Annotated in this window: 58 protein-coding genes (2 of these 58 cut by a window edge); 34 read left to right on the top strand and 24 right to left on the bottom strand. The window is 61.1% G+C overall.

The genetic code is table 11. The features are described 5' to 3' along the window. The 3 genes from lon to tgt all read right to left on the bottom strand — a co-directional run. Positions 1–664: the beginning of an endopeptidase La gene (gene lon, locus BMZ35_RS07980; RefSeq protein WP_093092780.1), read on the bottom strand. The gene continues 1739 nt to the left of window position 1, outside the view; only the first 664 of its 2403 coding nucleotides appear in the window; it begins with the start codon at positions 662–664; its stop codon lies beyond the left edge, outside the window. A gap of 543 nt (positions 665–1207) precedes the next feature. Continuing rightward, complete coding sequence (locus BMZ35_RS07985) at positions 1208–1411, bottom strand: hypothetical protein (protein WP_093092782.1); 204 nt, start codon at positions 1409–1411, stop codon at positions 1208–1210. A gap of 183 nt (positions 1412–1594) precedes the next feature. Continuing rightward, entirely contained in the window at positions 1595–2725 is a 1131-nt protein-coding gene (gene tgt / locus BMZ35_RS07990; protein WP_093093306.1) for a tRNA guanosine(34) transglycosylase Tgt, read from the bottom strand. 24 nt (positions 2726–2749) lie between these two features. On the opposite strand from tgt, the gene BMZ35_RS07995 reads away from it, so the two are divergent. From BMZ35_RS07995 to BMZ35_RS08035, 9 genes are all read left to right on the top strand, one after another. Then, entirely contained in the window at positions 2750–4069 is a 1320-nt protein-coding gene (locus BMZ35_RS07995) for an MFS transporter (protein WP_131814344.1), read from the top strand. A gap of 131 nt (positions 4070–4200) precedes the next feature. After that, positions 4201–5094 (top strand): SPFH domain-containing protein, encoded by an 894-nt coding sequence (locus tag BMZ35_RS08000; RefSeq protein ID WP_093092786.1) that lies wholly within the window; start codon positions 4201–4203, stop codon positions 5092–5094. Beyond that, a complete protein-coding gene (locus BMZ35_RS08005) occupies positions 5091–5366 on the top strand; it encodes an NfeD family protein (protein ID WP_093092788.1) in 276 nt (91 codons plus the stop codon). Before BMZ35_RS08000 ends, BMZ35_RS08005 begins: the two co-directional genes overlap by 4 nt. An 85-nt stretch (positions 5367–5451) precedes the next feature. Continuing rightward, positions 5452–6894 carry a 30S ribosomal protein S6--L-glutamate ligase gene (gene rimK, locus BMZ35_RS08010; protein WP_093092790.1) on the top strand — a complete coding sequence of 481 codons (1443 nt, stop codon included), beginning with the start codon at positions 5452–5454 and terminating at the stop codon, positions 6892–6894. Positions 6895–7017: 123 nt separating this feature from the next. After that, a complete protein-coding gene (locus tag BMZ35_RS08015; protein WP_093092792.1) occupies positions 7018–7380 on the top strand; it encodes an SUF system Fe-S cluster assembly protein in 363 nt (120 codons plus the stop codon). 104 nt (positions 7381–7484) lie between these two features. Next, positions 7485–8693, top strand: coding sequence for a glycerophosphodiester phosphodiesterase family protein (locus BMZ35_RS08020; protein ID WP_093092794.1), 1209 nt, complete (start codon positions 7485–7487; stop codon positions 8691–8693). 103 nt (positions 8694–8796) lie between these two features. Beyond that, positions 8797–9207, top strand: a complete 411-nt coding sequence (locus tag BMZ35_RS08025; RefSeq protein ID WP_093092796.1) for a HesB/IscA family protein — start codon at positions 8797–8799, stop codon at positions 9205–9207. 72 nt (positions 9208–9279) lie between these two features. Continuing rightward, positions 9280–10029: a triose-phosphate isomerase gene (gene tpiA, locus BMZ35_RS08030; RefSeq protein WP_093093308.1), complete on the top strand. Its 750-nt coding sequence runs from the start codon at positions 9280–9282 to the stop codon at positions 10027–10029. A 94-nt stretch (positions 10030–10123) separates the two neighbouring features. Then, positions 10124–10552, top strand: coding sequence for a GFA family protein (locus tag BMZ35_RS08035; protein ID WP_093092798.1), 429 nt, complete (start codon positions 10124–10126; stop codon positions 10550–10552). Between the two features lie 142 nt (positions 10553–10694). On the opposite strand, the gene BMZ35_RS08040 is transcribed toward BMZ35_RS08035, so the two are convergent. From BMZ35_RS08040 to BMZ35_RS08050, 3 genes are all read right to left on the bottom strand, one after another. Continuing rightward, entirely contained in the window at positions 10695–12074 is a 1380-nt protein-coding gene (locus BMZ35_RS08040) for a TRAP transporter large permease (RefSeq protein WP_093092800.1), read from the bottom strand. Continuing rightward, the gene (locus tag BMZ35_RS08045; protein ID WP_093092802.1) at positions 12074–12739 is read right to left on the bottom strand and encodes a TRAP transporter small permease; all 666 of its coding nucleotides are present in this window, start codon (positions 12737–12739) and stop codon (positions 12074–12076) included. The genes BMZ35_RS08040 and BMZ35_RS08045 overlap by 1 nt, the downstream gene beginning before the upstream one ends. A 163-nt stretch (positions 12740–12902) precedes the next feature. Further along, positions 12903–13907, bottom strand: coding sequence for a DctP family TRAP transporter solute-binding subunit (locus tag BMZ35_RS08050; protein WP_093092804.1), 1005 nt, complete (start codon positions 13905–13907; stop codon positions 12903–12905). Between the two features lie 359 nt (positions 13908–14266). Between BMZ35_RS08050 and BMZ35_RS08055 the strand changes: the two genes are divergently transcribed. Next, positions 14267–15349: a fatty acid desaturase gene (locus tag BMZ35_RS08055; RefSeq protein WP_165610031.1), complete on the top strand. Its 1083-nt coding sequence runs from the start codon at positions 14267–14269 to the stop codon at positions 15347–15349. On the opposite strand, the gene BMZ35_RS08060 is transcribed toward BMZ35_RS08055, so the two are convergent. Then, positions 15339–16970 carry a L,D-transpeptidase family protein gene (locus BMZ35_RS08060; RefSeq protein WP_242654739.1) on the bottom strand — a complete coding sequence of 544 codons (1632 nt, stop codon included), beginning with the start codon at positions 16968–16970 and terminating at the stop codon, positions 15339–15341. The genes BMZ35_RS08055 and BMZ35_RS08060 overlap by 11 nt on opposite strands. A 219-nt stretch (positions 16971–17189) precedes the next feature. On the opposite strand from BMZ35_RS08060, the gene BMZ35_RS08065 reads away from it, so the two are divergent. Further along, positions 17190–18968, top strand: a complete 1779-nt coding sequence (locus BMZ35_RS08065) for an SLC13 family permease (protein ID WP_093092808.1) — start codon at positions 17190–17192, stop codon at positions 18966–18968. Here the strand turns inward: BMZ35_RS08065 and BMZ35_RS08070 are convergent. Both BMZ35_RS08070 and BMZ35_RS08075 read right to left on the bottom strand, forming a co-directional pair. Beyond that, entirely contained in the window at positions 18965–20191 is a 1227-nt protein-coding gene (locus BMZ35_RS08070) for a sigma-54-dependent transcriptional regulator (protein WP_093092810.1), read from the bottom strand. The two genes, BMZ35_RS08065 and BMZ35_RS08070, sit on opposite strands and share 4 nt — an antisense overlap. After that, positions 20188–21954, bottom strand: a complete 1767-nt coding sequence (locus tag BMZ35_RS08075; RefSeq protein ID WP_093092812.1) for a sensor histidine kinase — start codon at positions 21952–21954, stop codon at positions 20188–20190. The genes BMZ35_RS08070 and BMZ35_RS08075 overlap by 4 nt, the downstream gene beginning before the upstream one ends. A 156-nt stretch (positions 21955–22110) precedes the next feature. Between BMZ35_RS08075 and BMZ35_RS08080 the strand changes: the two genes are divergently transcribed. Continuing rightward, a complete protein-coding gene (locus BMZ35_RS08080; RefSeq protein ID WP_093092814.1) occupies positions 22111–23292 on the top strand; it encodes a cytochrome P450 in 1182 nt (393 codons plus the stop codon). A gap of 140 nt (positions 23293–23432) precedes the next feature. Here the strand turns inward: BMZ35_RS08080 and BMZ35_RS08085 are convergent, their stop codons facing one another. After that, positions 23433–23894 carry an Lrp/AsnC family transcriptional regulator gene (locus BMZ35_RS08085; RefSeq protein ID WP_093092816.1) on the bottom strand — a complete coding sequence of 154 codons (462 nt, stop codon included), beginning with the start codon at positions 23892–23894 and terminating at the stop codon, positions 23433–23435. A 141-nt stretch (positions 23895–24035) separates the two neighbouring features. Here BMZ35_RS08085 and BMZ35_RS08090 point away from each other — a divergent pair, with 141 nt between their 5' ends. From BMZ35_RS08090 to BMZ35_RS08115, 6 genes are all read left to right on the top strand, one after another. Beyond that, complete coding sequence (locus tag BMZ35_RS08090; RefSeq protein WP_093092818.1) at positions 24036–24344, top strand: DUF2849 domain-containing protein; 309 nt, start codon at positions 24036–24038, stop codon at positions 24342–24344. Then, positions 24337–26004: a nitrite/sulfite reductase gene (locus BMZ35_RS08095; RefSeq protein WP_093092820.1), complete on the top strand. Its 1668-nt coding sequence runs from the start codon at positions 24337–24339 to the stop codon at positions 26002–26004. The genes BMZ35_RS08090 and BMZ35_RS08095 overlap by 8 nt, the downstream gene beginning before the upstream one ends. Beyond that, a complete protein-coding gene (locus tag BMZ35_RS08100; RefSeq protein ID WP_093092822.1) occupies positions 25994–26791 on the top strand; it encodes a phosphoadenylyl-sulfate reductase in 798 nt (265 codons plus the stop codon). Before BMZ35_RS08095 ends, BMZ35_RS08100 begins: the two co-directional genes overlap by 11 nt. Beyond that, a complete protein-coding gene (locus BMZ35_RS08105) occupies positions 26788–27201 on the top strand; it encodes a DUF934 domain-containing protein (protein ID WP_093092824.1) in 414 nt (137 codons plus the stop codon). The genes BMZ35_RS08100 and BMZ35_RS08105 overlap by 4 nt, the downstream gene beginning before the upstream one ends. 122 nt (positions 27202–27323) lie before the next feature. Next, positions 27324–28181: a ferredoxin--NADP reductase gene (locus tag BMZ35_RS08110; protein ID WP_093092826.1), complete on the top strand. Its 858-nt coding sequence runs from the start codon at positions 27324–27326 to the stop codon at positions 28179–28181. A gap of 172 nt (positions 28182–28353) precedes the next feature. Next, positions 28354–28854, top strand: coding sequence for a GNAT family N-acetyltransferase (locus BMZ35_RS08115; RefSeq protein ID WP_093092828.1), 501 nt, complete (start codon positions 28354–28356; stop codon positions 28852–28854). A gap of 230 nt (positions 28855–29084) precedes the next feature. Here BMZ35_RS08115 and BMZ35_RS08120 read toward each other — a convergent pair whose 3' ends face one another. Further along, positions 29085–29537 (bottom strand): cupin domain-containing protein, encoded by a 453-nt coding sequence (locus BMZ35_RS08120; RefSeq protein WP_093092830.1) that lies wholly within the window; start codon positions 29535–29537, stop codon positions 29085–29087. A 112-nt stretch (positions 29538–29649) separates the two neighbouring features. Between BMZ35_RS08120 and BMZ35_RS08125 the strand changes: the two genes are divergently transcribed. Then, the gene (locus BMZ35_RS08125) at positions 29650–30558 is read left to right on the top strand and encodes a LysR family transcriptional regulator (RefSeq protein WP_093092832.1); all 909 of its coding nucleotides are present in this window, start codon (positions 29650–29652) and stop codon (positions 30556–30558) included. Positions 30559–30747: 189 nt separating this feature from the next. On the opposite strand, the gene BMZ35_RS08130 is transcribed toward BMZ35_RS08125, so the two are convergent. Continuing rightward, the gene (locus BMZ35_RS08130; protein ID WP_093093312.1) at positions 30748–31167 is read right to left on the bottom strand and encodes a GFA family protein; all 420 of its coding nucleotides are present in this window, start codon (positions 31165–31167) and stop codon (positions 30748–30750) included. A 135-nt stretch (positions 31168–31302) separates the two neighbouring features. Continuing rightward, a complete protein-coding gene (locus tag BMZ35_RS08135; protein WP_093092834.1) occupies positions 31303–31827 on the bottom strand; it encodes a hypothetical protein in 525 nt (174 codons plus the stop codon). A 284-nt stretch (positions 31828–32111) separates the two neighbouring features. On the opposite strand from BMZ35_RS08135, the gene infC reads away from it, so the two are divergent. Beyond that, positions 32112–32570 carry a translation initiation factor IF-3 gene (infC, locus tag BMZ35_RS08140; protein WP_341350627.1) on the top strand — a complete coding sequence of 153 codons (459 nt, stop codon included), beginning with the start codon at positions 32112–32114 and terminating at the stop codon, positions 32568–32570. Between the two features lie 99 nt (positions 32571–32669). Next, positions 32670–33269, top strand: a complete 600-nt coding sequence (locus tag BMZ35_RS08145; RefSeq protein WP_093092838.1) for an SAM-dependent methyltransferase — start codon at positions 32670–32672, stop codon at positions 33267–33269. Positions 33270–33345: 76 nt separating this feature from the next. On the opposite strand, the gene BMZ35_RS08150 is transcribed toward BMZ35_RS08145, so the two are convergent. The 9 genes from BMZ35_RS08150 to BMZ35_RS08190 all read right to left on the bottom strand — a co-directional run bounded on the left by BMZ35_RS08150 (position 33346) and on the right by BMZ35_RS08190 (position 42863). Then, complete coding sequence (locus BMZ35_RS08150; protein WP_093092840.1) at positions 33346–34131, bottom strand: FAD binding domain-containing protein; 786 nt, start codon at positions 34129–34131, stop codon at positions 33346–33348. 104 nt (positions 34132–34235) lie between these two features. Beyond that, positions 34236–36599: a xanthine dehydrogenase family protein molybdopterin-binding subunit gene (locus tag BMZ35_RS08155; RefSeq protein ID WP_093092842.1), complete on the bottom strand. Its 2364-nt coding sequence runs from the start codon at positions 36597–36599 to the stop codon at positions 34236–34238. 95 nt (positions 36600–36694) lie between these two features. After that, positions 36695–37180 (bottom strand): (2Fe-2S)-binding protein, encoded by a 486-nt coding sequence (locus BMZ35_RS08160; protein WP_093092844.1) that lies wholly within the window; start codon positions 37178–37180, stop codon positions 36695–36697. A gap of 109 nt (positions 37181–37289) precedes the next feature. Then, positions 37290–38300, bottom strand: a complete 1011-nt coding sequence (locus tag BMZ35_RS08165) for a molybdopterin-binding protein (RefSeq protein WP_093092846.1) — start codon at positions 38298–38300, stop codon at positions 37290–37292. Beyond that, positions 38297–39265: an XdhC family protein gene (locus tag BMZ35_RS08170; protein WP_093093314.1), complete on the bottom strand. Its 969-nt coding sequence runs from the start codon at positions 39263–39265 to the stop codon at positions 38297–38299. Before BMZ35_RS08170 ends, BMZ35_RS08165 begins: the two co-directional genes overlap by 4 nt. 143 nt (positions 39266–39408) lie before the next feature. Further along, positions 39409–39996, bottom strand: coding sequence for a DUF6691 family protein (locus BMZ35_RS08175; protein WP_093092848.1), 588 nt, complete (start codon positions 39994–39996; stop codon positions 39409–39411). A 4-nt stretch (positions 39997–40000) separates the two neighbouring features. Further along, positions 40001–40555 carry a YeeE/YedE thiosulfate transporter family protein gene (locus tag BMZ35_RS08180; protein ID WP_093093316.1) on the bottom strand — a complete coding sequence of 185 codons (555 nt, stop codon included), beginning with the start codon at positions 40553–40555 and terminating at the stop codon, positions 40001–40003. Positions 40556–40634: 79 nt separating this feature from the next. After that, positions 40635–41894, bottom strand: coding sequence for a vWA domain-containing protein (locus BMZ35_RS08185; RefSeq protein WP_093092850.1), 1260 nt, complete (start codon positions 41892–41894; stop codon positions 40635–40637). Between the two features lie 60 nt (positions 41895–41954). Beyond that, complete coding sequence (locus tag BMZ35_RS08190) at positions 41955–42863, bottom strand: AAA family ATPase (protein ID WP_093092852.1); 909 nt, start codon at positions 42861–42863, stop codon at positions 41955–41957. A 185-nt stretch (positions 42864–43048) separates the two neighbouring features. Here BMZ35_RS08190 and BMZ35_RS08195 point away from each other — a divergent pair, with 185 nt between their 5' ends. From BMZ35_RS08195 to BMZ35_RS08210, 4 genes are all read left to right on the top strand, one after another. Continuing rightward, positions 43049–43993, top strand: coding sequence for a phosphoadenosine phosphosulfate reductase (locus BMZ35_RS08195; RefSeq protein ID WP_093093318.1), 945 nt, complete (start codon positions 43049–43051; stop codon positions 43991–43993). A gap of 41 nt (positions 43994–44034) precedes the next feature. Then, positions 44035–45075, top strand: coding sequence for a dihydroorotase (gene pyrC, locus BMZ35_RS08200; protein WP_093092854.1), 1041 nt, complete (start codon positions 44035–44037; stop codon positions 45073–45075). Positions 45076–45150: 75 nt separating this feature from the next. After that, positions 45151–45831, top strand: coding sequence for an orotate phosphoribosyltransferase (locus BMZ35_RS08205; RefSeq protein ID WP_093092856.1), 681 nt, complete (start codon positions 45151–45153; stop codon positions 45829–45831). Between the two features lie 198 nt (positions 45832–46029). Beyond that, complete coding sequence (locus BMZ35_RS08210; RefSeq protein WP_093092858.1) at positions 46030–47517, top strand: replicative DNA helicase; 1488 nt, start codon at positions 46030–46032, stop codon at positions 47515–47517. 82 nt (positions 47518–47599) lie between these two features. Here BMZ35_RS08210 and BMZ35_RS08215 read toward each other — a convergent pair whose 3' ends face one another. Next, the gene (locus BMZ35_RS08215) at positions 47600–48487 is read right to left on the bottom strand and encodes a hypothetical protein (protein ID WP_093092860.1); all 888 of its coding nucleotides are present in this window, start codon (positions 48485–48487) and stop codon (positions 47600–47602) included. Positions 48488–48749: 262 nt separating this feature from the next. On the opposite strand from BMZ35_RS08215, the gene BMZ35_RS08220 reads away from it, so the two are divergent. From BMZ35_RS08220 to BMZ35_RS08240, 5 genes are all read left to right on the top strand, one after another. Next, on the top strand, positions 48750–49178 hold the full coding sequence (locus tag BMZ35_RS08220) for a nuclear transport factor 2 family protein (RefSeq protein ID WP_207502933.1): 429 nt from the start codon (positions 48750–48752) through the stop codon (positions 49176–49178). A gap of 38 nt (positions 49179–49216) precedes the next feature. Continuing rightward, positions 49217–49702, top strand: coding sequence for a GNAT family N-acetyltransferase (locus tag BMZ35_RS08225; protein WP_093092864.1), 486 nt, complete (start codon positions 49217–49219; stop codon positions 49700–49702). Positions 49703–49763: 61 nt separating this feature from the next. Further along, entirely contained in the window at positions 49764–50801 is a 1038-nt protein-coding gene (alr, locus tag BMZ35_RS08230) for an alanine racemase (RefSeq protein WP_093092866.1), read from the top strand. Next, positions 50801–51583, top strand: coding sequence for an MlaE family ABC transporter permease (locus BMZ35_RS08235; RefSeq protein ID WP_093092868.1), 783 nt, complete (start codon positions 50801–50803; stop codon positions 51581–51583). Before alr ends, BMZ35_RS08235 begins: the two co-directional genes overlap by 1 nt. Continuing rightward, on the top strand, positions 51580–52326 hold the full coding sequence (locus BMZ35_RS08240) for an ABC transporter ATP-binding protein (protein WP_093092870.1): 747 nt from the start codon (positions 51580–51582) through the stop codon (positions 52324–52326). The genes BMZ35_RS08235 and BMZ35_RS08240 overlap by 4 nt, the downstream gene beginning before the upstream one ends. A gap of 585 nt (positions 52327–52911) precedes the next feature. Here BMZ35_RS08240 and BMZ35_RS21295 read toward each other — a convergent pair. Then, on the bottom strand, positions 52912–53004 hold the full coding sequence (locus tag BMZ35_RS21295; RefSeq protein ID WP_110680245.1) for a YSIRK-type signal peptide-containing protein: 93 nt from the start codon (positions 53002–53004) through the stop codon (positions 52912–52914). A gap of 107 nt (positions 53005–53111) precedes the next feature. Between BMZ35_RS21295 and BMZ35_RS08245 the strand changes: the two genes are divergently transcribed. From BMZ35_RS08245 to BMZ35_RS08260, 4 genes are all read left to right on the top strand, one after another. Then, positions 53112–53540: a paraquat-inducible protein A gene (locus BMZ35_RS08245; protein WP_093092872.1), complete on the top strand. Its 429-nt coding sequence runs from the start codon at positions 53112–53114 to the stop codon at positions 53538–53540. 17 nt (positions 53541–53557) lie between these two features. Continuing rightward, positions 53558–54925: a DNA repair protein RadA gene (gene radA / locus BMZ35_RS08250; RefSeq protein WP_093092874.1), complete on the top strand. Its 1368-nt coding sequence runs from the start codon at positions 53558–53560 to the stop codon at positions 54923–54925. Between the two features lie 44 nt (positions 54926–54969). Then, the gene (locus BMZ35_RS08255) at positions 54970–55524 is read left to right on the top strand and encodes a CvpA family protein (protein ID WP_093092876.1); all 555 of its coding nucleotides are present in this window, start codon (positions 54970–54972) and stop codon (positions 55522–55524) included. A gap of 151 nt (positions 55525–55675) precedes the next feature. Continuing rightward, positions 55676–56711, top strand: partial view of a TAXI family TRAP transporter solute-binding subunit gene (locus tag BMZ35_RS08260; protein WP_093092878.1) — the 5' portion only. 236 nt of this gene lie beyond the right edge of the window; the window shows 1036 of its 1272 coding nt (coding positions 1–1036); it begins with the start codon at positions 55676–55678; the stop codon falls past the right edge of the window.

The following is a 56711-nucleotide window of genomic DNA, read 5'->3' on the forward strand; positions in this document are numbered from 1 at the left end:
TCTTCTCCATCTGGGACTTGACCCGCGTCTTGATCTTTTTCTCGACCTGCAGAACGCTCATTTCGCCCTGCATCAGGCCATAGACCTTCTCCAGACGCTCGCTCACCGAAAGCGTTTCCAGAAGCTCCTGCTTCTGCGCCACTTCGATGCCGAGATGCCCGGCCACAAGGTCGGCCAGCCGTGCAGGCTCGGTGGTCTCGGCCACGGCACTCAGCGCCTCTTCCGGGATATTCTTCTTGACCTTCGCGTAACGCTCAAACTCGTCTGCCACCGTGCGCAGCAGTGCTTCGATCGTGGCCGCATCCCCCGGAAGTTCCGACAGGTATTCAGCCCGCGCCTCAAAATAGGACTCGTTTTCGATGAATTCGGTGATCTGCACGCGGCTCTGCCCCTCGACGAGAACCTTCACCGTGCCGTCGGGCAACTTCAAAAGCTGCAGCACATTGGCCAGAACGCCCGAGGTATAGATGCTTTCGGCGTCCGGATCGTCTTCGCTGGGGTCAATCTGGCTCGACAGCAGGATCTGCTTGTCGTCACCCATGACCTCTTCCAACGCCCGCACCGATTTTTCGCGCCCTACGAAAAGCGGCACGATCATGTGCGGAAATACCACGATATCCCGCAAAGGCAGGACCGGGTAGGAAGTGTTGAGAGGCTCTTGCATGCTCTGTCCTTGTTCTTGGCAAAACGGCACTGGTCCCGCTTGGCGGCAACCCATGGGCCGTTTCCGTTTCCTGGTAATCAAAGCTGGGGTGGCGAAGCCTGTTTTTCAACCGCACCACTGCTCTGACAAACCGTGCCAACAAACATACTGGCCCCGTCAGGCGCTGCAAGGCACGATTGCGCCGAATTGCACATGTCGCGCCCGCCGTGCTTGTCAAACATGACTGTCTCCAATTGATGACACGCGCTCTCCCCAAGGGGATGTCAAAACGCTCACCGTCGTCATTCCTGCGCTTTCACAATTGGTTGAAAACTCCGCTGTTCGCAGAATTGGGCACCGTCCTGCCACGTGTGCGTTCGATCCGGCGAACCATGCCACCGAGACCTGGTGATGTCTGGAACAGCGCAGAGGATCTCAAGGCACGGCGCCACACCATTCACGTTACAGCGCGGCAGACTGACCTGACCATCACGATTCGCGCAGCGAGTCGCCAAAGCGCCGGCCATGAATGCCTCTCGCCACCTACTCCGAACGCATCGCAATCTAATCTGCGTTCCGCTCCCGGGCTTCACGTCTGGCCCAATAGACTGCCAATGCCACGGCCAGCACGCCAAAGACGAAGAAGATCATACTGGTGCCCTGAACACCCATCCAGGAAGTGATCGCCATCACGACAAAGAAGAAAGCCGAACAGATGATCATGCGGAACTTCATTTCCCGCGCCGAAGTCTTTCGGAATATCGCCATTGTGGCCTCCTGCTATCCTGATCGCCGGGACAGGTTATTCCCTTGATTTGGTCCTGTCATGCTCCGTTCAGACTCTCTTTGGGGTTTATGCCGAAGTCTCCAACGCTCAGGCAGGCCATCGGCCCTGAAACACGTTGGTCCGATCAATCAGTCCAAGTGGGGATTGCGCTCCTGCGGCCAGAGTTACAGTGGCTCAATATCGCCTTGCGCCCGCTGCGCATGGAAGTCCGCTTCCCAACTGTCAAAAGTACCAGCAGCGATCGCAGCCCGCATCCCAGCCATGATTTCCTGAAAATAATGCAGGTTATGCCAAGTCAGCAGCATCCCCGAGATCATCTCGTTGGCCCGAAACACATGATGCAGGTAGGCGCGCGAATAATTGGCACAGGCCGGACAGGTGCAGGCCGCATCCAAGGGGCGCGGATCATCGGCATGGCGCGCATTCTTGATGTTGACCACTCCGTGCCGCGTGAACACCTGTCCCGTGCGCCCGGAACGGGACGGCAGTACGCAATCCATCATGTCGATTCCGCGTTTGACTGCGCCGACAATGTCGTCGGGCTTGCCCACCCCCATCAGGTAGCGCGGCTTGTCTTCGGGCAAAAAACCGGGCGCATAATCGAGACAGTCGAACATGGCCGCCTGCCCTTCCCCAACGGCCAGACCACCCACTGCATAGCCCTCGAAGCCGATCGCCTTGAGCGCCTCCGCACTTTCTTCGCGCAGGTCTTTTTCAAGACCACCCTGCATGATCCCGAAGAGTGCGTGCCCCGGTCGATCCCCAAAGGCCTCCCGCGAGCGTTCCGCCCAGCGCATTGACAGGCGCATCGAGTCCGCGATGCGATCCCGGTCGGCAGGCAATGCAGGACATTCGTCAAAGCACATGACGATGTCGCTACCCAAAAGCCGCTGGATCTCCATCGAACGTTCCGGAGTCAGTTCGTGCTTGGACCCGTCGATATGCGATTTGAAGGTCACGCCCTTCTCCGTGAGCTTGCGCAACCCCGCCAGCGACATCACCTGAAAGCCCCCGGAATCGGTGAGGATCGGACGCTCCCAGTTCATGAACTTGTGCAGCCCCCCAAGCCGGTCGATCCGTTCGGCCGTAGGGCGCAGCATCAGGTGATAGGTGTTTCCCAACAAGATATCCGCCCCGGTTGCCCGCACACTTTCAGGCATCATCGCCTTGACCGTCGCCGCTGTGCCCACAGGCATGAAAGCCGGGGTGCGCACTTCGCCACGGGGCGTGGAGATCACACCGGTTCGGGCCTTGCCATCGGTGGCCTTGAGTTCAAAGGAGATCTTGACCGACATCGCGTTCCCGCCCTGCATCTTTCGTTGATCGCAGCCTTTTGCGCCAATTGCCGTCTTTTGCCAAGCCCGACTGCCGCCAAATTCATGCTGCCTTCGGGCGCGAACCTCCCTGCCCCATGGCATTCGCTGGACATCTTGGATAATGATTTCGCCATGATTTCCTCGCTCCGTTTCTCAGTGTTTGCCATCTTCCTGCTGTGGACGTCAGGGCTGGCGGCCGCGGCGCAGTTTGCAAAGATCGCAGTCCCTTTCGACATCCTTCAGGCAACGACCTATCCGCAGGCGGGCAACGCCGCTGGGTGGCTCTTGACCCTGATCAGCGCGCTTGGGGCCGTCTTGGGTATGGTCGCGGGAACTCTGGTCGGACAAATTGGCAGCATGCGCATACTCGTTGCATCCTTGGCTCTGGGAGCGGCCTGTTCGGTCTGGCAGGCGACCTTGCCTTCCCTTCCGGTCATGATGTTGTCGCGTCTGATCGAAGGTCTTTCCCATCTGGGCATCGTCGTAGCAGCACCAACCCTCATCGCCGAGCTCAGCCCCGACCGAATACGTGGGGCGGCACTGTCGCTCTGGAGCACGTTCTTTGGTGTCAGTTTTGCCCTAACAGCATGGTTTGGCTTGCCACTAGTTCAGTCAGCCGGAATCGAGGCGCTGTTTTTGGTGCACTCTGCGATCATGGCAATGCTCGCCATTGGCCTGTTCCTGATCCTGAGGCGCGTCGTTCCCCAGGCGGGGATCCGTCCATCGCTGTCTCTGCGCCGCATCGTGCGGGAGCACGCACAATCCTATGGCTCCCCCTATATCTCCGCCGCCTCGCTTGGATGGATCTTCTATACGCTCACCTTTGTCTCGCTCCTGACCTTGTTGCCGCCACTCCTGCCTTACGAGACGCGTGCGACAATCACGGGCGCAATGCCGCTGGCAAGCATCACCGTGTCGCTTCTGTGTGTCCCCTTGCTGCTCACGCGGATCGCAGCCGCCCATCTGGTTTCACTCGGCTTCTTGCTTGCCGTGCTGGTGTTGGCCCTTTTGCCACTTGGCGTACCGGTCGGGGCGGTGGCCATTGCCCTCTTTGCCATGCTTGGTCTGGTACAGGGGGCAACGTTTGCCTCTGTTCCCCAGTTGAACGCCTCTTTGGAAACCCGTGCTCTTGCCAATGGAACGCTCGCCCAAATGGGCAATATCGGAAATCTTTTCGGAACACCGATCCTGCTGGCCGTCTTGATCCAAGGCGGCGCCCCCCTCGCCTTCACCTGCATCGCCATCATTTATGCTTTGGGTGCAGCGGTTCACGCATATCTTGGCCTGATCCGTCGCAGGCAGGGCAGAACTCAAGGCCCCTGAACCTGCCATGGGTCATGCTGGCCTTTTCAGAAAACACGAGACAGTCAGACCATTTCGCGCCATACCGGCTTGAAGATGATGGCCTCATCCCTCATTTGCCTAGTGGCGTGTACGACAGTGGAGAGCAACTTATGTCCGAAGACCTTTTCCTTGACCTTCTGTCCGGCAATCTCGTTCTGATCCTCGGGGCTGTTTTCCTCATCCTGATCGTTCTCAAGGGCGTGAAGATCGTGCCGCAATCCGAAAAATTCGTGATCGAACGCTTTGGACGCCTTCACGCGGTGCTTGGGCCGGGCATCAACTTTATCGTTCCATTTCTGGATGTTGCACGTCACAAAATTTCGATTCTCGAACGCCAGCTGCCCACGATGAGCCAGGACGCGATCACCTCGGACAACGTGCTCCTGCAGGTGGACACTTCGGTCTTCTACCGCATCATCCAACCGGAAAAGACGGTTTACCGTATCCGCGACGTGGACGCGGCAATTGCTACCACCGTTGCCGGGATCGTGCGGGCCGAGATTGGCAAGATGGAACTGGACGAGGTACAATCGAACCGCGCGCAGCTGACCTCTGCCATCAAAGCCTCTGTCGAAGACGCCGTGGATGACTGGGGGATCGAGGTGACGCGCTCGGAAATCCTTGATGTCAATCTCGACGCCGCCACCCGCGAAGCGATGCTGCAACAGCTGAACGCCGAACGCGCCCGGCGCGCACAAGTCACCGAGGCCGAAGGCTCCAAGCGCGCAGTGGAACTCAATGCCGATGCCCAACTTTATGCCGCCGAACAGATTGCCAAGGCCCGTCGCATTCAGGCCGACGCAGAAGCCTATGCAACCGAGGTTGTGGCCAAGGCGATCCGTGAAAACGGCATCGAGGCCGCGCAATACCAGGTTGCCCTGAAACAGGTCGAGGCACTGAACAGCCTTGGTGCCGGACAGGGGCAGCAAACCATCATTGTTCCCGCACAGGCGCTTGAAGCGTTTGGCGACGCGTTCAAAATGCTGAAGGGAACCGGCAAATGAGTGAACTCCTGTCAACATGGTGGGTGTGGCTGGCCTTTGCGCTGGTACTCGCGATTCTCGAAGTCCTCGTGCCGGGCTTTGTATTCCTGGGTTTTGCCATCGCAGCGGCGATTGTCGGCCTCATGGTGTTGGGGCCTGCGTCCCTGTTGTCCCTTCCCACGCTGATCCTGATTTTTGCCGCGCTTTCGCTTGCCTCATGGCTGCTGCTACGCCGCTTTTTTGCGCTACCAAAAGGGCAGGTCAAAACCTTCGATCACGATATCAACGATTGAACCGGACATTCCCGCACGACAAAGCCTATAAAGGGAACTCGCCCCGCATGGGGTGATTCTGCCTGTCAGCCAAGGAAACCGTTTGATGAGCGATACCGATCAAAGCCAGTACGACCCGGAAGCCCCCACTGCCGACGGCGGCAGCCAGATATTGCGCTTTGGCTGGGAGGAATGGGTCGGCCTGCCGGATCTCGGCTTGCCCGCGCTCAAGTGCAAGGTCGATACCGGCGCACGCACCTCTTCCCTGCACGCCTTTGACATTGAGACATTTGGTCCCAAGAACGCGCCGAAAGTCCGTTTTGCCGTGCACCCCATTCCGGGGCGCGACGATCTCGTGATCCCCTGTTCAGCCGATATCATTGACCGGCGCACCGTCACATCCTCCAATGGCGAAAGCGAAGAGCGCTACGTGATCAGCTCGACCCTCGTCGTCGGCCACGAAGCCTGGCCGATCGAACTGACCTTGACGAACCGCCTGGGCATGGCCAGCCACATGCTTTTGGGCCGCGAGGCGCTGCGCGATCACATCTCGATTGTTGCCACGGACCGGTTCTGTCAGCCGGAACTGAGCTACGACGTCTACCATTCCACCTCCATGCGCAAAGACGCCCCCAAACGCGCCTTGCGCATCGCGGTACTTTCGCGTGAAGACAACTACTCTACCCGCCGCCTCGTGGAAGAAGGGGAAAAGCGGGGCCATTCCGTCGAGGTGATCGACACCACCCGATGTTACATGGCGATCAACTCCAAGAACCCCGAAGTGCATTACGACGGCAAACGTCTGCCCCGCTATGACGCCGTGATCCCGCGTATCGGTGCGTCGATCACGCCCTATGGCACAGCGGTGATCCGTCAGTTCGAGACCATCGGAACCTATTGCGTGAACGGCTCTGCAGGCATCACGGCCAGTCGGGACAAGCTGCACGCCCATCAGGTACTGTCACGCCACCGCATCGACATGCCGGTCACTGCCTTCGCCAACTCGCCCAAGGACACGCGCAACCTGATCGACCTCGTCGGGTCCGCCCCGCTGATCGTCAAGCTTCTGGAAAGCACTCAGGGCAAAGGGGTCGTGTTGGCCGAAACCAAGAAGGCCGCCGAATCCGTGATCTCCGCGTTCCGGGGTCTCAAGGCCAACTTCCTTGTACAGCAATTCGTCAAGGAAGCGGCAGGCGAAGACCTGCGCTGTCTCGTGATCGGCAACAAGGTTGTCGGCGCCATGCTGCGCACCGGGGCCGAGGGCGATTTCCGCTCGAACCTGCATCAGGGCGGCACCGCGCGCGCCGCGCGCATCTCCAAGGCCGAACGCGACGCCGCGCTCAAGGCGGCCAAGGCGTTTGGACTGAACCTTGCCGGGGTCGACCTGCTGCGCAGCTCCGAAGGACCCAAAGTGCTCGAGGTGAACTCGTCCCCCGGGTTGGAGGGCATCGAGAAAGCGACCAAGCGCAACCAGGTGGAAAAACTCTACGAAGAGATCGAGCTGCGCGTCCGCCCCGCCCCGGTGCGCCGCCGCAAGACCGCCAAATGACTGCGAGCAGATCTCGCCCGGAATACGCACAAGGGTGTCATCGGCAAAATGCCTCGTTTCGACCTCTGGACCTCGCCCGGCATATTCCCTATATGAACACTCAGGAATGACGCAGGACATGACATGACCCAGGCACCAGACCCCGTAGAAGGCACCCCCCTGATTGCCCCCTCCAGCACGGATCACCCCCTGCACGAGCAGGCGGTCGAAGCCTGTCGGAGCGTCTATGACCCTGAAATTCCGGTCAATATCTATGACCTTGGGCTTGTCTACACGATCGAGATTTCCGAAGAAAACGATGTGCACATCATCATGACCCTCACCGCGCCGGGTTGTCCGGTGGCGGGCGAAATGCCCGGCTGGGTTCAGGAAGCCGTGGCTGGCGTGGCCGGCGTGCGCAACGTCACGGTTGAACTGGTCTGGTCGCCCCCGTGGGGCATGGAGATGATGTCCGATGAAGCCCGGCTTGAACTCGGCTTCATGTAAAACCGTTACCCAAGCATCATCATTCCTTTACCGGGCTGCCAAAGCCCTGTCATATTGGCACGACAAGACACGGACATTATTCCAACTTATGGGAGTGTCCGCAGATGTTGCGCACTATTCTTCTCACTGGCCTTGCCATCGCCCCGATCCCGGCGCTTGCCGCCGAGGTCGAACTGGGCCCCCGCCCCTATTACCTGATTGACCAGATGCAGGACGGCCCGCTGAAACAGCGGCTGGAATCCTGCAAGGACATGACGATGAAGCCGCACCCCTTTTCCATCGGACACCGCGGCGCGCCGCTGATGTTCCCCGAACACACCGTCGAATCCAACCGTGCGGCGGCCCGCATGGGGGCCGGCATTCTCGAATGCGATGTAACCTTCACCAAGGACAAGGAACTGGTCTGCCGTCACGCCCAGAACGACCTGCACACCACCACCAACATCCTTGCCACCGAACTGGCCGACAAATGCACCGCAGGCTTCTCGCCAGCCAACGGCGACAGCAAGGCCAGCGCCGAATGCCGCACCTCGGATATTACCTTGGCCGAGTTTCGCAGCCTGAACGGCAAGATGGACGCCGCCGACAAATCGGCCACCACCGTCACGGCCTACCTTGACGGCACAGCTGGCTGGCGCACCGATCTTTACGCCACCAAAGGCACGCTGATGACCCACGCGGAATCGATCGCCCTGTTCCGAGATCTCGGCGCCAAATTCACGCCCGAACTGAAAAGCCCCTCGGTCGAAATGCCTTTCGATGGCTTCACCCAGGCCGACTATGCCCAGAAGCTGATCGACGAATACAAGGCCGCAGGCGTTCCGGCCACGGATGTCTGGGCTCAATCGTTCAACCTTGAAGACGTCCTATACTGGGTTGAAAACGAACCAGAATTCGGAAAACAGGCCGTCTTTCTTGACGCGTCCTACAACATCGATGGCTTCAATCCCAACGATGCTGCAACCTTCCCGTATGACTTTGCCGACCTCAAGGCCAAGGGTGTCAACTACATCGCTCCGCCAATGTGGATGCTGGTCGCCGTCGAAAATGACAGGATTGTCCGCTCGGCCTATGCAAAGGCCGCCAACGACGCCGGTCTCAAGCTGATCACCTGGACCCTTGAACGCTCCGGTCCGCTCGCCAATGGCGGTGGCTGGTACTTCCAGTCGATCAAGGATGTGACCGGCAATGACGCGATGTATTTCGAGCTTCTGCACGTGCTGGCGCAGGACGTTGGTATCAAAGGCATGTTCTCGGACTGGCCCGCGACCGTCACCTACTACGCCAACTGCCTCCTGTCCGACGCGTCCTGATCCGACACATCAATCCCATGCCCCGCCGCATTTTCGGCGGGGCGACCTTGATACCCCCGCAATCCTGACCTATTTTGTCGTGGAAACGCGAGGAAATAACCCCATGTTCGGTATCCACGAAAAACAGGCCGTCACCATCACCCCGGCCGCCGCTGCGCAAATCCGCAAGCTGATGGACAAGGACGGCCATGCCGGCCTGCGCATCGGTGTGAAAAAGGGCGGCTGTGCGGGCATGGAATACACCATGGACTACGTTAACGAGACCGACCCGCATGACGAGGTGGTCGAACAGGACGGCGCCCGCGTGATGATCGCCCCCATGGCCCAGATGTTTCTTTTCGGGACCGAGATCGACTACCACGTATCCCTGCTGGAATCCGGCTTCAAGTTCAACAACCCGAACGTTGCCGATGCCTGCGGTTGCGGCGAATCGATCAAGTTCAAGGACATCGACGAACTGGCCGGGGAACAGGCCACCGAACAGGCCACGGGCGCCCCGCCCCGTCTGGGCTGATCCACCCCCTTGACCTCGTTCACATCAACACTCAAAACCGTTCAAACGATATTTGAATGATGAGGGTTGAACATGCGTCGCAAACTGGCCGCCGGGAACTGGAAAATGAACGGTCTGGGCGATGCCCTCGTCGAATTGCGCACCTTGGCCGACGCTCCCGCGCCAAACGAGACTGACATCCTGATCTGCCCCCCGGCGACGCTTCTCTCCCGCGCTGCCGACGCTGTCCGCCACAGCGCCGTTGCCCTCGGTGGACAGGATTGCCACGCCAATGGGTCGGGCGCGCATACCGGCGAGATTTCCGCCGAAATGCTGCGCGACGCCGGAGCCAGCGCGGTGATCCTCGGCCATTCCGAACGCCGCGAAGACCACGACGAACATGACGAAGACGTGCGCGCCAAGGCCCGCGCTGCCTGGGCCGCCGGTCTGACCGCGATTGTGTGCATGGGCGAAAGCCTTGCCCAACGCGAGGCCGACAACACGCTCGACATCATCGGCGGCCAGTTGGCCGGGTCGATCCCGGATAACGCAACCGGCGAAAACCTGGTTGTGGCTTATGAACCGATCTGGGCCATTGGCACGGGCCGGGTTCCGACGATCGCCCAGATTGGCGAAGTGCATGATTTCATCCGCGCCCGCCTCGAACGCCGCTTCGGCCCAGGCGTGGGTCGCTCCGTGCGCCTGCTCTATGGCGGTTCGGTCAAGCCGGAAAATGCCTCCGAAATCTTCTCGGTCCCGAATGTCGACGGCGCCCTCGTGGGCGGCGCCAGCCTCAAGTCCGCCGATTTCCGCGCCATCATTGACGCGCTCTCCGCCGCCTGACCCCCAATAGGTCGTTTTTTTCCCGTTTCCGTCCCGCCCGGACATGCGCCGGGCCTCGACTTTCCGCAGGCTGTTGCCGACCACCGGGGGAAACATGACAACAAACGGACATTGCCTGTGCGGGCAAACCCGCTGGGAGTTTGACGGCGACGCGACTTGGTCCTGCTATTGCCATTGCGACGACTGCCGTCGCAATTGTGCGGCCCCGGTCGTCGCCTGGATCGGCGTTCCGCTTTGTCAGTTCCGCTGGACCGGCGCGGCGCCCAAAACGCGGCAAAGCTCTCCTGGCGTCTACCGCCACTTCTGCGCTTCCTGCGGCTCACCGATGGCATTCGAAGCCGACCACTACGCTGGCGGCATGCATCTCTACGCGGCCTCTCTGGAAGACCCCGAGCACTTCTCCCCGACATTCCATGTCAATGTCCAAAGCAAACTGCCCTGGCTGGAGATCTCGGACAGCTTGCCGATATACGAAGGCACCCTCCTCCACGCCCCCAAGGATCTTGGTGAGCTTTCTCGCTGACCTGCCATTTCCTTTTGCCAGAAATATCCCGGGGGAGTCGTCGTTTGCGACGACGGGGGCAGCGCCCCCTCCCACCTCCACAACAAAAAAAACGGCCCCCGCAAATCTGCCGGGGCCGCTTCCTTTTCTCTCGTCACCAACGCTAGTTGGTTATGATCTCTGGTCCCATGAACGTGTTGGGCAGGAAGGTCGAGATCGCCGGTATATAGGTCACCATGATCAGGAACACGAAGAGCACGGCGAGGAACGGCAGCGCGGCGCGCACAACCCCCATCATCGGCATTCCCGCAACCCCCGAGGTCACGAACAGGTTGAGCCCCACAGGTGGCGTGATCATCCCGATCTCCATGTTCACCACCATGATGATACCCAGGTGGATCGGGTCGATGCCCAGCTGGATCGCGATCGGGAACACCAGCGGCGCCACGATCACAAGGAGGCCCGACGGCTCCATGAACTGACCACCGATCAACAGGATGACGTTGACCACGATCAGGAACATCACCGGACCAAAGCCCGCGCTCAGCATCGCACCGGCGATGTGCTGCGGCACCTGCTGTTCGGTCAGAACATGCTTGAGGATCAGCGCGTTCGCGATCACGAACAACAGCGTCACGGTCAGCTTGCCCGCCTCGAACAGCGTGTGCTTGGTATCGCCATGGAAGAAGGCCGTGATCAGCGCGTAAGGCTTGCGCAGCAGGCTCGACTTCTCACCACCATTGGCCTCTTCCGAGAGTGGTCCCATGTCCTTGTAGATGAAGGATGCGATCAGGAAGGAATAGACGGCGGCCACGGCGGCGGCTTCAGTTGGGGTAAAGATCCCCCCGTAGATCCCACCAAGGATGATCACGATCAGGAACAGACCCCAGCCGGCCTCGCGGCCCGCGGTAAAGATCTCGCCCCAGCCCAGCCAGTCACCCTTGGGCAGGTTCTTGACCTTGGCCATGACATAAATCGTCACCATCAGCATGACACCGGCCATCAGGCCCGGAATGACCCCGGCAAGGAACATCCGCCCCACCGACACTTCGACGGCGGCGGCGTAAACCACCATCACGATCGACGGCGGGATCAGGATGCCCAGCGTACCCGCGTTACAGATCACACCGGCGGCGAATTCCTTGGAATAGCCCACCTGCCGCATGCCCGCGATCACGATCGACCCGATCGCCACAACGGTTGCCGGAGACGACCCCGACAGGGCCGCGAACATCATACAGGCAAACACACCCGCAATCGCCAGACCGCCCGGAAGATGGCCCACACAGGCAATCGAGAACCGGATGATGCGGCGCGCCACGCCCCCGGTCGTCATGAAAGACGACGCAAGGATGAAGAACGGGATCGCAAGAAGGGTGAAATGCCCTTCAAAGGCTTCGAACAGGGTCCCCGCAACCGACGCCAGCGTCGCGTCCGAGAACAACAGCAAGAACATGATCGAGCTCAGACCAAGGGAAACCGCAATCGGAACCCCGATCAGCAAGAGGCCGATCACCATCGCAAACAAGAGAACCACTTCCATCAGTCATGCTCCCCTTGCTGAGCGCGTACTTCTTCAATCTCGTCTTCCACCTCATGACTTGCCACCAGACGGTCGGTCTCACCGCGCCAGATCTGAAGGGCCGCCTGGAAAAAGCGGAAGGTCAAAAGGAACATCGACACCGGCAACACGAGATACGGCACCACCTTGGGCAGCTTCTCGTATTCCTCGCCATAGTTGATCCAGTCTTCAAGGAAGCTCAGGAATCCGACCATCGGCACGTCCTGCACTTCGTAGAAGGACTGGCTGCGGAACTTGTCCTCGAACCCGGTCGGGAACCAGCGCCCGGAGGTCGGCGGCAAGTCGGCAAAGACGGCCCAGTAATCATAGGCACCCTTGAGGAGCAACATCGAGAAGACGAGGCAGCATGCCACCGAGATCATCCCCATGATGCGCGCCACGCCCGGCGACACCATGTTCAGAATGGCGTCCACCCCAAGGTGGCTGTGTTTCTTGACCGCATAAGAGGCACCCAAGAGCACCAGCCAGCCGAACATGAACACTGTAAGTTCCAGCGCCCAGAGAATATTAGAGTTGAACCCGAAGCGGGCAATGACGTTGGCGAAGGTCACCGCTGTCATGAGCCCGAGGAGTATCGCGATCAGCGTCTCCTCGATCCGGTCCACAAAGCTATGTTTGTGATGCATTGTTCCCGTGTCCCGTGGTTTTGGAGCAAATCGGCCCTTCCCTGTTCAGGCAGGGTCATTCGGGGCCTGATTTCACTCTCTTGATACAAGTCGGGCGGACCATTCGCGGCCCGCCCGCCTCATTTTCACTGTCCCATGAAAATTTCCTGCAAGTCAGCGCGACTTACATCGCCGCGTTGATGGCCTGTGCCGCGTCGATGTTTTCCTGGCCTACGTCATCCGAGAACTTGTCCCAGACGGGCTTCATCACGTCGACCCATTCCTGACGTTGTTCTGCGGTCAGGCTGCGGATCGTGCCGCCGGCGTCGATGATCGACTGCTTGGCCGCGTTGTTTACGGCGGTCGACTCGGCGTTACGCACTTCGGTCACTTCCGACAGAATGGTCAGGAACTGGTCACGCACGTCGGGCTCCAGGCTGTCCAGCCAGTCAACAGAGGTCACGACGAGATAGTCGATGATGCCGTGGTTGGTTTCGGTCACGCCGTCCTGAACTTCAAAGAACTTCTTGCCGTAGATGTTCGACCAGGTGTTCTCCTGTCCGTCCACAACGCCCTGCTGCAGCGCGCCGTACACTTCCGAGAAGGCCATTTTCTGGGGCGAACCACCGATGGCTTCCATCTGGGCAACCAGCACGTCCGACGACTGAACGCGGAACTTGAGACCGTTTGCATCCGACGGCGAAACCAGCGGCACGTTGGCCGACATCTGCTTCATGCCATTGTGCCAGTAGGCCAGACCCTGCAGGCCGCGGCGCTGCATGCTGTCCAGAAGGCCCTGACCTGCGTCCGACGCCTGGAAGGCATCAACCGCGTTCACGTCCTTGAACATGAAGGGCAGATCGAAGATGCGGAATTTCTTGGTGAACTTCTCGAATTTCGACAGCGACGGTGCGGCAAGCTGCACGTCGCCCTGCAACATGGCTTCGAGAACCTTGTTGTCGTTGTAAAGCGTCGAGTTCGGGAAGACTTCCATGCAGGCCTTGCCGTTCATCTCTTCATTCACGCGCTGTTCAAGCAGCGACGCGGCGATCCCCTTGGGGTGCTTGTCGGTGTTGGTCACGTGGCTGAACTTGATGACGATCTCGCCGTCATCACAGGCGGCCTGCGCGGCGGTTCCGGCGGTCACGGCCAGTGCGAGCGCCGTTGCGGCTGTGGTCAGAAATTTCATGTGGGCTCCTCCCCAGGTTTCTATTCAGTCCATGGTTTCCGCCCAATGGGGCGGCACACAAAAACAGTGACGCCTTCAACCGCGCGCCTCAACAGTTTGTTTGCACGGTGGGCGCGATGGTTATTTTTCAAGCGATTTCAAGGAAATGTGACAGAAAACTTACACAATCTAAAATGCGCATCTTTCCTTTCGTGCGAATTTCCGCACGGGGTCGCGGGAGTTTGTGCGAAAATCCGCACAAACCATGCACCCAGCGGCAGGCGGCCATGCGCCTGCGTCAACCTGCTTCGATTCGGCTTGTTGACCCGCCTTTCCTTGGCGATAGACTGCGCTCAACTTTTTCAGCGCATTGCACTCCCATGACCGAAACAACCACCCGCAACCGCATCTCCCCGCAATCGCGTCGCCACAATGACATGCGCCGCGAAGCCGTCCGGGCACATCCCGAGCTGGCCGATCTTTCGGGCACCCAGCCGCTCACGGTGCTGGCCCTGCCCGTTCTTCTGGCAATCCATTGGGGTATCGCGTGGCTGGTGTCGGGGCAAAGCATTCTCGTGATCGGCCTCACCGCCTTTCTCGTCGGGCAGATCGTCTATCACTCGGCAGCCTCACTGATCCACGAAACCTGCCACAAGCTGATCTTCCGCGCCCCCGCCGCCAAGCTCGGCTTCGATCTCGGGCTCGAATTCATCCTGACGACCTATGGCAAGCAGCTGGTCTACCAACATCAACACATCACGAGCCACCACCCCTTCATTGGCGACTATGCGCGGGATTATGAACACGAGGACCTCTGCGCCCTGCAAGCGCGCCAGTATATCGGGGAAACCTCGCCGGGGCTGCAGAAGATCCTCACCGGTCTTACCCTTTTCATCCACGCTCTGCCGCTGGGAACGCTGGTCCTGAATGACCTGATCCTGCCGCGCGTTTATGAATGGGCATCGGGCAAACCCCAGCACGACCCGGTCGAACGCTACACCGGCACCCGTCCCACCTCACGCGAAATGGCACCTTTCATTGCCGTGTCGATCCTTTCCAACGTTGTCATGCTTGTTGTTCTGGGTCCGTGGGCCCTGCTCTATCATCTCTGGACCGCGTCGTTCTTCCTAGGCAAGCTGGGCATCTCCAACCTTGGTCAATCGCTCTCGGAGCATCCCGGCATGGACATGGAGAACCCGACCCGCTCCACCTACGGCCCGATCAACTGGCTGTTGTTCAACACCGGCTATCACAACGAGCATCACAGCTTTCCCAACGTGCCATGGACCCGCCTGCCCGCCCTGCACAAAGGCGCGCCCGAGGTGTTCCATGCCGAGGCCGAGAAGTCCTATTTCGGCTGCTGGCTGGACCACGTGAAAGGCGATTTCACGCCTTCACGGGATCTCGAACTGCACCAGCATGACCAAAGCGCGCGCTGCGCCGGAAAGACGCTCAACGATTGAGCGCCTCAAGGACTGCTGTGTCACGTCCATACAGGTCCTCACGAAACTGCACCGTGCCCGCCTCGACCCACGCCGTCCAATAGGTCAGCAGCACTGGCACCGGGCGCGGCAGGTCGATGCGCGTGGTCTTTCCGCTGTCCAGAATCGCCTGCAAGCGCGCGCCGTTCCAATCCGGTGCTCCCTCCATCAGGAAATTGGCAAATTCGAAAGGATGCTCAAGACGCACACAGCCTGAACTCAGGTTGCGCTCATTGCGCTGGAACAGGGCCGGGTTGTCGGTGTCATGAAGATAGACCGCGTGCTTGTTGGGGAACATGAACTTGACCCGCCCCAGCGCATTCTTCGGCCCCGGCGTCTGCATCAGCGTCACCCCCGGATTGTCCGCCGCCCAATTTACCGTCTGCGCCGGGATCACCTGCCCCTCGGCATTCTTGACGACATAGCCACCGCGCTCCAGGTACCCCGGATCCTCCCGGATCCGCGCGAGCTTGTCCTTCAGGAAAATTGACCGGGGCACCGTCCATGTCGGATTGATCTCCATGTACTGGATATTGTCGCGGAACACCGGCGTCTGGCGGTATTGCGATCCTGTCACCGACCGCGTGGTCCACACATCGTCCCCCTTGATGTAATAGGTCCGCCCACCCGCGATATTGACCAGAACGTATTCCGCGCCAAGGTCACGCATGATCCAGCGCGCCCGTTCAAGGCTGAGCCGGATCTGGTCCACGCGCTCTGCGGCAGTGCGGTTGAGCGCTTGAAAGGTCTTCTCCCCGATCACCCCATCCGCCTCAAGCCCGTGACGCGCCTGAAAAACCTTCACATCCTCTTGCAGGTTCGCATCGTAAAGCCACGCCGCAGGCTCACCGGTTGCCGGGGCCTCAGGCAGGATTTGCCCGGCATTGAGCGCGGCTTCCGCCGCCAGCCGATAGCGCAGAGCTTCGACCGCCGCGGCCACGTCACCGGGTTTCAGAACATGTTCCGAGGGCACCCGCGGCCACCCCCCTGCGGCGGCAACTTCGCGATAGCGTGCCAGGGCCGTGACCAGGTCACGGTATTGCGCCGCGCCCAATGTGACCCGCGCCATCAGCGCACCAAACCCCTCATTGGCGAGATAGGCATTCACCACCTCTGCCGGATCCTGCTGCAGGACAAGGCGATCAAAGTTCCAGTCCTTGTCAAAGGCGGTTGGATCAACCTTGCCAAAAATCACAAAGCTCAAGAGACGCGCCGCCGCATCGCTGGCCAGAAATTCGTAGGCGGCGATGTCTTCCGGCGCGCCGCGCTCGCGCGCGCGCTCATGAAACGCCCGCAACTCGGCCAGTCGGAAATCCTGTTCCTGAAATCCCTGCGCAACTCCAAGCTCCAGTTCCCGAAACAGCGCTTCGGCCGCATCCGGCGCCATCCATGCCGGGGCAAACCCCCTCAGCGCATAAAACCTTGGTACGAACGCCTCGGTTTCGATTTCACGCTGCCCCGTTTCACTCTGCGCTGTACTGCCCAGCGCCAGCGCCATCGCCTCTATCTCGCGCTCCACAGGTCCAGCCATGGCCCCGCCGAATCCCATCACCGCGACAGAAACCAATACCGCCGCCGCCAGCCGCTTCACACCGGTTCTCATTATACCCTGCCCCTTCATGCCCATCCCGCGTTTTCATCGTTTTCACACACAATAGGCACGCAACACCCCTACGCCAAACATGGTTGCACAGGAAACGCACCAAGCGCCGCAAAAAGTTATCAAAATTCATCTCCCCCCATTCCCAGACGGGCCGGTGACTGCTTACATTCAAAGTCACCTCCGCGCTCAGGCGCTCTTTTTTGGACACAGATTTCGCCCATGTTCGATTTTCTGACAAACGGACACTCCGACGCCATTGTTGCGCTGATCATCCTTTTCGCGATGTTCACCCTGTTCGTTCTCGAACGCTGGCCTGCCGAAGTCGTTGCCCTCGGTGCGGTCGCGGCTCTGCTTTTGACCGGGGTGCTGCCCTACGGCGCCGCGCTGGGGGCGCTCTCGAACCCGGCCCCCTGGACAATCGGCGCGATGTTCATCGTTGCGGGGGCGCTGGTGCGTACCGGTGCGCTTGAAAAGTTCACCAAGCTGGCCGAAGAACGGGCCGACAGCAACCCGGCCATGGCCGTGGGCGTGCTGATCGGCTTTGCCGTGATCGCCTCGGCCTTTGTCAACAACACGCCTGTCGTTCTGGTGATGATCCCGGTCTTTATCCAACTGTCCCGCAAGCTAAACCTCCCGGCGAGCAAGCTTCTGATCCCGCTCTCATACGCGTCGATCCTTGGGGGCACGCTGACCCTCTTGGGCACCTCGACCAATCTCCTTGTCGCCGGGGTTGCCACCACCCACGGCCTGAAACCCTTTTCCATCTTCGAGGTCACGCCACTTGCCATCATCCTCGTGATCTGGGGCATGGTGTATCTCCGACTTGTCGGCGCGCGCCTGCTTCCCGAACGCGTGAGCATGGCTGCGTTGTTTACCGATCAATCCAAAAAGAAGTTCCTCGCCGAGGTCGCCATCCCCGATGACAGCAAACTGATCAGTCAGAAAGTTGCCGAAGTCGACCTTTTCAAGGGCGCGGGCATGCGCGTTGTCGATGTGCTGCGCGGCGATGCCTCTCTGCGTCGGGACCTTGCTGCTGTCACGCTTGAGGCCGGGGATCGCGTCGTGATCCGCACCCAGATGGAAGACCTGCTCGGGCTTCAGGGTGATCCCACCGTGCGGCAGGTGGACAAATTGTCGTCGCGCCGGACCATCACCGTCGAAGTGCTGATCGCGCCCAATTCGGCTCTGCTGGGTAAATCCATGGGCCAGCTGCGCCTTCGGCGGCGCTACGGTATCTACCCCCTTGCCCTGCACCGTCGTGACCGCAACATCAGCGGCCAGCTCGATCAGCAAGTGCTCGAGGTCGGGGATACGCTGCTTCTCGAAGGCGCGCCCGAAGACCTCGCCCGTCTTGCCAGCGATGCCGGCGCCGTCAACATCAGCCAGCCCACCGCCCGCGCCTATCGTCGCGCGCATGCGCCGCTGGCGGTTGCCGCACTTTTGGGGATCGTCGTTTTGGCAGCCCTCGGGGTGGCCCCGATCCTGTTCCTTGCCATCATCGCCGTCGCCTTTGTCCTTCTGGCCGGATGCATCGACGCGGACGAAGCCTTCTCGCTGGTCGACGGCCGCCTTCTTGTGCTGATCTTTTCAATGCTCGCGATTGGCGTCGCGCTGGAATCCTCGGGCGCCGTGCTGCTGATCGTCGATCTTGCCAAACCCTGGCTCGAGATCATGCCCCCCTTCCTGATCGTCTGGTCGCTCTACCTGCTGACCTCGATCCTGACCGAGCTGATTTCCAACAACGCCGTCGCGGTTGTGATCACCCCCCTCGCCATCTCGCTGGGCACCGCCCTTGGGATCGACCCGCGCCCGCTGGTGATTGCCGTGATGATTGCCGCCTCGGCCAGCTTTGCCACGCCCATCGGCTATCAGACCAACATGATGGTCTACGGTCCCGGCGGCTATCGCTTCACCGACTTCCTGCGCATCGGTATCCCATTGAACCTCTCGGTCGGCTTGCTCGCCTCTGCACTGATCCCGGTGTTCTGGCCGCTCTAACGAAACTCCTCGGGCTTCAGCCGGTATTTCGCCAGCTTGTCATACATCGTCTTGCGCGGCAGCTTGAGCGCCTCTGCGGCGACCGCCGCGCGCCCGCCATGCCGCCTGAGCGCCTCGACCAGAAGCGCGCGCTCGACCTGTGCCATCTGTTCGGCAAGCCCCTGACCGCCACCCTGCGTCTCTTCCCCAGGAAGCCCAAGCACAAAGCGCATCGCCACCGACATCAGCGCCCGCGCATTGCCCGGCCAGTCCCGCGCCATCAGACCCGAAATCACCTCGGGGGTGATTTCCGGCGCCTTCACTCCGGATTGTTCGGCGGCCTGCGCCACGTAATGCCGAAACAGTACCGGAATATCCTCGGGTCGCTCGGAAAGTGCCGGAATGCGCACCTGCAGCGCGTCCAGGCGGTAATAGAGATCGGCATGCAACGCGCCGGTTTCAACCGCGCTGTCAAGTTCCGCCGCGCTACCGAAAATCAGCCGCGGATGCCCGCCCTGTTCCAGCATCTCCATCAGCGCAAACTGGGTGTCCATCGGCATGGCCTGGATCTCGTCCAGAAACAGGGTCCCGCCCTGAGCTTCTTCAACCACCTCTGCGAACCGCTCCGGCACCATGCCCGCCGCCGTATGCTTGCCAAAGGGCCCCGTGCTCCGGGGCGAACACAGGTGGATCACTTCGGCCACCTTGGAAATCCCGGTCCCCGGCGCGCCAGTCACCAGCACCTCGGCGCCGATCCTTGCCACGTTGCGAACCTGCGCACGCAACCGCTCGGCCTGCTTGGACACCCCGAAAAGCCAACGCGCCGCCGCATCGCCGCTTTCCAGCTGCGCCTTCATCTCCCGGTTCTCCAGCGCCATGTCGCGCGCTTTCTGTGCCCGCGCGATGACGGCCGTCAATTCCGAAGGTGCACAGGGTTTCTCAAGGAACCCGAACGCGCCCTGCGTCATGGCGCGCACCGCCATGGGGATGTCCCCCTCTCCGGTCAAGAGGATCACCGGCAACTCGCCATCCACGCCCTGCGTGTAATCCAGAAGATGAAACCCGTCCCGCCCCGGCATCCGCATGTCCGACAGGATCACGCCTTTGAAACCGGGCACGATGTGATCCTTGGCCTCGACAAACGACCCCGCCGCAATCACCGGAAAATCCGCCAGCTCCAGCGTCTGCGTCAGCGCCTCGCGCACCATCGGATCGTCATCCACCACCAGAACGGGTGCACTCATGCCACCTTGTCCTCTTTCCAATAGTCAAGTTCCACCGTGAACACCGCCCCCCCATCGGGCGCGTTTGTCCCCCGTATATTGCCGCCAAAGCTCTGCACCAGGCCATAGGAAATGGACAGACCAAGCCCCATCCCCTCGGAACTGCCCACCGCCTTGGTCGAGTAAAAAGGATCGAAAATGCGGTCGGGTTCAGCAATGCCCGGCCCCGTGTCGCGCACCGCCACCGACAGGCGCGGCCCGACCTCGAGGGAAATCTCAATCTGCTTGCGCGGCGCATCCGCCATCGCGTCCACCGCGTTGTTGATCAGGTTCACGAAGACCTGCCCAAGCCGCACCTCGCCCCCCAGCGCAAAAACGCCCTGCGGCGCCTGATCCGCGTCCCAGTGCAGGATCACACCCGCCTGTCGCACGCGCGGCTCCGTCAACTCGACCGCCTGATTGATCACCGACACAAGATCGACCTTGCCCATCGGTTCGCTTTCATTGCGGGCAAAGGCGCGCAGGTTCTTGATGATCCGCGCCATGCGCGTGGCCATCTGCGCAATTTTCCCGAGATTTTCCTCGGCCTTCTCTGGTTTGCCCCGCTCCATGAACCGCGCGCCATTCTCGGCAAAACTCTGGATCGCCATCAGGGGCTGGTTCAACTCGTGACTGATCCCGGCACTCATCTGCCCCAGCGCGCTCAGCTTGCCCGCCTGCACAAGATCGGCCTGCGCCTTCTTGAGCGCGGCCTCGGCCTCTTCGCGTTCGGTGATCTCGTGGCGCAGGGCAATGTTGGTCTCGCTCAGCTCCGCCGTACGTTCTTCAACCCGCTCTTCCAGAACCGCATTCGCTTCGGCCAGCACCCGCCGCCGCTCGATCGCCTGCCACAGGAACAGGCCGAACACCATCATCGCCGCCCCCACGGCCGCCGCCTGCAACCCGGCCAGCCGAAGCGCCGGTGCGACATCGACAAGCGCTTCGCCCCGCATCTCGATCACGGGCAGGTCCTGCACGATATGAATCCCGCGTTTCGGCAGGTAAGGCCCCCAATCAAGCCGCCACAATTCGTGCCCGGCACGAAAGAACTGCACAAATGGCGGCGCGTAGCCTTCGGGCGGAACAAGGCCCACGTCCCCGCCCCGCCGCTGCCAGAACAACAGCTCGGACCGGTTCGAAATGAACACCTCCCCAGCATCGTCAACAAAGAACACCGCTGGGCGATCCCCGCGCCAGTTCTCTTCGACATTCTCGATATCGACCACCACGATCAGAACGCCCGAAACCCGTCCGTCCGGGCCGAAATTCGGTGAGGCGAAATAGAAGGCACGACGACCAAAGCGCGGGTCCACCTCATGGTGCGCGCCCAAGGCGCCCTGTAGCGCCCGCTCGAAATAGGGCGCCCCGTTGATCCGGCCATCCTGCTCGAAACGCCCATGGGCCGAGGTGATCACGCGCCCGTCCGCAGCAGCATAGACCAGATCAAGCGCAGCCGTCTTGTCCGCGGCCTCCAAAAGCAGCGCCTTTGCGGTTCCGACATCCCCCTGCCCCCAGCTTAGCGCCACCAGATACGGGTGCTCGGACAGCAGCACCGCCAATTCCTGATAGCGCTGAAGCTGCGCCGTCAGGCGGTCAGCGGCAAGCGCGAGATCCGCCTCGCCCCGCCGCGCCAGCTGGTCCAGCGCCTGTCCATAGCCGAACCGCCAGACACCGCCGGCCACCACCGCCAATGCCAGAAGGAAAAGCGCCAGAATCGCCGCCCGATGCCGTATCCACGTTCTCATGCCCGCACCCTACCTTCATATTCTCCGCCCCGCGAGTCGTCCCCAACAACATCAAATCGCGACACGTCACCTCGCCCCCTGCCGAAATCGGTGCGCGTAATCGCGCAATCGGATGACGCCCCTTGCCAATCTGAACAACGCAGGCAAATTGGCGCCATGGAACGTGTGACTCAATCCCCGACCGACCCGGCCTTCGTGCAAAATCCCTACGCCTTTTACGACCGGGCCCGCGATCTTGGCTCCATGGTGTTCTGGGAAGAGTACGGCATGCCCGCCGCGCTCTCCAACGCCACGGTTTCAATGATCTTCAAGGACCGCCGCTTCGGGCGTGAGGTGCCGCCGGAACTGACACCCGAGATTCCGCCCCATCTCGAAGCTTTCTACGCGGTCGAGGCCCATTCCATGCTGGAACTGGAACCGCCCCGCCACACCCGCCTGCGTTCCCTCGTGCTGCGGGCTTTTACCACCCGCGCCATCACCGATCTGCGCCCGGGCATCGAAGCCCTGTGTCACGACCTGATCGACACTTTCCCGTCAGAGCCGTTCAACCTGCTCGACGGGTTCTGTGACCAGGTGCCGGTCATCACCATTGCCCGCCTTCTCGGCGTGCCCGACGACATGGCCCCGCAATTCCTGAGTTGGTCACACGCCATGGTCGCCATGTATATGGCGGGCCGCACCCGCACCCACGAGGACGCCGCCGCGCAGGCGGCCAGCGAATTCACCGCCTTCCTCAAGGACTATATCGACACAAGACGCAAGACTCCGTCGGACGACCTGATCACGCGCCTGATCCAGGCCGAAGAAGCCGGCGACAAGCTTTCGACAGAAGAGCTGATCACCACCTGCATCCTGATCCTCAATGCGGGCCACGAGGCCACGGTGCATTCCCTCGGCAATGGCGTAAAAACCCTGCTGGAACAGAACATCGACCGCGCTTTTCTGGCGCCCGACGCCATCGACGGCACGGTCGAGGAAATCCTGCGCTTTGACCCGCCGCTACACATGTTCACCCGCTATGCCTATGAAGATATCGAGGTCGGCCGCCATACCTTCCGACGTGGCGATCAGGTTGCGCTGCTACTCGGCGCGGCCAACCGCGATCCCGGCGTTTGGGAGGACCCACATGCCTTCAACCCACGCCGCCCGGTGCAGACCAATGTCAGCTTCGGTGGGGGCTTGCATTTCTGCGTCGGCGCACCGCTCGCGCGGCTTGAGATGCAGATTGCCCTGCCGATCCTGTTCGAGCGCTGCCCCAACCTGCGCCTCACAGAACCACCACGCTATGCGAACACCTATCACTTCCACGGGCTGGAAAAGCTGATGGTTCAAATCTAACCGTTGCACCGTGCGCTAAGTTAATTTCGCCCTGTGACGCCGAATTCCAGTTCCGAAACCGACGTAATACCGACACAATACCGACGTGTTGCCGAACAGGTTTCTTACGCACTTTCAGTGCATTAACTTGATTCTTCGCATCAAAGCGGCAGCATCGTCGTCGACTTGATCTCTTCCATCGACAAGAGCGCGGTCACGTTGTGCACCTTCACCTCTGAAATCAGCGCCTGATAGAATGTGTCATAGGCCCGTGCGTTCTGGACCTGCACCTTGAGAATATAGTCTATATCCCCCGCCAGCCGGTGCGCCTCGAGCACTTCGGGGCGGTCCTGCAGCGCCTGCAGGAACTTGGCCTGCCAATCCGCTTCATGCTCGGACGTGCGGATCAGAACAAAGAAACAAGCCTCGAACCCGAGCGCCTCGGCATCGAGCAGAACCGTCTGCCTTCGGATCACCCCGGCTTCGCGCAACTTACGAATCCGATTCCACACCGGCGTCTTCGAAGACCCCACTCGCTTGGCAATTTCATCCAGCGATTGCGCCGCATCGCGCTGCAACTCACCAAGGATTTTCCGGTCCATCTCGTCGATCCGCAATGCCATCCCATTTTCTCCAGCTATCCGGGAAATTCGCACTGCGTGGCGACACAACCGGAACAAACGTTTCTATTTTTCCCACCATCTGGCGCGATAGGGGGAATATTTCCTATATCTACACCCAAGTCAAACCAATGGAGTCCGGTCATGCCCCGCGCATTCACGCCCAAAGTCATCACCGCCAACGCCCTGATCGAGGGCGACGTGATCTATCTTGCCGCAGATGACAGCTGGACCCGTGACATGTGCAAGGCCGAACTGATCACCGACGAGGCCCACGCCCAGCTGCGCCATCTCGAAGCCGAGCAACGCGCCAGCGAAGCGGTTGGCGTCTATCTCGCCGATGCCACGCCCGGCACCACCGGCCCCGAACCGACCCATTTCCGCGAGGATTTCCGCCGCACCGGCCCCTCGAACTATTTCCACGGCAAGCAGGAAGAGGCAAACCATGTATAAGTACACCGATTTCGACGCCGCTTTCCTTGCAGAGCGCAACCGCCAGTTCCGTGCCCAGGTCGAGCGCCGCATCGCCGGCAACCTGACCGAGGACGAGTTCAAGCCGCTGCGGCTGATGAACGGTCTTTACCTGCAGCTGCACGCCTACATGCTGCGTGTCGCCATCCCCTATGGCACGCTGTCATCCGCGCAGATGGACCAGCTCGCGCTGCTCGCCGACAAGTGGGACAAGGGCTATGGCCATTTCACCACACGCCAGAACATCCAGTACAACTGGCCCAAGCTCAGTGACGTGCCGGACATGCTCGACGCTCTGGCCGAGGTGAACTTGCACGCCATCCAGACCTCCGGCAACACCATCCGCAACGTGACCGCGGACCACTTCGCCGGGGCCGCCGCGGACGAGATCGCAGACCCGCGGCCTGTCGCGGAACTGATCCGCCAGTGGTCCACCGACCACCCGGAATTCCAGTTCATGGGCCGCAAGTTCAAGATCGCCGTGTCCGGGGCCGAGAATGACCGCGCCGTGCTCAAGGCACACGACCTGGCCGTGCGGATCGTGAAAAACGACGAGGGTGAAACTGGCTATCAGATCCTCGTTGGCGGCGGCTTGGGCCGCACTCCGATGATTGGCAAGGTCCTGCGTGATTTTCTCCCCAGCGCCGACCTGCTGGCATATATCGAGAGTGTTGTCTCGGTCTGGAACCAGATCGGCCGCCGCGATAACAAGTACAAGGCGCGGATCAAGATCACCGTGCACGAACATGGTCTCGACGATATCCGCGCCCGTGTCGACGCGCGGTTCGCGCAAATCCGCCCCACATTCGGCGGCTTCGATCAAGAGCTTCTGGCCCAGATCGAACAGCACTTCGCCGCGCCCGCCTTCCGCGAAGCGCCGACGGACGCCTTTAATCGGGCCTATGACGCTGACCCGCTGTTCCGCAGCTGGGCCGACAGCAACCTGAGCGCGCACCGCGCTCCGGGCTATGCCATTGTCACGGTCTCGCTCAAGAAGCATGGCGCGACCCCCGGCGATGCGACCTCGGACCAGATGCGTGCGCTTGCGGACGTTGCCCGTCAATACGGCCATGACGAGCTGCGCATCAGCCACGAGCAGAACGTGATCCTGCCGCATGTGCACAAATCCGACCTGCCCGAGATCTATGCCGCCCTGCGCGACGCCGATCTGCACACCGCCAATATCGGCATGATCTCGGACATCATCGCCTGCCCGGGCATGGACTACTGCGCGCTGGCCACGGCCCGTTCGATCCCTGTTGCCCAGCAGATCGCGACCCGCTTTGACGAACTCAAGCTGGAGCACGATATCGGCCACCTGCAGATCAAGATTTCTGGATGCATCAACGCCTGCGGTCACCACCATGTCGGCCATATCGGCATTCTGGGCCTCGACCGCGCGGGTGTGGAAAACTACCAGATCACGCTGGGCGGCGACGCCACGTGGGACGCGGCCATCGGTGAACGCGCCGGCCCCGGCTTTGCCTATGACGAGATTGTTCCGGCAATCGAACGACTGGTCGAAGGCTATCTCGAACTGCGCGAAAGCCCCGAGGAAACCTTCCTCGCCGCCTATCGCCGCCTGGGTCTTGCCCCGTTCAAGGCCTATCTCTACCCCGAGGCGCGGGCCAATGCGGCATAACACGGTTTCCCCCCTGGTTTCGCCGCTGAACACGGCGGCGAACCTGTCGGAGCTGCCCGCCGATCCGCTCAAGGCCAAGGTCGACGCGCTCAATGCACGGTATCGGCACCATTCGGCGACCGCAGTGATCGAGGCGGCCTTGCGCGACCCGCAGGCGGGCAGGATCGCGCTCGTGTCCTCGTTCGGGGCCGAGTCGGTGGTGCTCCTGCACCTCGCGTCCATGGTGGATCGCAATATCCCCGTGCTCTTCGTGGACACCGAGATGCTGTTTGCCGAAACGCTGGTTTATCAACAGGAGCTGGCCGAGCGCCTGCATCTGCAGAATATCCAGATCATCCGCGCCTCGGACGCGACGCTGGCTGCCGAAGACCCGGACGGCACGCTGCACCAGCACGACACCGACTCCTGCTGTGCCCTGCGCAAGACCCGGCCGCTGCAAAAGGCCCTGCGCGACTTTGACGGCTGGATCACCGGGCGCAAGCGGTTCCAGTCCGGCACCCGCGCCGCACTCGATTTCTTCGAAGTCGAGGACTTCACCGGCCGGATCAAGGTCAACCCGCTGGCCCATTGGGCGCCCGAGGACGTGCGCGCCTACATGGAAGAAAACCGCCTGCCCCGTCACCCGATGGTGGCCAAGGGGTACCCGTCGATCGGCTGCGCCCCCTGCACCAGCCCGGTTGCCGAAGGCGAAGACCCCCGTTCGGGCCGCTGGCGCGGTCAGGACAAGGAAGAATGCGGCATCCATTTCGTGAATGGCAAAATGGTGCGCCAAGGAGAAAAGACATGACTGTACTCGTGACCGATTCCGGCTTTCAGGCCGATGACTTCACCAAACCTTTCGTGCCCGTGAACGAAGCCGCCAACGACGTTGTTGCACTCGATGTGCCCTCCGATTTCGACCCGGCCGAGCTGCTCACCCACCTCTCGGGTGTCGAGATGATCCGCGTCGATTTCCCGTCCTTCGCCGACGGGCGCGGCTTCACCATCGCGCGTCAGCTTCGGCTAAGCGGGTACAAGGGCCGTCTGCGCGCCCGTGGCCATGTGATCTCGGATCAATACGCCATGGCGCGGCGCTGTGGCTTTGACGAGGTAGAGATCTCCGACGAGTTGGCCGCGCGCCAACCCAAGGCCGAATGGGTCTTCCGCGCAGACTGGCAGGCTCATGACTACCAGTCCCGGATGCGCGGGCAGCACTGACGCCCCGTTACCCACTGTCAAAGATAGCCAATTTGCGATATGTCAAAGACATCTCGCAGATACACCTTCAAATCCCATGCAGAACTGATAGATGGGGGACAGCCTCCCCCGCCCCTTTTGATATGACCGAGCAAAAACCAGTGACCGAAGCCCAAGCCACCGCCGTACCCAAGGTACCCACCCTGCCCGACGCGCAAACCGTGACCGAGGTGCAGCACTATACCGACCGCCTGTTTTCCTTCAAATGCACGCGGCCCGCGACGCTGCGTTTCCGCTCAGGCGAATTTGTCATGATCGGCCTGATGGGCGATCCCGATCCCAAGACCGGCAAGCAGAAACCGCTTCTGCGCGCCTATTCCATCGCCTCGCCCAGCTGGGACGAGGAACTGGAATTCTATTCGATCAAGGTCCAGGACGGCCCGCTGACCTCCAAGCTCCAGCATATCAAACCGGGCGACGAAATCATCCTGCGCCCCAAACCCGTCGGCACGCTGGTGCATGACGCGCTTCTGCCCGGCAAACGCATCTGGTTCTTTGCCACCGGCACCGGCTTTGCCCCCTTCGCCTCGCTGCTGCGCGAACCGCAGACCTACGAGGACTACGACGAGGTGATCATCACCCACACCTGCCGCGAAGCGGGCGAGCTGACCTATGGGCGCAACATCATCGACTCTCTCAAGGACGATGAACTGCTGAACGAAGTGATCGGCGAAGGCTTCTGGAAAAAGATCAAGTACTACCCGACCACCACCCGCGAAGAGAGCGCCAAGATGGGCCGGATCACCGACCTGATCAACTCGGGCGAAGCTTACAAGGATCTCGGCGTCGAACCGCTCTGCCCGCAAAACGACCGCGCCATGATCTGTGGCAACCTCGCTTTCAACCTTGAACTCAAGGACATGCTCGAGGCCGCTGGCCTCGAAGAAGGCGCCAATTCAAAGCCTGCGCAATACGTGGTCGAAAAAGCGTTTCTGGATTGAACAATCCCCACATCTGAAACACTAGGAAACCCCGGCTTGATCGCCGGGGTTTCTTTTTGGGAGACCAACCGACGCCCACCAGGCGGGACAAACCAGACACTCGCTGATTTTGATCGGGGCTTTGTCTTTGTGCTAATATGCCCTCAATCATCCTTTGCAGGGAGTATGGCGCATGCATATCGTCGAGGCGCGGTCACAGGCGGAAGTTGATGATGCTGCAGCCCTCATGCGCGGCTTGTATGAGGCGAACAAATCTCTTTACTCTGACGATCTTCAAACCATTGAAGACTACTACCGCGGGTCATGGTTCTTCGAAACCCGGCCGCAAATCCCGACCGAATACTGCCCCCCTCAAGGGGACGTGCTCATTGCCTACATGGACGGCCAAGCCGCCGGTACTGTGGCGATCTATCGAATGGACGACAGTCATTGCGAGCTAAAGTCCATGTTTGTTGAGCCACAGTTCAGAACCAGCGGAGTTGCATCCGCTCTTTGCAAAAAAGTGATCGAATTGGCCGTGGCGCAGGGATACAGCACTGTGAGGCTGACAACCGGGGAACGCCAAGGCCCTGCCAGACACCTGTATGAGCGGCTTGGGTTCAAGATTGTCACGCCGTGGGATGCCAATCCGCCACAAGGCTATGACTATTTTGAACTTGAGGTAACCCACTAGGTCCGGCCCAGGCATATCTATCGTTCGAGCGCATGAGGCTCCAGCAGCGCGCAAACGCACCCCCAAACAATACGTGGTCGAAAAAGCGCTCCTGGATTGAGCGATACCCAAATCTGAACCGTCAAAAACCCCGGCTTGGTCGCCGGGGTTTGTTTTTGGGATGCCAACCGAGGCCCACCAGGCGGGGCAACTGTGCCTTGGCAGAGCCGATCTCAATTGACCGCTTGAGGTCACTGGGCAGCGGAAAACCTGTACTCGATATCGGAAAAGGCATCCTCACCAAACCCGTAGGCAAAGGCCAAACCTTCCGGCCCGGCGGTCACGCCATGTTCCGTGTTGGACGGGATAAAAACCGCCACTCCTGGCAAAATTTCAACGGGCTGCCCGTCCAGCATGACGGTGCCCGATCCGCTCAGGCCAAAGTAAAATTCGGGTGGCGTGTGGCGATGCAGGTGCAACACGCCATGCGCGGGAAAGTTTGCAACGCCCAGAACCACCCCGTTCGACGGTGTCCTGTCACGTGAAATCAGCGTCTGCCAGGTCACGTCACCGAAGGCGGGATCAAATCCCCCTTCAATCGGCTGATCATCCAACGCGACAACAAAGCCTGCTGGATTGTCATTTGCGGCTGCTGGCGCAAAGTCCTGTTGAACGACATAGTCGTTGAGCTGGGTCATGGGCATGGTGCGTTTCCTCAAAAAGGGTATCCTGTCAGGCCGAGATTTCTACGACTTGCCCGCAAAGTAAAAGCGACATAAACAGGAAGTTATCGGCAATTTTTTTTGGTGATGGCCTGTGCTCAAAAACAAGATCAACCTGACTTGGCTACGCACTTTCGAAGCCGCCTCTCGCCACCTGAACTTCACCGCAACGGCAACGGAACTGGGCCTCACCCAGACAGCGGTCAGCCTCCATATCCGAACGCTGGAAGAGCAACTGGGAAGCCGCTTGTTTCACCGCAGGGCGCGCCATCTGTCCCTGACGGATATCGGGCAGGCCTATGTTGCAACGGTCCGACAGGCTTTGGCGGACATTGACGTGGCCACGGCCAGCCTGTTTGGGGCGACGCGCAACGAAACCATTACGGTCAAGGCACCGATCTCGACTTCCGCTCTTTGGCTGGCGCCGCGACTTCCCAAGTTCAAGCTGGCTCACCCCGACATTAATGTCCGCCTCGTTTCGAACATCTGGACAGATGCCACGGGTTTTGACCACGTGGACGTGGAGCTGCGTGTCGGAAGAGGCGACTGGACCGACACCGCCTCCGAACGCTTGTCCGATGATGTCATGGTCCCGATCGGGCCTGTGGCGGCGGAAAAGACCACCTTTGCCCCCGAGGCGCTTTTGAAGGGCCCATTCATTCGGATTCTGGGGCAGGAAGCCGATTGGATCAGGTATTTGGCGGCCCACGATCTTGCCCTGCCCGAGAATGCTGAAGAACTCTACGTCGACACCATGACAGCCGCGATTGAGCTGGCCGCGAATGGCGGCGGCTATGCGGTTGTTTTGAAGCGCTTGGTGGAAATGGCAAACGCAACCGCACCGCGTGTCGCCGTAATCGGCGCTGACGTCCCCACGCCAAACGGGCACTACCTCATGCGCCCCAGATCAAAGAGGTCAAAAAGGTCGGTGGTCCTGCTGTTCGAAAACTGGCTCCGAGAGCAGTTTTCGGACGGCGGGACCTTCGAAGACGATTCGGAGTGACATCGCAGGGCGACCAGCCATCCAACATGCGGGATTGATCATATGCGGCCTCGAAGACGGCTCTGACGTGAACCCAAAGCAAAGCGTGCTCAATGGCCTTTCTTGTCTGATCCGTGCGACAGGCCATCTCAGAACAGGCAAGCCGCCGTTTCCGGCGCGACCAGTTTCATGGTCTTCAGCTGTTCGGCGTCACGTATCGAAATAGGTTGGAAACCCCTCAAAGGTCTCTGCTGGCGCCTGTCCGAGTTCCCAATTCGCACGCTCACAGGTAAACACCTCGGCCCGCTTTGTCACCTGCGGCGCTCCTTCCAGCGCCCCGGCAGGCACGATCACGAACCGCCCCGATGCGCCCTCGAAAGGCAGGGCGCTTCCACATTGGTTGCAGAACGCGCGAGAAAACTGGCGGTCCGGGTGCCGGAACTTGGTCACGTGCGCCTCCCCCCTGACCCAGCGCAGGGTGCGGGTCGTCGAAAACAGGTTTGCCGCCATCGCAGAACCGCTCAGCTTGCGGCACTGCTCACAGTGGCAGAACAGCAGAAACGCAAAATCGTTTTCGATTTCGAAGCTCGTCGCACCACACAGGCACCCGCCCTCGATCATCCCGGTCATGTCTCCAACTCCCCGATCCGCTTGCAACATCATAGCACAGGGGCCACGACGCAGAAGCGCGCACGACGCAAAAAAAGGGCCGCCCATCCGGGCGACCCCTGACATGTCCGTCTCTGGCAAACCGCCAGACGCAGCTTAGTTGCCGCTTTCGCTGTCGGGAAGTTTCGGCTCGGCGCCTTCCACAGCCCCTTCAAGCGATTTGGTCATGTCGCTGACCGCATCCGTCGCCGCCTCAGTGCCCCCGTCAATCAGTTCCTGCGCAGCATCCACAGCGTCCGAAGCCTGTTCGCTGACTTCCTCGACGGTATCAGTCACAACTTCCTGTGCTGCGTCGGATGCCTCTTCGGCGGCCTCGGTTGCTGTATCCATTGCGCCTTCAACGGCGTCTGCGGTGCCCTCGACAGCCTCTTCCATGGCGTCCTTGGCCGTATCCACGGCCTCGTCGACGGCCTCTTTCGCAGCTTCAGCGGCCTCTTCAACCGCCTCTTCCACTTCCTCAACCGCCTGCTCGACAGGGTTTTCCTCTGTCACAGGGGTTGTTTCGGTCGGCGCGCTGACTTCCGGTTCAGGTGTCGCCACCTCTTCCGGCGCCTTGAAAAACGCAAAATACCCGCCAACCACAACTGCTGCGGCGACCACGATCCCAATCACATACTTCATCTGGGAATTCTCCTTTTTTCAATCTCCGCCCTGACGGGCATATCTCACATGTAGCGGCAATGTGGCCATCCCTCGTCTGCCCACAAGGGGGAAAGCCGCGCGATTAGGCTCATAATCGCGCATTCGGCTGTTGTGTCGGCACGAAACCGCGAATAAATTACCGCCCGAACAACGACAGCTATTGAAGGAACAAAACCATAGCCCGCAGACCTCACAACGCGCCCCCGCAGCGCGACACCGGCCCCCGCATCAACGGACGTATTCGCGCACCTGAAATCCGCCTGATCGGCGCAGATGGCGAAAATATCGGGGTCGTCCACCCTGCCAAAGGCATGGCACTGGCCGAAGAGGCCGGGCTTGATCTGGTCGAGATCTCGCCCAACGCGAACCCGCCCGTCTGCAAGATCATGGATTTCGGCAAGTTCAAGTACGAACAGCAAAAACGCGAATCCGAAGCCCGCAAGAAGCAGAAGGTCATCGAGGTCAAAGAGGTCAAGTTCCGCCCGAACACCGACACCCATGACTACGACGTGAAGATGCGCAACGTGGTCAAATTCCTTGAGAAAGGCGACAAGGTCAAAGTCACCCTGCGCTTCCGTGGTCGCGAAATGGCCCACCAGAACCTCGGGCGCGAACTGCTCGAACGTGTGGCCGAAGACATCAAGGAAATCGGCAAGGTTGAAAACATGCCCAAGATGGAAGGCCGCCAGATGATCATGATGATCGGCCCCCTGTCCAAGTAAGTCCGACACAGAATGTCGGATACGGGAACCCCTCGCTTCGTGAACAAGCGGGGGGTTTCTTTTTTGAGGCGGCTCGCCCCCTTCAGAAAGGACCATGCCATGTGGGAAAACCGCTTTGCCACCTCCCCCGACTACGTCTTCGGTACTGCGCCTGCGCAATTCATGGTCGATCACCGCGATCATCTGATCAAGGGCGCCACCGCGCTGGCCGTGGCGGACGGAGAGGGGCGCAACTCGGTCTACATGGCCGAACAGGGCATGGATGTCACCGCGCTCGAATTCGCCCCGAGCGCCATTGCCCGCGCGCACAAGCTCGCCTCGGAACGCGGCGTGTCGGTCGAATTTCTCCAGCGCGACATCATGAACGAACCGTGGCCCGCCAGAACCTATGATCTCGTGGCCGGCATCTTCATCCAGTTCGTCGGCCCCGATGGCCGCCGCCAGCAATTCCAGCGCATGAAAGACGCCACCAAACCCGGCGGTCTGGTCATGCTCCACGGCTATCGCCCCGAACAGCTCGACTACGGCACCGGCGGCCCTCCCAATGCCGAGAACATGTACACCGAAGTCATCCTGCGCGCCGCCTTTGTCGGCTGGGACATCCTCGTCCTCAAGGAATATGACCGCGAGGTGCAGGAAGGTCGCGGACACTCCGGCATGTCCGCCCTGATCGACCTGATCGCCCGCAAGCCCGCCTGAAAAAGAAGGGGCGCCGCATAACCACGACGCCCCCTCTTCATTTTGCCAAAAATACTCCCGCCGGAGGCGATCCGACCTATCCGCAGGCGGCCACGGCCCGCTTGGTCAGCACCGCAATCAGATGCGCGCGATAGGCCGCCGTGCCGTGCAGGTCGGAAATCATTCCATCCGCACCCGGCGCCGCGGGCACCGCATCGGCCGAGAAATTCCCGGACAGCGCCTCCTCCGCAGCACTCCAGCGGAAGACGCCTTCCTCGGACGCCCCGGTCACGGCCACACGGACACCATCGGCAAACCTGGCGACGAACACACCCACCAGCGCAAAGCGCGACGCGGGCTGTTCAAACTTCTGGTAGTTTGCCGCCTCCGGCACCGGAAAACGTACCTCGGTGATAATCTCCCCCTCGTCCAGTGCCGTAGCAAACATGCCCTGGAAGTAATCATCCGCCGCGATCTCGCGGGCGTTGGTGACGATCGTCGCCCCCGAAGCCAGCGCCGCCGACGGGTAACAGGCCGACGGGTCGTTATTGGCCAGCGAGCCGCCAATCGTGCCGCGTGCCCGCACCGCCGGGTCCCCGATATTGCACGCGAGCGCTGCCAGCGCCGGGTAGCTGCCTGCATTGGCCGCCACGTCCGCATGCACGGTCGCCCCGCCCACGCAAACCTGTCCGTCATCGCTCATGCAGACACCCTTGATATCGGCAATCCCTGCGAGGCTGACCAGCTTGGACGGGCTGGCGAGGCGCTGCTTGAGCGTCGGGATCAGGGTCTGCCCCCCGCCCAGCGCCTGCGCATCTTCCCCGGCTAGCGCGGCCACCGCGTCGGCCACCGATGTCGGCTTTTCAAAGTCAAAATTGTACATCTCTCTTTTCCTTCCCAAGGAAGCCGGGTCCAACCCCTCTTCCTTTTGCCAGAAATATCCTCGGGGGTCCGTGGGCAGACAGCCCCCGGTCCAACCCTCTCATCCTATCCCTGCATCGCAGCCCAGACGCGCGACGGCGACACGGGCATGTCGATATGGGTCACGTCATGACCGCCCGACTGCAACGCGTCGATCACCGCGTTCACCACCGAAGGCGGCGAACCGATGGCTCCGGCCTCACCACAACCCTTCACTCCAAGCGGGTTATGGGTACAGGGCGTCTGGCTGGAATGATCGACATTGTAGAACGGCACATCATCCGCACGCGGCATGGCGTAATCCATGTAAGACGCGCTCAGAAGCTGACCATCCTCATCATAGACACAGCCTTCCAGCAACGCCTGACCGATGCCCTGGCCAATGCCGCCATGCACCTGACCATCCACGATCATCGGGTTGACGATATTGCCAAAGTCATCCGCCGCCGAGAAGCGTTCGATGGTGACTTTCCCGGTCTCCGGGTCCACCTCGACCTCACAGCAATAGGCGCCCGAGGGATAGGTAAAGTTCGCCGGGTCGTAAAACGCGGTTTCCTCCAGCCCCGGTTCGATGTCTTCGAGTGGATAGTTATGGGGCACATAGGCCGCAAGGGTCACATCGCCCCAGGCCACCGATTTGTCGGTCCCGGCGACGCTGAACTGACCATCCTTCAACTCGATATCGGCCTCTGCGGCTTCCATCAGGTGGGCCGCGATCTTCTTGGCCTTGTTGATGATCTTTTCCGTGGCCCGCACCATGGCCGAGCCACCCACAGCCAGCGAGCGCGAGCCATAGGTGCCCATGCCCATCGGTGTGTTGGCAGTATCGCCATGCACGATTTCCACCATGCTCTCGTCGATCCCGATCATCTCGGCAATCACCTGCGGGAAGCTGGTTTCATGCCCCTGACCGTGGCTGTGGCTGCCGGTCATGACCACGAGGCCACCCGTGGCATTCACCCGCACCGTTGCGCTTTCATAGAGACCAGCCCGTGCGCCCAATTGCCCGACAAGGTTACTCGGCGCGATGCCGCAGGCCTCGATGTAACAGTTCACACCCAGCCCGCGCAGCTTGCCCTTGGCTTCGCTTTCCTTGCGCCGGGCTTCAAAGCCCGAAAGGTCCGCGATCTTCTCCAGCGCATCCATCGTGCCGTGATAATCCCCGGTGTCATACTCGACCGCCACGGGCGTGGCATAGGGGAACTCGGTGATGAAATTCTGACGGCGTAGCGCAATCGGATCAACGCCCAGCTCACGCGCGGCCTTGTCGATTACCCGCTCCAGCTGGAATGTCGCCTCGGGGCGCCCGGCCCCACGATAGGCGTCCACCGGCACCGTGTTGGTAAACACCGCCTTGACGTTCACATAGATCACTGGCGTGCGGTAGTTCCCGGCCATCAACGTGCCATGTAGCCAGGTCGGCACAGACGGTGCAAAGGTCGACAGATACGCACCCATATTGGCATAGGTCTCGGTGCGCACCGCGGTAAAGTTGTTGTCCTTGTCCAGCGCCAGTTCGATCTTGGTGACGTGGTCACGGCCATGCGCGTCCGACATGAACGCTTCCGAACGGGAAGCGGTCCATTTGACCGGACGGTTGATCGCCTTGGCGGCAAAGGTACAGAACGCCTCTTCCGCGTAATGGAAGATCTTGGTGCCAAAGCCCCCACCCACATCCGGCGCAATCACGCGCAGCTTGTGTTCCGGAATGCCCAGCACAAACGCGCCCATCAAAAGGCGGATCACATGCGGGTTCTGGCTGGTGGTATAAAGCGTGCTGTCATCCGTGGCGCGATTGTAATCGCCAATGGCAACGCGTGGCTCCATCGGGTTGGCAATCAGGCGGTTGTTGACCAGTTCCAGCGTCGTCACATGTGCCGCATCTTTGATCGCCTGATCAACGGCATCCTTGTTCTCTTCAACAAACCCCCAGTCATAACAAAGGTTGTTTTCAAGGTCGTCATGCACCTTGGTGGCGCCCTCGGCCAGCGCCGCCTTCATGTCGACCACGGCAGGAAGCTCTTCGATGTCGAGCTCGATCGCCTCGGCCGCATCGCGCGCCTGCTCATAGGTGTCGGCCACCACGGCGGCAATCGGATCGCCCACATGGCGCACCTTGCCCTGTGCGAGCACCGGGTGTGCCGGCTCCTGCATCGGGTTGCCATGGCGGTCCGTCACCTGCCAGCCGCAGGGAATGCCGCCAACGCCTTCAAAATCGGCGCCGGTGAAAATCCGCACCACGCCCGGCATCGCCGCGGCGACGTCGGTACCGATCCCGTTGATCTTCCCATGCGCCACATCCGAGCGCAGGAAATGCACATAGGCCTGACCGTTTACGTTGATATCGTCTGTGTAATTGCCCGTCCCGGTCAGAAACCGGACGTCTTCGCGCCGCTTCGGGCTGGCGCCAATGCCATGATCTTTCGGCATCTCATATCCTCCCATTGATCGGTGCGTGAAATCACGCACCCTACATCCCGGTGTCACTGGTAGGGTGCGTGTTCACACGCACCGTTCGTCCCGTGTCACTCGGCAGCAATCGCGCTCACGTCCTGTCCGGACGCGGCCATGATCGCCTTGACGATGTTGTGATACCCGGTGCAGCGGCAGATATTGCCTTCAAGGTAATCCCGGATTTCCGCTTCGCTCGGTTTCGGGTTCTCTTTCAAAAGCGCAGCCGCCGACATCACCATTCCCGGTGTGCAGAATCCGCACTGAAGCCCGTGGTGATCCTGAAACGCCTGTTGAATGGTGTTGAGCGTGCCATCCGGCGCCGCCTGCCCTTCGATGGTTTCCACCTCGGCGCCATCGGCTTCCATCGCCAACATGGTGCAGCTTTTGACGGCCTGCCCGTTGACATGCACCACGCAGGCGCCGCACTGGCTGGTGTCGCAACCGACATGGGTGCCGGTCAGGTTGAGGGTTTCCCGCAAGAATTGGCTGAGCAAGGTGCGTCCTTCGGCATCGCCGGACATCTCCTTGCCATTCACGGTCATGGTGACCTGTGACATTGGCTCCTCCCAGAGTTGTTGAACTTTTTTCTGTTCTTGATGTGCGGAAAGTAAAACACGGGTTCCCAAGTCTGAGAAGGCGCTTTTTTCCCGTCAGCCGCCCAAGCGGTTAGACATTGGTCGTAGGTCGCCGCCGCTCGCGTGGCATGGGCCGGGTCGGGATCTCCTTCAAGAGCCCTCCGACCCCCATACCTGCAATGTCGCCGTGGCTGACCTCGATCCCACAGGCCACGCGGGACAGAACCCAGTCCGCGCCATTAAGCGCAGGCGATCGCGCACAGCCCGGCAGGCCAATCACCGGGCGCGTCCCGACACAGCCCAGAAACAACAGATTGCCCGGATCAACCGGCATCCCGAAACGCTCGACACGCCCACCTGCCTGCCGCACCGCCTCGGGCGCAACGTCATGCGGGTCCGAGGTCGCGGACCCGGTCAGGATCAGAACCAAATCCCCCTTGGCTGCCGCCACCGCCACGGCGAGCGCATCGACCCGATGCGGCACCATCACCACCTCGCTCAAATCCATGCCCAGCGCCTCAAGTCGCCCTTCGATGGCCTTGCGCCCCTTGTCTCCGACCCCACCGGGGATCTCGGTAATGATCAATGACGCGGTCTCATGCAGCACCGGCGCCAGCCGCATCGCTGCTGCCCCCAACTCCGCTGCGTGGGCCAGATCCGCCTCCGGAACACCATAGGAAATGATCTTGACGGTCCCGACCATCTGCCCGGTCCCGACTTGCTGAAACGGTGGCACGGTCGCCAGTGTAATCATCGGATGCACCGCATTGAGCGCATCCAAGGCGGCCACATCCAGCAACGCCACTCCCGGCGCGGTCGCCACGAGGTTCACGCGCCCCGTAAAGGCCCTTGTCCGCTCCAAATGCGCGGCCACCTCATCCGGCACCAAAGCCCGCGCCAGGCGCTCTGCCGCGACATCCTCGTGCAAATCCTCGGGGTCCAGCGCGGCCACCGTGACCTCACCAATCCCCGCCGCACGCAACGCCTCAATATGCGCCGTGCCCAGCACCAATCCCTTGCGCAGCTTCTCCGAACCGGCTTGGACCGAATGCGCAAGGATCTCCCCTTGGGCATCCTCGATGGAAACGGGTCCGAACCTCACGCGCCTTTCCTCAGCAACTGCACCATCTCGGCCAGGATCGACACGGCAATCTCCGACGGCCCCGCCGCCCCGATATCAAGCCCGATCGGCCCGTGAATGCGCGCGATCTCGTCTTGCGTGAACCCCGCCTCGCCCAATCGCGCCACCCGGCTCGCATGGGTGCGCTTGCTACCCAGCGCGCCGATGTAAAACACGTCCGAGCGCAGCGCCACATGCAGCGCCGGATCATCCAGCTTCGGGTCATGGGTCAACAGCACAAGCGCCGTACGCCCATCCAGTCCGATTACGTCCAGCGCCTCATCCGGCCAGTCCTCAACGATGGTTTCGCCGGGAAACCGCGCTTGCGAACCAAACGCGCTGCGCGGATCGACAAGGATCGGATCAAACCCCGCCACCCGCGCCATCGGCACAAGCGCCTGCGCGATATGCACTGCCCCCACGATCACCAGACGCAAGGGCGGGTTGTGAATGGCCACAAACCGCCCGTCCTCCTCAAGCCCCGAACGGTCCATGCGAAACCGCTCCTCGAACCCCTCTTCGCTGAGCAAACCGCCCCCGGTTTCTCCATCACAGACATAGGCCACAGGCCGCCGCTCGGCCCGCGCCGACACCAGCGCATCCAGCACAACTTCGCTCATGACCGCGCCCACAGGCTCGACCAACACCCGGATCGTGCCACCACAGGCCAACCCCACGGCAAATGCATCTCCGTCGCTGACACCGAATTCCAAGAGGCGCCCCTTGCCCTCTTCCAAAGCCTCCAGCGCCTCGACCATCACCGCGCCCTCGACACACCCGCCCGAGACCGAGCCTTCGATCTGACCATCGCCGGAAACGACCATCTGCGCCCCCACACGGCGCGGCGCGCTGCCCCATGTTTCGACCACAGTGGCCAAGGCTGCTCCGCGCCCCGCGCGATGCCATTCCAACGCCAGTTCCGGCGCGCCCTGCACTCTTTCCGTCATGAATTCCCCCCGGCGCATTCCTGCCTTTGCGCAAAAGATGTGGCATCCCCACCCAAAGCGCAAGTTCGACCAAATGGTACATGCCAAACAAAAAAAGGCCGGGCACCCGGCCCGGCCTTCTTCCCATCCATTTCAACCGCGGTTTATTCAGCCGCCACCGGCGCAGCCCCTTCCCCGACAAGACGTTCAGGCAATAGGAATGCCACCAGCACGAACACCGCGCCCAGAACAATGCCCAGCACATCACCCGACATGCCAACAAGACCTTCGTATTCGGCGCCCGGCACGGTGCCCAAAGTCACCTTGCCACCGGCGATCTTGTCCAGAAGACCGCTGGCTTTCCACGCCGGGTAAGTCACCATGTAGGCCGCCGCGCCCAACAGGCCCCCGGCGATAAAGAACAGCGCATCCTTGCGCCCGGACGCCGCCGCACAGACACCCGTACCGGGGCAATAGCCCGACGCGGCCCAGCCCGCGCCCAGCATCAACCCACCAAGGAACACACCGACATAGGCGGTCTTGACCGACATGTGACCGACATCCACGAGGCCCAGCATCTGCCCCCCGAACATCAGGATCGACCCGGTGCCAATGGCCAGCAGAATGGTCTTCATCAGGTGCAGGTTACGCAATGACAACATGCGAATGATCCAGTTCGGGCTGGTTGCCCCGATCCGGTCCAGCGTCGCGCCAAAGGCGGCGCCAATCAGCAAAGCAAGAAGGATATTCATCTGATCAGGCCTCCCGTCCATACATGATCATCGCCACCGGAATGGCAGCAGCAAAGGCACCGGCAGCAAAGATGTAGCCGCTGAGCGCAGTCTGCATCATGCCCGACATCATATGCCCCGAGGTACAGCCCCCCGCCAGCCGCGCGCCATAAAGCACGATAAAGCCGCCCAGAAAGGCCACCAGATAGCGCTTCATCGGCGTATCACCGAAATTCGCCCGCCAGATCGCGGGAAGACGCCGCTCCTCGGCACGGACCCCGCCGCGCGCCATCGCTGACAGGAACGCCCCCGCCATCATCGCCAGCACGAAGACAAAGCTGTAGTTCAGCGGATTGGCCGCGTTCTTGGCATATTTGCCATTTGATTTCGCGAGATAGGCGTTGGTCGACGTATAGGCGCCGTCATCGGTCTGTGTGATCAACTCGGCATTCACGGTGTTGCCGATAATCGCGTCCAGAATGACGAACTGCGTCGAAACCCCGATGGGCTTGACCAGCAGCACCGCCAGAAAGAACACGAAGCCCAGCAGCACGCCGCCGGTTTTCCAGTTCAAAGGCATTGGATCATCCTCCATATATTCTATTTGGTTAATATATGGATTTCGGAATGCGTCTGTCTTGATCTGGATCAACCCGCGTTCAGGGACCACCCAAGGCAGCCATCAGACGGGCTTTTTCACCCAGATCGTCGGGCCGCGAAATGGCCTCTGCAAGCTCTTCGAGCGTGGCAATGGAATGCCCGGCCCGGAAACTGTCGACATGCGGCAGCATGGCACGAATGCCTTGGGCTTTGGGCGCGAACCCGTCCCAGCGCAGCAACGGATTGAGCCAGATCAGCCGCCGCGCACTCAGTTGCAGCCGCTTCACCTCATGCGCCAGCGCCTCCGGGTCCCCCCGGTCAAGCCCGTCCGTGATCAGCAGAACCACCGCCCCCTGCCCCATCACCCGGCGCGACCAGTCACGGTTGAAATCATGCAGGCAATCCCCGATCCGCGTGCCGCCTTCCCAATCCTGCGCCTCGGCCCCCGCCGCCGCCAGTGCGGAATCCACGTCGCGCGTGGCGAGATGGCGGGTGATATTGGTCAACCGCGTGCCAAATGTGAACCCATGCACACGCGCCCAGCCCGCGCCCTTGTGATTGGCGACCGCATGGAGAAAATGCAAAACCATCCGACTATATTGGCTCATCGAGCCCGAAATATCGCAAAGCACCACGAGGTTGGGCCAGCGCATGCGTGGGCTCTTGCGGGCCAGCATCTGCACCTCGCCCCCCTGCCGCATGGCGTTGCGCAACGTGCGCCGCCAATCGGCGCGCGCGCCCAACGGATCAGGCTTGCCCCGACGCGAGGCGATCGGCTGCACAGGCAGTGACATCCGCGCCAGCATCCGTTTCGCCGCCGCCACCTCCTCGGTGCTCATCTGTTCGAAATCCAGCGTACGCAGGCGTTCTTCGGTCGACATGGTGAGCGAGGCATCGACCTCGATCTCCGTGCCTTCCTCCTCGAACTCCATGTCCGGCACATCCGCCTGTACCCCGTCAAGCAACGCCTCGGCGGCGCGCTTCTCTCCAGCCTGCCCGCCCCGTTCTTCCTGCACACCGCGCACCGCGGGCAGCATCATCGCCATCATGTGCTCCATGAACCGCGGATCGCGCCAATACAGGCGAAAGACCTGCGCAAACACCGTGCGGTGTTCGGGCCGGGACACGAAACAGGCATGCAGCGTCCAGTAAAAATCGCGCTTTTCGCTAAACCCCGCCGCCTCGACCGCACGGATCGCGTCTATCACGCGACCTGGGCCAATCGGCAAACCCGCCTTGCGCAACGCCTGGGCAAACCACGTGATATTATGGGTCAGCTTGGGGTTTTCGGGGATCTCCAGAGGCGCGTATTCAGCCATGTTCCGCTGCGGGGGGCCAGCCCCCCGCTCCCCCCGGGGTATTTTCGGAAAAAGAAAGCATCAGGCCGGCTCCAAAGCCGCGCGCGCCTCGTCCAGCAGGCGTTTGGCTTCGGAGCCCTGCAGCTTGGCGATATCATCCTGATACTTCAGAACCGCGCCCAGCGTGTCGGCAATGACCTGCGGCGACAACTCCAGCACATCCAAAGCCAACAGGCATTTCGCCCAGTCGATTGTTTCGGCCACACCGGGTTTCTTGAACAGGTCCTCGGTGCGCAAACGCTGGACAAACGCCACCACTTCGCGACTCAGCGTTTCGGAGGCTTCTGGCGCGCGTTTGGCAAGGATTTCCAGCTCGCGCGTGAAATCAGGATAGTCGACCCAGTGATAAAGGCAGCGGCGCTTGAGCGCATCATGCACTTCACGAGTGCGGTTCGAGGTGACAATCACGATTGGCGGCTCAGGGGCCACAATGGTCCCGATCTCGGGGATTGTGACCTGAAAATCACTGAGCGCCTCGAGCAAAAACGCCTCGAACGGCTCATCCGTGCGATCCAGCTCATCGATGAGCAACACGGGCGCACCGGCCGGATCGGGCCGCATGGCCTGCAAAAGCGGGCGTTCGACAAGGTAATCCGGGCCAAACAACTCCTGTTGCAGCACCTCGCGATCCGCATTGCCGCCCGCCTCGGCCGTGCGAATGGCCACCATCTGCGCAGCAAAGTTCCACTCATAGACCGCGCTCGACGCATCCAGCCCCTCGTAACACTGCAACCGGATCAACCTGCGCCCCAACCCCGCGGCAATCGCCTTGGCGATCTCGGTCTTGCCGACCCCGGCCTCGCCCTCAAGGAAAATCGGCCGCCCCAGCCGCAGCGACAGGAACACCACCGTCGCCAGTGCCCGCCCGCAGACATAGCCCTGGCCGCCCAGCATCTCCTGAACCGCGTCGATACTCTCGAGATCCTGCATGGCACCCCTCCTTTGCCCCGCGTCAGGCTGCACGAGCCCCGCCCACCCCGTCAACCGCTCCGACACGCGACAAAAGTTGTAGATTGGGGCACCCTTCCCAACTTTTGCCGCAAATGGTGTGTATTTCTCCGTTCAAGAGCGCAAAAAGCGCCGGTATGATGTGGTCGGTTTCGAGGATTGAGCAGATGCAGGATTCCCCAAATGGCTTTGATGCCCCGATGCTGGGGCTCAAGCGCAAGGCGTGGCTGGCCAAGCTGGAAGAGATCGCCGAGGAGCACGGGTATTTTCAGCCGCTCGGCGCGAAACACTGTGCCACGCTGATCGAAGACAAGCCGATCCTGTTGATCACCTTCGAAACCATGCAAAGCATTCAGGACCGCGGCGATACCGGCCAGCCCTTGGGCTGGGAACTGGTGCGCGAACTGGGTTGGTCGCATCTCTGTCTTCTGTCGGACGGGGACACCTGGTTCCGCGATCCGGCGGTCTATGCCTATTTCGACCGCCTGTCCGATGACGGGTTCTTCGAGGATTTCGACCGGATCGTGGTCTATGGTGCCGGGTCCTGCGGCTATGCCGCTGCTGCCTTTTCTGCCGCGGCGCCTGGTTCGACCGTGGTTGCGCTCCAACCGCAGGCCACGCTGGACCCGGACCTTGCCGGCTGGGACCGCCGCTTTCCCGAGGCGCGTCGCCTGAGTTTCACGGATCGCTACGGCTATGCCCCGGACATGCTCGACGCCGCCGAAGACGCCTTTGTGATCCACGATCCGCGCCAGGATCTCGACGCCATGCATGCGGCCCTCTTCGCCCGTGAAAACGTCACGCGCCTGGCGACTCCCTTTCTCGGCGACGACATCGAAGCCGACCTTCTCGAAATGCAGATCCTGTTTCGTATCCTCGCCAAGGCCGGAGCCGGCAAGCTCACCCCTCATGCCTTTCATCGCCTCTACCGCGCCCGACGCACGCACATGCCCTATCTCAACGCGCTCCTGCGCGAGATCGAGCGCCAGAAACGCCCCTTCATCAAGGCGCTGCTCTGCGCAAATGTTGCCCGCCGCCTGAAAGAGCCGCGCTTCATGCGCAAGCTCAACATGCTGGTGCAGGCCGCCGACAAGGGCCGCTTGGCAAGCTGAATCCACTGGATTGCCGCGTCCGTTTTGTGTAAGCGGCCCCCATGACCCAAAGCCTGATCCTTGCCCGCCCCGATGACTGGCATCTGCACCTGCGCGATGGCGCGATGCTCGCTGCTGTTCTGCCCGAAACCGCGCGCCATTTCGCCCGTGCGATCATCATGCCCAACCTCGTGCCCCCCGTCGTCACCGGCGCACAGGCCGCCGCCTACCGCGACCGCATCCTGACCGCCCTGCCAGACGGCATGTCCTTCGAGCCGCTGATGACGCTCTACCTCACCGAGGACACCGATCCCGCGGACGTCGCCGCCGCCCATGCCAGCGGTCTGGTCAAGGCGGTGAAACTCTATCCGGCGGGCGCCACCACCAATTCCGCCTCCGGGGTCTCGGATTTCACCAAGGTGCGCGCCGTTCTCGAGAAAATGGCCGAGATCGGCCTGCCGCTCTGCGTGCATGGCGAAGTCACAGACCGCGACATCGACATCTTCGACCGCGAAGCCGTGTTCATCGACCGCGTGCTCGATCCGATCCGCAAGGCGACGCCGGGCCTGCGCGTGGTAATGGAACATATCACCACCAAGAACGGCGTCGACTATGTGTTGGCCAATGACACCGATCTCGGAGCAACGATCACGGTTCAGCACCTGATCCTTGATCGCAATGACATGCTGGTGGGGGGGATGCGACCGCATTACTACTGCCTGCCGATCCTGAAGCGCTCCGACCACCGCAAGGCGTTGCACGCCGCCGCTATCTCTGGCGATGCGCGCTTCTTCCTCGGCACCGACAGCGCTCCCCACCCGACCCACGCGAAAGAGGCCGAATGCTGTTCGGCCGGGTGCTTTACCGCGCCCAACGCCCTGCCCATCCTTGCCCAGACCTTCGAAACAGCCGGGGCATTGGACAAGCTCGAAGGCTTCATCTCGCGCCACGGTCCCGCCTTCTACGGACTTCCGGTCAACAGTGACACGATCACTCTCACCAAATCCGACGCCCCCACGACCTTCCCCGCCAAGATCGACGCAGGTGACCACACCGTCACCGTCTTTGATCCCGGCTTCCCGGTCTACTGGAGCGTGACCTGATCTTCATTTTGCCAGAAATACTCCCGCCGGAGGCGTCCCGACCCCGCCCCCGGCGCAAACTCCAAGGATAATCCGATGATCCCCACCTCCTATCCCTCGCAAGAGGAAATCGCTCGCCTCACCGCCCGGATGCTGCTTGAAATCGGCGCTGTGAACTTCAACACGGACGAGCCCTATACGCTCGCCTCCGGCCTGCCCTCGCCAAGCTATATCGATTGCCGTAAGCTGATCTCCTTCCCGCGTATCCGCGCTACCCTGATGGATTTCCTGACCGTCACCGTCATGCGCAACGCAGGCTTTGAAGCCTTCGACAATATCGCGGGCGGCGAAACTGCCGGCATCCCCTTTGCCGCGCTGGTGGCCGAACGCATGGCTCTACCGATGACCTATGTGCGCAAGAAACCCAAAGGCTATGGCAAGAATGCCCGCATCGAAGGCGCAATGCGCGAAGGTGAACGTGTCCTGCTGGTCGAGGATCTGACCACCGACGGCGGCTCCAAGCTGTCCTTCGTGGACGCGATCCGTGACACCGGCGCCACCTGCGGCCACACGGCGGTGATCTTCTATTATGACATCTTCCCCGAGACGACCAAAACGCTCGGGGATCATGGCGTTGAGCTGCACCACCTTTGTACCTGGTGGGACGTGCTGGCCGAAGCCAAAGCCCAGGGTGCCTTCTCCGAAGAAACCCTTGCGGAAGTCGAATCCTTCTTGCGCGACCCGCGCGCGTGGCAAGAGGCCCGCATGAAGGGCTGACCGCTGTTCGACAAGAAAATCTTGGCATGCGCCCGCCCATCCGGCGGGCGTTTTGCGCTATATGTTGACCCTGGGCCCTCGAACCTGCCAAGATACGGTAGAGACAGGTTATCCACAGCCCATCCACATAAACATACAATTTGCGGACAGCCCGGCCTCTGGTCTAGAACCCCGTCACACGGGGAAATGGGGACAGACATGAACGAGATCGCAACCATCAATGCGACCGGAACCGAGGCAGCCGATACCGATCCGATGCCGCATTCGATTGAGGCTGAACAACAGCTTCTCGGCGCCATCCTGACCAACAACGACATCTTTGACCGGGTGGCGTCGATCATCGACTCCTCCCATTTCTACGATCCGGTGCATGCCCGCATCTATGAAGTGGCCGCCGCCCGCATCGCCAAGAACAACCTCGCCTCGCCGGTGACGCTCAAGGCGTTCCTCGAAGACGACGAGGGCCTCAAGGAACTCGGTGGCCCCGCCTATCTCGCCCGCCTTGCAGGGGCGGCGATCTCGGCCTTTGCCGCGCGCGACTACGCCCAGATGATCTATGACATGGCGATCCGTCGTGAACTCATTGGCCTTGGCAACAACATCGCCACCAAGGCCAAGAAGGTCGACGTGCAACTGGAACCCAAGGAACAGATCGTCGAGGCCGAACAGGCGCTCTACAAGCTGTCCGAACAGGGGCAGACCGAACGCGGCTTCGTCTCCTTCCTAAAAGCGGTCACCGAGGCCGTGAACACCGCCAACGCCGCCTACCAGCGCGAAGGCGGGCTTGCGGGCATCTCCACCGGCCTGATCGACATGGACAAGAAACTCGGCGGGTTGCACCCGTCGGACCTCCTGATCCTCGCCGGGCGCCCCTCGATGGGGAAAACCTCGCTTGCCACCAACATCGCCTTCAACGTCGCCAAGGCCTACAAGAAAGGCATCAAGCCCGACGGCTCCGAAGGTGCCATCGAGGGCGGCGTTGTCGGCTTCTACTCGCTCGAAATGAGCGCCGAACAGCTTGCCGCGCGGATTCTCTCAGAGGCCGCCGAAGTGCCGTCCGAGCAAATCCGGCGCGGCGACATGACGGAACAGGAATTCCGCCGCTTCGTCGATGCCGCCAAGGCGCTCGAAGCCTGCCCGCTCTATATCGACGACACGCCCGCCCTGCCCATCGCACAGCTTGCGGCCCGCGCCCGCCGCCTCAAGCGGACCCACGGGCTGGACTTGTTGATCATCGACTACCTGCAGCTCTGCCGCGGCACGGCCGAGAACCGGGTTCAGGAGATCGGCGAAATCTCGATGGGCATGAAGGCCATCGCCAAGGAACTCAACATCCCCGTCATTGCGCTCTCCCAGCTCAGCCGGACCGTGGAAAGCCGCGACGACAAACGCCCGCAGCTTTCGGACCTTCGTGAATCCGGTTCGATCGAACAGGACGCCGATGTTGTGATGTTCGTGTTCCGTGAAGAATACTATGTCGAACGGGAAAAACCGTCCGACGAAAAGCTCGAGGAAATGGCCGTCTGGCAGGACCGCATGGAACGGCTGCACGGCAAGGCCGAGGTCATCGTCGGCAAACAGCGTCACGGCCCCATCGGCACGGTCGAGCTCAGCTTCGAAGGCCGTTTCACCCGCTTTGGCAACCTTGTCAAACCCTGGCAGCAAGGCAGCGAAGGCGACTTCTAAAAGGCGCCCAAATGCACAAGGGCCGCGCCTTTCCAGCCCCAAGGGGACAAGGAAAGGCGCGGCCCTTGTTCGTTCTGCGACCTCAGATCAGTTCGACGTCGAAGTCTTCGGCGTCATCTTCGACAACGGGGTCATCTTCCTCGCCGCTATCGTCGATGCTCAGAGCGGCCATCAGCTCCAACCCGCTGTCGCCGCCATAGCCTTCAAGCGCGCCGTCCTCCAAGGCCGCGTAATACGCTTCCAGAACCTCATCCGCGCTCTGGAACCCGCCCTCTGGCGCCTCGATATTGAACAGTTCAACCGGCCACCCCTGCTCACCGAACTCATAGAAGGTGATGTTGGTCAGCGTACCGATATTATAGTCCTCGTCGGCGATGTTTTCTTCGAAATACGCAAGGTAGTTCTCGAAAGTCGGCTCCACATCTTCGCCCAGCGCGTGACCATAGCCTTCGCGCTCTTCATCCACGACAAACACACCATTGATCGGTCCGCCCTCGACCGTGGTCTCGAAAAAGACCTTCTCGATCAGCGGTTCTTCGGGCTCTTCAGGCTCCTCCGGCTCATCGGAAACGGCCTTGATCGACCCTTCCGGCGTCGTCGTCGACGTGGCGCGGATACCAAAGACATCGATTTCATCAAGGCTCGTGATATCAAGCTGAACCGTCAGCGTATCGCCTTCCCCAACATAGGTTTCCTTGTCGGTTCCCTCCGGGCCAAGCCCCGGATCGCTCAGCTCGGCAGCCGAATCCCACTGGACCTTCTCGCCGTCCAGCCGCGCGCCGTTCATATTAAGCGGCCCACTCAGGCTTTCGCTGCTGCCCGAGAAATCATCGTCGCCAAAGTAGATGGCATTGACGTCCATGCCGCCTTCTTCAACCGTGATATCGGCAAAAAACTCACCATTTTCTTCATAAATTACAACAGAATATGTCAGCCCTTCGGCCTCGTAGGTAAAAATCTTCTCGGGCATGACATCCCCCTTTCAAGATGACTACAGGCGATGAAGTCTCCTTCCCGCCACCCAGCGCCCCCACCGGCAAATCCTCATGAACACGCCCGTGTTTAACACAAATTCGCCGTAATTTTGCCGCAAATGCGCTCGTCCAACGGAAACACTCCGTTTCCGATACACGCCTTCGGTGATCGGCCCCGCTGATGGCGGGCGGGATCATGTCTGTCTTGACCCTGCCCCTTTTTGCTCCGAACCTGCGCCCAGGAAAGAGGGGAACGTTTTGACAATTCACGATTTCATGGCCGCCTATCACCGCGTCTGGACCAACCGCGACCCCGAAGGCTTTGCCGATCTGTTCATTCCCGGCGGACGTTATCACAACACGCCTTTTCAGGTGCAGACGGGGCGCGCCGAACTGATCGAATACTGGAACCGCATCCTGCTTCAGGAAGACATCCGCATGTCGGTCAAGGTGCTGGCGGAAACCGAAACCGGCGGCATCGGTCATTGGAACGTGGATTACCAGGTCGCCTCCGAAGAGCTTTTCGAGATCTGGGCCAAATCCACCGGCACCGGCCTGCCCGATCGCAAACCCGGCGATCCCCTGCCGCGTCTGACTCTGGACGGCACGCTTCTGGCAGAATTTGCCCCCGACGGACTGGCCCGCGAGGTTCGTATCTGGTGGCACTCCAACGCCTACATGCCCTGAGACTGGCGATCCGGCCACGATCAGGCTAGCGTCGTCTCATGCAGACACTCAGACCCGCCCGCCATTCCGACGCAAACCGCTGTTTCGCGCTTGAAACCGCCGCCTATGGCGGCCCCGAGGCCGCCTCACTTGAACGCATTTCCAAGCGGATTGCCAATTATCCCCGTGGGTTCCTTGTGCTGGAGATCGACGGCAACGTGGTGGGGTTCATCAATTCTGGCTGCGCCCGTGACGTCGAAATGTCCGACGACGCGTTCAAGGAACTGATCGGCCATGACCCAGACGCTCCGAACGTGGTTATCCTGTCGGTTGTTGTTGACCCTGCACATCAGGGAACGGGCCTGTCGCGCGCCCTCATGGTCGAGTTCATCGCCCGGATGCAGGCGATGGGCAAAGAGACGATCCATCTCATCTGCAAGGAACACCACGTTCCGCTCTACGAGAGGTTCGGCTATGCCTATGACCGCCCCTCGGCCTCAAACCATGGCGGCAAAACGTGGCACGAGATGTCCATGCAGCTGTGATCCCTGCGCGTCCGTGGCTTTCCGCTTGACCTCCGCGCCTCACCCGACAACAAACGCACCCATGGCAACAGCAACTCTGAATATTGACCTCGACGCGCTCATTTCCAACTGGCGGGCGCTGGATGCCGAAACCGCGTGCGAAACCGCCGCCGTGGTCAAGGCGAACGGCTATGGTCTGGGGGCCGACCGCGTGGCGCGCACCCTGATGAAGATCGGCGTGCGCAAGTTCTTTGTCGCCGTCGCCGAGGAAGGCGCCGCCCTGCGTCAGGCCGTCGGCCCCGATCCCGAGATCAACATTTTTGGCGGACATATGGCAGGCGACACCGACATGATTTCCGACATGGGCCTGACCCCCATGCTTAACTCGGTGGATCAGATCGTGCGCCATGTCGAGGCGCTGCCTGCCCACCCCTTTGGCGTACAGCTTGACACCGGAATGAACCGGCTTGGCCTTGAACCGGCGGAATGGGCCGCGGTGCGCAACCTCGTGATCGAACGTAACCCGACGCTGATCATGTCGCATCTGGCCTGCGCCGATGAACCCGAACACCCGATGAACCCGCGCCAACTGGCCACCTTCCACGAGATGACCGACGGGCTCAATGTGCCCCGCTCCCTCGCGGCCACGGGCGGCATCCTGCTTGGGTCGGACTATCATTTCGACCTCACCCGCCCCGGCGTTGGCCTTTACGGCGGCATGCCCTTTGTCGAAGCCGCCCCGGTGGCGGGCCTCTCGATTCCGGTCATTCAAATCCGCGACGTCGCTGAGGGAGAGACGGTCGGCTACTCAAACACATGGATCGCAGACCGCCCCAGCCGCGTCGCCACGATTTCCGCAGGCTATGCTGACGGCATCATCCGCGCCATGGGGCCAGAGATTTCCGTCTTCGCAGGCGAGGCACGCTGCAAGGTGATCGGCCGCATCTCGATGGACCTGATCGCCGTCGATGTCACCGATCTCGACGAAGCACCGTCCCATGTCGAACTCCTGGGCCAACACCAGTCCGTCGACACTGTGGCCGAGGCCGCAGGCACCATCGGATATGAAATCCTGACCTCGCTCGGGCATCGCTATGCCCGGCGATACCGGGGCGGATGATGCTCCTGATCCATCCCCTCGCCGCCATCGGGCGGCGCACGCTAGCGCTCTTGGCGATGTTGGGCAACGTGACCCTTTTCGTGATCGGCGCCATCACCCATATCTTCCGCCCGCCTTTCTACGGGCGCGAATTTCTCAACGCGCTCCTGAATATCGGCTGGCTCTCGCTGCCCGTCGTGGGCATGACCGCAATCTTCACCGGCGGTGCGCTCGCCCTGCAGATCTATGACGGCTCCTCGCGCTTTTCCGCCGAAGCTGTCGTGCCCCAGATCGTCGCCATCGGCATGGTGCGCGAGTTGGGCCCTGTGCTTGTCGGCCTCATGGTGGCCGCCCGCGTGACATCATCCATCGCGGCCGAGATCGCCACGATGAAAGTCACCGAACAGATCGACGCGCTGACCACGCTCTCGACCCACCCGATGAAATATCTCACTGCCCCGCGCGTGCTTGCCGCATTGCTGGTGGTCCCGGTTCTGGTGGGTGTAGGCGATATCATCGGCATCTATGGCGGCTTTCTCGTGGCCACCGGCCAGCTTGGCTTCAACCCGGCCAATTACATCCGCAACACCGCCGACTTCCTTGAAGCCTCCGACGTGATCTCTTCGCTGATCAAAGGTTCGGCCTTTGGCGGCATCGCCGCCGTGATGGGCTGCTATTTCGGCATGAACTCGGGCCGCGGCGCACAGGGCGTCGGACAGGCCACCAAAAGCTCGGTTCAGGCCGCCGCCGTTCTGATCCTTGCCGCCAACTTCCTGCTCACTTCACTGTTCTTTGCCTCATGATCACCTTTCAGGACGTCCATAAATCATTCGGCCCCAAAAAGGTGCTGCGCGGGGTCAACCTCGATATCCCCAAGGGCACGTCCATGGTGATCATCGGCGGCTCCGGCACCGGCAAATCCGTGGCGCTGAAATGTGTGCTTGGCCTGATCACACCGGATTCCGGCACGATCATGGTCGACGGCAAAGACGCCACGCAGGGGGACCGCGACGCCTTTCTCGCCCGCTTTGGCATGCTGTTTCAGGGCGGCGCGCTGTTTGACTCGCTTACCGTCTGGCAAAACGTCGCTTTCCGCCTCCTGCGCGGGTCCTTGAAGCGCCCAAAGCACGAGGCCCGCGAGATCGCCATCGAAAAACTGCGCCGCGTCGGCCTCACCCCGGACGTCGCCGATCTCTTCCCGTCCGAACTTTCGGGCGGCATGCAGAAACGGGTGGGTCTGGCCCGCGCCATCGCCGCCGAACCCGAGATTATCTTCTTTGACGAGCCCACCACGGGGCTTGATCCGATCATGTCAGGCGTGATCAACGACCTGATCCGCGAGATCGTGGTCGAAATGGGCGCCACCGCCATGACCATCACCCACGACATGACCTCGGTGCGCGCGATTGCCGACAATGTCGCCATGCTGCATGACGGGGTGATCCAGTGGACCGGCCCGGTAAGCGAGATGGACAGTTCCGGCGATCCCTACCTGACCCAGTTCATCTCGGGCAGCGCGGACGGGCCAATCGAAGCTGTGCGGTGACCACCGCGTTACTCTTTCTAATGGTTGCCAGCCCTTTCGCGGCATTCGCATCGGTCGTACTCACCGGGGTCAAACTTCGTAGAACCAGCGACTTGCATTTGATGGGAAATGCGTTGTTGGGGTTGCCGGTCTTCGTTTTTTCATAAATCGTCGTTGTGTACTTTCTATCCGGCGCATCTTCCGCTTGGCTAACGCAAAGCTGGATACCGGTACTCCCGCTAATCCTAAGCGGAGCAACCATTGTCGGCATCCTCGTGTATAGCCTGATCGCATTCGTTGCTCCTCTTCATTCAATTGTCTCCTTGATTCTGGTGTCGATCAGCGCCGTCGTAGTTTTTGGAACTATTTATCTGGGTTGACGAGGTACCGCGAAAACGCTCTCGACGTTGTGTGCTGGTGCAATTACTTCAGCCCGGAATCAAGGCGTGCCTTGGCACGCCGCCGGGCAGCGCCCGACCGCCCCATGGGCGGGCGCTTTTGCAACACCTCCACTCCGCACCACCGTCAAAAGTACTCGGCACCATCAACCACCCAGCCAAAATCGTTGAAACGCCCACCCGCGGTCGGGCGCCACCCGGCCAATCCCTAACAAAACCCTGCGTACCCTCCCTGAATACTACCCAAAAACACGATCCGCGAAATCCATACCGACGCAATACCGACGTGATACCGACGCAATACCGAACCTCAATTTCAAACAAAATCAGTATCTTAACCCTGATTCGCCCTAACCCACCGCACGCTCCCCGTTGCGCGTGCACCGAAAACCCCCTAGCTGACACCTCATGACCCTGCGCCTTGCCAACCTCGCCCTTTTGATCCTTTTCCCCATCGCGTGGTTCGCCCCGCTCCTGCGCGCCGGGTTCTTGCCGATATTTGGCCTCTCGGAAATCACCATCATCTCCGGCCTGCAATCCCTCTGGCACAGCGACGTCGCCCTTGCCCTACTCGTCACCTTCCTCGCCATCTTCGCGCCCTACATGAAGGTCATCGGCATCGCCCTGATCCAATTCGGCTACCTACGCCGCAAGACCCTGCCCGTGCTGGAATTTCTCGGCAAACTGGCGATGGCTGACGTCTTTCTGATCGCGCTGTACGTGGTGATCGTCAAAGGCGCGGGCTATGTCACCGTCGAAACCGGCTGGGGCATTTATCTCTTCACGGGCTGCGTTCTCGCCTCGATCGCGATTAGCCATTTGACGCGCAAGCGGTAGTGGTCCAAAACAAGAACATGGCCAAGTCAAAAACCCAGTTCACCTGCACCGCCTGCGGCAATGTCACCACCAAATGGGCCGGGCGCTGCGAAGCCTGTGGCGAATGGAATTCCATTGTCGAAGAGGCCCCGCTCTCCTCCGGTCCCTCCGCCGCCACCCTTGGCACGACGCGCGGCCGCCGCATCGAACTCACCGATCTGCGCACCGAGGAGACCCCGCCCCCCCGCACCGTCTCTGGCGTGGCCGAGCTGGACCGGGTGCTGGGCGGCGGTCTGGTCCCGGCCAGCGCCATTCTCGTGGGCGGTGATCCGGGTATCGGCAAGTCCACCCTGCTCCTGCAGGCCGCAGCAAGATTTGCCCGTATGGGTCTGAAAACAATCTATGTTTCCGGCGAAGAGGCCAGCGCGCAGGTGCGCATGCGCGCCCAACGTCTTGGGCTCACCCAATCGCCCGTGCAACTCGCCGCCGAAACAAACCTGCGCGACATCCTCACCACGCTGGATGAGGAACGCCCGCAGCTTGCCATCATCGATTCAATCCAGACCATGTGGTCGGACAGCATCGGTTCCGCCCCTGGTTCCGTGTCACAGGTCCGCGCCGCCGCCCATGAACTCACCGCGTTCGCCAAGCGCAAAGGCATGGCCGTCATCCTGGTCGGCCACGTCACCAAGGAAGGCCAGATCGCAGGCCCCCGCGTCGTCGAACACATGGTCGACACCGTGCTTTATTTCGAAGGCGAGCGTGGCCACCAGTTCCGCGTGCTGCGAGCAGTGAAAAACCGCTTCGGCCCCGCCGATGAAATCGGCGTGTTCGAGATGACCGGCAAGGGGCTCGCCGAAGTTACTAACCCCTCGGCGCTGTTCCTTTCGGATCGTGGCCAGCCCACACCGGGAAGCGTGGTCTTTGCCGGGATCGAAGGCACCCGCCCCGTCCTGATCGAGCTTCAGGCGCTTGTTGCGCCTTCGCCCCATTCCCAACCCCGCCGCACGGTTGTCGGCTGGGACGGCGGGCGCCTGGCGATGATTCTCGCGGTGTTAGAGGCGCGCTGCGGCATCCCTTTCGCAGGGCTCGACGTCTATCTCAACGTGGCCGGGGGCATGAAAATCTCCGAACCGGCCGCCGATCTCGCCGTCGCCGCCGCTTTGCTCTCTGCGCGAGAAGATGCCGCCCTGCCCGCAGATACGGTGGTTTTTGGCGAAATTAGCCTCTCCGGCGCCCTTCGCGCGGTCGGTCAGACAGAAAACAGGTTGAAAGAAGCCCAAAAACTTGGTTTTTCATCGGCAATTGCTCCGAAAGGCGGCAAGTCCCTGACCGTGGATGGCATCAAGCTGAACCGGATCACGGATCTGGCCAGCTTTGTGGGCGAAACATTCGGAGCGGGTTAACCTGCCCTCCGTCACGAAAAACGGCCCAGAGGGAACGGGAATACATGGACGGTTTCACCATCATCGACGGCGTCGTCGCAGGCGTCATCATCATCTCCGCGCTGCTGGCCTATAGCCGCGGCCTCGTACGCGAAGCCATGGCCATTGCAGGATGGGTGGCTGCGGCCATCCTTGCCTTCATGTTCGCGCCGCAGGTGCAACCGCTGGTCAAGGAAATCCCGGTTGTCGGCGATTATCTCTCGGATAGCTGCGAGTTGTCGATCATCGCCAGCTTTGCGGTGGTCTTTGCCCTGTCTCTCGTGGTCGTGTCGCTGTTCACACCACTCTTTTCCACGCTGGTCCAGCGCTCGGCGCTCGGCGGTCTGGATCAGGGCATGGGCTTCATCTTCGGCGTTCTGCGCGGCATCCTGCTCGTGGCGATTGCCTTCTTTGTCTATGAAACCGTGATCACCTCGCAGAGCATCGCCATGGTCGATGACAGCCGCTCGGCTCAGGTGTTCTCACGCATGACACAAAAGATCGAGGATCGCGACCCCGAACAGGCGCTTGGTTGGATCACCACTCAATACGAACAACTGGTCGGTATCTGCGAAAAATAAGCAGATCTCCCCCCAATTTTCGAAGGCCCGCGTTATGCACGCGGGCCTTTTTACTTGGTGCTGAGCGGCTTACCCGTTTCAAACCGCTTTCCCTTGTTCACCCGCGCCCTGCAAGCTAGCGTTCCTCAACTTGAACAAACAGGCTCAAACAATGCGGTTATGGATTGCAGTCCTACTTATCACGGCGATTCTGGTCCCTGCCGTTATCCTGATCGTCCTGCTTCCTCCGAACACGCTTACCTTCGCCGCAGGCCCCAAGGGAGGCGCCTATGCCCAAGTGGCCGAACGCTATCGTGACATCCTCGCGCGCGACGGAATCGAACTCGAAATCCTCTACACCAACGGTTCGGTCGACAACGCCGCGCTGCTCTCTGGCAGAGAAGCCGACGTGGCCCTGCTTCAAGGGGGCGTCGAAATAGAAGAAAACGCCGCCGAAGCCATTGCAGGCGTCTTCTATGAACCCATGCTGTTCCTCGTGCAGACCAAGCGCAACATTCCGAAAAACCCGGCCCTCTGGCGCGGCATGCGGATCACCAGCGGCCAGATCGGATCGGGCACCCATGTCGCTTTTCAGGATTTTCAGGCCGCCGCGGGCATCGCCTCCGACAGCAACGCCAACGCCTATCTCTCGTATGATGCCGCGCTTGAGGCGCTGCAAACGGGTGAGGTGGACATGGCCGTCTTCGTGACCACGATCGATGCGCCCTACCTTGCCCGTGCCTATGCCGCGGACGATATCGCCTTTCTGTCGATCGACTATGTCGAAACCATCTCCCGGCGCCTCGAATATGCCACCGTCGCCACGATACCGAGCGGTGCCATATCGCTCCTGCCGGTGGTGCCGCGCGCCGCGCAACAGGTGCTCGCACTCGAAGCCCGCCTGATCATGACCCCCAACCTGCATCCCGCACTCATCAACCGGCTGACCATGGCGGCCAAGGAACTGCACTCGGCGCGGGATATCATCACCGGACGCAATACCTTCCCCTCTGTCGAAGGCACCGGCATGACAGTCAACACGGTGGCCCGCCAACTGATCCAGGAGGGCCCGTCGACGTGGCATCAATGGCTGCCCTACTGGATGGCCGCCCAGCTCAATCGCCTGCTGCTCTTGACCCTTCCCATATTGCTTATCCTGGTTCCCTTGCTGCGCGTGTTCCCGGCAATCTACGCCTATTTCATGGGGT

Source organism: Shimia aestuarii, from assembly GCF_900114635.1.
In the GTDB taxonomy this organism is placed as follows: domain Bacteria; phylum Pseudomonadota; class Alphaproteobacteria; order Rhodobacterales; family Rhodobacteraceae; genus Shimia; species Shimia aestuarii.

Bases quoted from the DNA above. Each gene is read 5' to 3' on its own strand.
- BMZ35_RS08210 (WP_093092858.1), top strand. From the start codon at position 46,030: ATGAACGAGATCGCAACCATCAATGCGACCGGAACCGAGGCAGCCGAT.
- BMZ35_RS08110 (WP_093092826.1), top strand. From the start codon at position 27,324: ATGACCGAGCAAAAACCAGTGACCGAAGCCCAAGCCACCGCCGTACCC.
- BMZ35_RS08060 (WP_242654739.1), bottom strand. From the start codon at position 16,970: ATGAGAACCGGTGTGAAGCGGCTGGCGGCGGCGGTATTGGTTTCTGTC.
- BMZ35_RS08115 (WP_093092828.1), top strand. From the start codon at position 28,354: ATGCATATCGTCGAGGCGCGGTCACAGGCGGAAGTTGATGATGCTGCA.
- BMZ35_RS08175 (WP_093092848.1), bottom strand. From the start codon at position 39,996: ATGAATATCCTTCTTGCTTTGCTGATTGGCGCCGCCTTTGGCGCGACG.
- BMZ35_RS08105 (WP_093092824.1), top strand. From the start codon at position 26,788: ATGACTGTACTCGTGACCGATTCCGGCTTTCAGGCCGATGACTTCACC.
- BMZ35_RS08025 (WP_093092796.1), top strand. From the start codon at position 8,797: ATGTTCGGTATCCACGAAAAACAGGCCGTCACCATCACCCCGGCCGCC.
- tgt (WP_093093306.1), bottom strand. From the start codon at position 2,725: ATGTCGGTCAAGATCTCCTTTGAACTCAAGGCCACCGATGGCAAGGCC.
- pyrC (WP_093092854.1), top strand. From the start codon at position 44,035: ATGACCCAAAGCCTGATCCTTGCCCGCCCCGATGACTGGCATCTGCAC.
- BMZ35_RS08225 (WP_093092864.1), top strand. From the start codon at position 49,217: ATGCAGACACTCAGACCCGCCCGCCATTCCGACGCAAACCGCTGTTTC.
- BMZ35_RS08085 (WP_093092816.1), bottom strand. From the start codon at position 23,894: ATGGCATTGCGGATCGACGAGATGGACCGGAAAATCCTTGGTGAGTTG.
- BMZ35_RS08255 (WP_093092876.1), top strand. From the start codon at position 54,970: ATGGACGGTTTCACCATCATCGACGGCGTCGTCGCAGGCGTCATCATC.
- BMZ35_RS08095 (WP_093092820.1), top strand. From the start codon at position 24,337: ATGTATAAGTACACCGATTTCGACGCCGCTTTCCTTGCAGAGCGCAAC.
- BMZ35_RS08020 (WP_093092794.1), top strand. From the start codon at position 7,485: ATGTTGCGCACTATTCTTCTCACTGGCCTTGCCATCGCCCCGATCCCG.
- BMZ35_RS08160 (WP_093092844.1), bottom strand. From the start codon at position 37,180: ATGTCACAGGTCACCATGACCGTGAATGGCAAGGAGATGTCCGGCGAT.
- BMZ35_RS08180 (WP_093093316.1), bottom strand. From the start codon at position 40,555: ATGCCTTTGAACTGGAAAACCGGCGGCGTGCTGCTGGGCTTCGTGTTC.
- BMZ35_RS08245 (WP_093092872.1), top strand. From the start codon at position 53,112: ATGACCCTGCGCCTTGCCAACCTCGCCCTTTTGATCCTTTTCCCCATC.
- BMZ35_RS08155 (WP_093092842.1), bottom strand. From the start codon at position 36,599: ATGCCGAAAGATCATGGCATTGGCGCCAGCCCGAAGCGGCGCGAAGAC.
- BMZ35_RS08130 (WP_093093312.1), bottom strand. From the start codon at position 31,167: ATGACCGGGATGATCGAGGGCGGGTGCCTGTGTGGTGCGACGAGCTTC.
- BMZ35_RS08235 (WP_093092868.1), top strand. From the start codon at position 50,801: ATGCTCCTGATCCATCCCCTCGCCGCCATCGGGCGGCGCACGCTAGCG.
- BMZ35_RS08120 (WP_093092830.1), bottom strand. From the start codon at position 29,537: ATGCCCATGACCCAGCTCAACGACTATGTCGTTCAACAGGACTTTGCG.
- BMZ35_RS08005 (WP_093092788.1), top strand. From the start codon at position 5,091: ATGAGTGAACTCCTGTCAACATGGTGGGTGTGGCTGGCCTTTGCGCTG.
- BMZ35_RS08050 (WP_093092804.1), bottom strand. From the start codon at position 13,907: ATGAAATTTCTGACCACAGCCGCAACGGCGCTCGCACTGGCCGTGACC.
- BMZ35_RS08170 (WP_093093314.1), bottom strand. From the start codon at position 39,265: ATGACGGAAAGAGTGCAGGGCGCGCCGGAACTGGCGTTGGAATGGCAT.
- tpiA (WP_093093308.1), top strand. From the start codon at position 9,280: ATGCGTCGCAAACTGGCCGCCGGGAACTGGAAAATGAACGGTCTGGGC.
- rimK (WP_093092790.1), top strand. From the start codon at position 5,452: ATGAGCGATACCGATCAAAGCCAGTACGACCCGGAAGCCCCCACTGCC.
- BMZ35_RS08090 (WP_093092818.1), top strand. From the start codon at position 24,036: ATGCCCCGCGCATTCACGCCCAAAGTCATCACCGCCAACGCCCTGATC.
- BMZ35_RS08195 (WP_093093318.1), top strand. From the start codon at position 43,049: ATGCAGGATTCCCCAAATGGCTTTGATGCCCCGATGCTGGGGCTCAAG.
- BMZ35_RS08055 (WP_165610031.1), top strand. From the start codon at position 14,267: ATGACCGAAACAACCACCCGCAACCGCATCTCCCCGCAATCGCGTCGC.
- BMZ35_RS07985 (WP_093092782.1), bottom strand. From the start codon at position 1,411: ATGGCGATATTCCGAAAGACTTCGGCGCGGGAAATGAAGTTCCGCATG.
- BMZ35_RS08205 (WP_093092856.1), top strand. From the start codon at position 45,151: ATGATCCCCACCTCCTATCCCTCGCAAGAGGAAATCGCTCGCCTCACC.
- BMZ35_RS08150 (WP_093092840.1), bottom strand. From the start codon at position 34,131: ATGTACAATTTTGACTTTGAAAAGCCGACATCGGTGGCCGACGCGGTG.
- BMZ35_RS08075 (WP_093092812.1), bottom strand. From the start codon at position 21,954: ATGAGAACGTGGATACGGCATCGGGCGGCGATTCTGGCGCTTTTCCTT.
- BMZ35_RS08035 (WP_093092798.1), top strand. From the start codon at position 10,124: ATGACAACAAACGGACATTGCCTGTGCGGGCAAACCCGCTGGGAGTTT.
- BMZ35_RS08045 (WP_093092802.1), bottom strand. From the start codon at position 12,739: ATGCATCACAAACATAGCTTTGTGGACCGGATCGAGGAGACGCTGATC.
- radA (WP_093092874.1), top strand. From the start codon at position 53,558: ATGGCCAAGTCAAAAACCCAGTTCACCTGCACCGCCTGCGGCAATGTC.
- BMZ35_RS08185 (WP_093092850.1), bottom strand. From the start codon at position 41,894: ATGGCTGAATACGCGCCTCTGGAGATCCCCGAAAACCCCAAGCTGACC.
- BMZ35_RS08065 (WP_093092808.1), top strand. From the start codon at position 17,190: ATGTTCGATTTTCTGACAAACGGACACTCCGACGCCATTGTTGCGCTG.
- BMZ35_RS08240 (WP_093092870.1), top strand. From the start codon at position 51,580: ATGATCACCTTTCAGGACGTCCATAAATCATTCGGCCCCAAAAAGGTG.
- BMZ35_RS08080 (WP_093092814.1), top strand. From the start codon at position 22,111: ATGGAACGTGTGACTCAATCCCCGACCGACCCGGCCTTCGTGCAAAAT.
- BMZ35_RS08135 (WP_093092834.1), bottom strand. From the start codon at position 31,827: ATGAAGTATGTGATTGGGATCGTGGTCGCCGCAGCAGTTGTGGTTGGC.
- BMZ35_RS08015 (WP_093092792.1), top strand. From the start codon at position 7,018: ATGACCCAGGCACCAGACCCCGTAGAAGGCACCCCCCTGATTGCCCCC.
- alr (WP_093092866.1), top strand. From the start codon at position 49,764: ATGGCAACAGCAACTCTGAATATTGACCTCGACGCGCTCATTTCCAAC.
- BMZ35_RS08070 (WP_093092810.1), bottom strand. From the start codon at position 20,191: ATGAGTGCACCCGTTCTGGTGGTGGATGACGATCCGATGGTGCGCGAG.
- BMZ35_RS08000 (WP_093092786.1), top strand. From the start codon at position 4,201: ATGTCCGAAGACCTTTTCCTTGACCTTCTGTCCGGCAATCTCGTTCTG.
- BMZ35_RS08040 (WP_093092800.1), bottom strand. From the start codon at position 12,074: ATGGAAGTGGTTCTCTTGTTTGCGATGGTGATCGGCCTCTTGCTGATC.
- BMZ35_RS08145 (WP_093092838.1), top strand. From the start codon at position 32,670: ATGTGGGAAAACCGCTTTGCCACCTCCCCCGACTACGTCTTCGGTACT.
- BMZ35_RS08100 (WP_093092822.1), top strand. From the start codon at position 25,994: ATGCGGCATAACACGGTTTCCCCCCTGGTTTCGCCGCTGAACACGGCG.
- BMZ35_RS08190 (WP_093092852.1), bottom strand. From the start codon at position 42,863: ATGCAGGATCTCGAGAGTATCGACGCGGTTCAGGAGATGCTGGGCGGC.
- BMZ35_RS08215 (WP_093092860.1), bottom strand. From the start codon at position 48,487: ATGCCCGAGAAGATTTTTACCTACGAGGCCGAAGGGCTGACATATTCT.